The sequence below is a fragment of the Pseudomonas sp. NPDC079367 genome (genome assembly GCF_044542195.1).
Taxonomy (GTDB): domain Bacteria; phylum Pseudomonadota; class Gammaproteobacteria; order Pseudomonadales; family Pseudomonadaceae; genus Aquipseudomonas.
Window position 1 is genome coordinate 70,011 of record NZ_JBITTW010000011.1, and the last position, 45,917, is coordinate 115,927.

46 protein-coding genes and 2 pseudogenes are annotated in these 45,917 nt (G+C 61.2%); 24 read left to right on the top strand and 24 right to left on the bottom strand.

Annotation, left to right across the window (positions count from 1 at the left end; genetic code table 11):
- Nucleotides 1-211: 211 nt before the first annotated feature.
- Entirely contained in the window at nt 212-919 is a 708-nt protein-coding gene (locus tag ACIGDJ_RS12450) for a FadR/GntR family transcriptional regulator (protein ID WP_101161802.1), read from the bottom strand.
- A 256-nt stretch (nt 920-1,175) separates the two neighbouring features.
- Here ACIGDJ_RS12450 and ACIGDJ_RS12455 point away from each other — a divergent pair, with 256 nt between their 5' ends.
- The 5 genes from ACIGDJ_RS12455 to ppx all read left to right on the top strand — a co-directional run bounded on the left by ACIGDJ_RS12455 (nt 1,176) and on the right by ppx (nt 5,758).
- Nucleotides 1,176-1,961, top strand: a complete 786-nt coding sequence (locus ACIGDJ_RS12455) for a transporter substrate-binding domain-containing protein (RefSeq protein ID WP_041476905.1) — start codon at nt 1,176-1,178, stop codon at nt 1,959-1,961.
- 21 nt (nt 1,962-1,982) lie between these two features.
- Nucleotides 1,983-2,651, top strand: coding sequence for an amino acid ABC transporter permease (locus ACIGDJ_RS12460; protein ID WP_397479324.1), 669 nt, complete (start codon nt 1,983-1,985; stop codon nt 2,649-2,651).
- Complete coding sequence (locus ACIGDJ_RS12465) at nt 2,648-3,298, top strand: amino acid ABC transporter permease (RefSeq protein WP_016772621.1); 651 nt, start codon at nt 2,648-2,650, stop codon at nt 3,296-3,298. The genes ACIGDJ_RS12460 and ACIGDJ_RS12465 overlap by 4 nt, the downstream gene beginning before the upstream one ends.
- A complete protein-coding gene (locus tag ACIGDJ_RS12470; protein WP_101161517.1) occupies nt 3,285-4,022 on the top strand; it encodes an amino acid ABC transporter ATP-binding protein in 738 nt (245 codons plus the stop codon). Before ACIGDJ_RS12465 ends, ACIGDJ_RS12470 begins: the two co-directional genes overlap by 14 nt.
- Nucleotides 4,023-4,255: 233 nt before the next feature.
- Nucleotides 4,256-5,758 (top strand): exopolyphosphatase, encoded by a 1,503-nt coding sequence (gene ppx, locus ACIGDJ_RS12475; protein ID WP_101161519.1) that lies wholly within the window; start codon nt 4,256-4,258, stop codon nt 5,756-5,758.
- 157 nt (nt 5,759-5,915) lie between these two features.
- Here the strand turns inward: ppx and ppk1 are convergent, their stop codons facing one another.
- Together ppk1 and hemB are read right to left on the bottom strand one after the other, a co-directional pair.
- Nucleotides 5,916-8,141 (bottom strand): polyphosphate kinase 1, encoded by a 2,226-nt coding sequence (gene ppk1, locus ACIGDJ_RS12480; RefSeq protein ID WP_101161521.1) that lies wholly within the window; start codon nt 8,139-8,141, stop codon nt 5,916-5,918.
- Between the two features lie 18 nt (nt 8,142-8,159).
- Nucleotides 8,160-9,173, bottom strand: a complete 1,014-nt coding sequence (gene hemB, locus ACIGDJ_RS12485) for a porphobilinogen synthase (RefSeq protein ID WP_101161523.1) — start codon at nt 9,171-9,173, stop codon at nt 8,160-8,162.
- A 207-nt stretch (nt 9,174-9,380) separates the two neighbouring features.
- Here hemB and ACIGDJ_RS12490 point away from each other — a divergent pair, with 207 nt between their 5' ends.
- The gene (locus ACIGDJ_RS12490) at nt 9,381-10,040 is read left to right on the top strand and encodes a DedA family protein (RefSeq protein WP_101161525.1); all 660 of its coding nucleotides are present in this window, start codon (nt 9,381-9,383) and stop codon (nt 10,038-10,040) included.
- Between the two features lie 167 nt (nt 10,041-10,207).
- Nucleotides 10,208-10,876 carry an isoprenoid biosynthesis glyoxalase ElbB gene (gene elbB / locus ACIGDJ_RS12495; RefSeq protein WP_101161526.1) on the top strand — a complete coding sequence of 223 codons (669 nt, stop codon included), beginning with the start codon at nt 10,208-10,210 and terminating at the stop codon, nt 10,874-10,876.
- Nucleotides 10,877-11,041: 165 nt separating this feature from the next.
- On the opposite strand, the gene ACIGDJ_RS12500 is transcribed toward elbB, so the two are convergent.
- Both ACIGDJ_RS12500 and ACIGDJ_RS12505 read right to left on the bottom strand, forming a co-directional pair.
- Complete coding sequence (locus ACIGDJ_RS12500) at nt 11,042-11,497, bottom strand: YaiI/YqxD family protein (RefSeq protein ID WP_101161528.1); 456 nt, start codon at nt 11,495-11,497, stop codon at nt 11,042-11,044.
- A gap of 131 nt (nt 11,498-11,628) precedes the next feature.
- Nucleotides 11,629-13,527 carry an FTR1 family protein gene (locus tag ACIGDJ_RS12505; protein WP_101161530.1) on the bottom strand — a complete coding sequence of 633 codons (1,899 nt, stop codon included), beginning with the start codon at nt 13,525-13,527 and terminating at the stop codon, nt 11,629-11,631.
- Between the two features lie 249 nt (nt 13,528-13,776).
- Here ACIGDJ_RS12505 and ACIGDJ_RS12510 point away from each other — a divergent pair, with 249 nt between their 5' ends.
- From ACIGDJ_RS12510 to ACIGDJ_RS12530, 5 genes are all read left to right on the top strand, one after another.
- Nucleotides 13,777-15,183, top strand: a complete 1,407-nt coding sequence (locus ACIGDJ_RS12510; protein ID WP_397479325.1) for a COG3014 family protein — start codon at nt 13,777-13,779, stop codon at nt 15,181-15,183.
- Between the two features lie 206 nt (nt 15,184-15,389).
- On the top strand, nt 15,390-16,784 hold the full coding sequence (locus ACIGDJ_RS12515; RefSeq protein ID WP_397479326.1) for a COG3014 family protein: 1,395 nt from the start codon (nt 15,390-15,392) through the stop codon (nt 16,782-16,784).
- Nucleotides 16,785-16,799: 15 nt separating this feature from the next.
- Nucleotides 16,800-17,171, top strand: a complete 372-nt coding sequence (locus tag ACIGDJ_RS12520; protein ID WP_016772611.1) for a YcfL family protein — start codon at nt 16,800-16,802, stop codon at nt 17,169-17,171.
- 36 nt (nt 17,172-17,207) lie between these two features.
- Nucleotides 17,208-17,795 carry a penicillin-binding protein activator LpoB gene (gene lpoB / locus ACIGDJ_RS12525; RefSeq protein ID WP_016772610.1) on the top strand — a complete coding sequence of 196 codons (588 nt, stop codon included), beginning with the start codon at nt 17,208-17,210 and terminating at the stop codon, nt 17,793-17,795.
- A gap of 3 nt (nt 17,796-17,798) precedes the next feature.
- Nucleotides 17,799-18,545, top strand: coding sequence for a penicillin-binding protein activator LpoB (locus ACIGDJ_RS12530; RefSeq protein ID WP_397479327.1), 747 nt, complete (start codon nt 17,799-17,801; stop codon nt 18,543-18,545).
- A 61-nt stretch (nt 18,546-18,606) separates the two neighbouring features.
- Here the strand turns inward: ACIGDJ_RS12530 and ACIGDJ_RS12535 are convergent, their stop codons facing one another.
- The 3 genes from ACIGDJ_RS12535 to ACIGDJ_RS12545 form a co-directional block, all read right to left on the bottom strand.
- On the bottom strand, nt 18,607-19,239 hold the full coding sequence (locus ACIGDJ_RS12535; protein ID WP_397479328.1) for a LysE family transporter: 633 nt from the start codon (nt 19,237-19,239) through the stop codon (nt 18,607-18,609).
- Between the two features lie 120 nt (nt 19,240-19,359).
- Nucleotides 19,360-19,941 carry a mechanosensitive ion channel family protein gene (locus ACIGDJ_RS12540; RefSeq protein ID WP_101161538.1) on the bottom strand — a complete coding sequence of 194 codons (582 nt, stop codon included), beginning with the start codon at nt 19,939-19,941 and terminating at the stop codon, nt 19,360-19,362.
- Nucleotides 19,941-21,851 carry an ATP-binding cassette domain-containing protein gene (locus ACIGDJ_RS12545; RefSeq protein ID WP_397479329.1) on the bottom strand — a complete coding sequence of 637 codons (1,911 nt, stop codon included), beginning with the start codon at nt 21,849-21,851 and terminating at the stop codon, nt 19,941-19,943. Before ACIGDJ_RS12545 ends, ACIGDJ_RS12540 begins: the two co-directional genes overlap by 1 nt.
- Before the next feature lie 50 nt (nt 21,852-21,901).
- On the opposite strand from ACIGDJ_RS12545, the gene ACIGDJ_RS12550 reads away from it, so the two are divergent.
- Entirely contained in the window at nt 21,902-22,363 is a 462-nt protein-coding gene (locus ACIGDJ_RS12550; RefSeq protein WP_101161542.1) for a TIGR02444 family protein, read from the top strand.
- On the opposite strand, the gene ACIGDJ_RS12555 is transcribed toward ACIGDJ_RS12550, so the two are convergent.
- Nucleotides 22,360-23,505, bottom strand: coding sequence for an AlgP family protein (locus ACIGDJ_RS12555; RefSeq protein ID WP_397479330.1), 1,146 nt, complete (start codon nt 23,503-23,505; stop codon nt 22,360-22,362). The two genes, ACIGDJ_RS12550 and ACIGDJ_RS12555, sit on opposite strands and share 4 nt — an antisense overlap.
- A 192-nt stretch (nt 23,506-23,697) precedes the next feature.
- Between ACIGDJ_RS12555 and ACIGDJ_RS12560 the strand changes: the two genes are divergently transcribed.
- The gene (locus ACIGDJ_RS12560) at nt 23,698-24,363 is read left to right on the top strand and encodes an FKBP-type peptidyl-prolyl cis-trans isomerase (protein WP_101161546.1); all 666 of its coding nucleotides are present in this window, start codon (nt 23,698-23,700) and stop codon (nt 24,361-24,363) included.
- Between the two features lie 56 nt (nt 24,364-24,419).
- On the opposite strand, the gene ACIGDJ_RS12565 is transcribed toward ACIGDJ_RS12560, so the two are convergent.
- The 8 genes and pseudogenes from ACIGDJ_RS12565 to ACIGDJ_RS12600 all read right to left on the bottom strand — a co-directional run.
- Entirely contained in the window at nt 24,420-24,878 is a 459-nt protein-coding gene (locus tag ACIGDJ_RS12565; RefSeq protein ID WP_039757408.1) for an Rsd/AlgQ family anti-sigma factor, read from the bottom strand.
- A gap of 182 nt (nt 24,879-25,060) precedes the next feature.
- Nucleotides 25,061-25,612: a disulfide bond formation protein B gene (locus ACIGDJ_RS12570; RefSeq protein WP_397479331.1), complete on the bottom strand. Its 552-nt coding sequence runs from the start codon at nt 25,610-25,612 to the stop codon at nt 25,061-25,063.
- Between the two features lie 216 nt (nt 25,613-25,828).
- A complete protein-coding gene (locus ACIGDJ_RS12575) occupies nt 25,829-27,067 on the bottom strand; it encodes a heme biosynthesis protein HemY (RefSeq protein ID WP_101161549.1) in 1,239 nt (412 codons plus the stop codon).
- On the bottom strand, nt 27,064-28,206 hold the full coding sequence (locus tag ACIGDJ_RS12580) for a uroporphyrinogen-III C-methyltransferase (protein ID WP_312999825.1): 1,143 nt from the start codon (nt 28,204-28,206) through the stop codon (nt 27,064-27,066). Before ACIGDJ_RS12580 ends, ACIGDJ_RS12575 begins: the two co-directional genes overlap by 4 nt.
- Before the next feature lie 36 nt (nt 28,207-28,242).
- Nucleotides 28,243-28,989: pseudogene (locus ACIGDJ_RS12585) on the bottom strand (uroporphyrinogen-III synthase); the annotation flags it as partial.
- On the bottom strand, nt 28,986-29,927 hold the full coding sequence (hemC, locus tag ACIGDJ_RS12590) for a hydroxymethylbilane synthase (protein WP_397479332.1): 942 nt from the start codon (nt 29,925-29,927) through the stop codon (nt 28,986-28,988). The pseudogene ACIGDJ_RS12585 and the gene hemC, both read right to left, overlap by 4 nt.
- Before the next feature lie 138 nt (nt 29,928-30,065).
- Nucleotides 30,066-30,812, bottom strand: a complete 747-nt coding sequence (locus tag ACIGDJ_RS12595) for a LytTR family DNA-binding domain-containing protein (RefSeq protein WP_312999768.1) — start codon at nt 30,810-30,812, stop codon at nt 30,066-30,068.
- Nucleotides 30,809-30,961: pseudogene (locus ACIGDJ_RS12600) on the bottom strand (sensor histidine kinase); the annotation flags it as partial. The pseudogene ACIGDJ_RS12600 and the gene ACIGDJ_RS12595, both read right to left, overlap by 4 nt.
- A 320-nt stretch (nt 30,962-31,281) precedes the next feature.
- On the opposite strand from ACIGDJ_RS12600, the gene argH reads away from it, so the two are divergent.
- Nucleotides 31,282-32,676 (top strand): argininosuccinate lyase, encoded by a 1,395-nt coding sequence (gene argH, locus ACIGDJ_RS12605; RefSeq protein WP_397504559.1) that lies wholly within the window; start codon nt 31,282-31,284, stop codon nt 32,674-32,676.
- A gap of 133 nt (nt 32,677-32,809) precedes the next feature.
- Here argH and ACIGDJ_RS12610 read toward each other — a convergent pair whose 3' ends face one another.
- Complete coding sequence (locus tag ACIGDJ_RS12610) at nt 32,810-33,469, bottom strand: glutathione S-transferase (protein WP_397479333.1); 660 nt, start codon at nt 33,467-33,469, stop codon at nt 32,810-32,812.
- A gap of 123 nt (nt 33,470-33,592) precedes the next feature.
- Between ACIGDJ_RS12610 and ACIGDJ_RS12615 the strand changes: the two genes are divergently transcribed.
- From ACIGDJ_RS12615 to ACIGDJ_RS12625, 3 genes are all read left to right on the top strand, one after another.
- Complete coding sequence (locus tag ACIGDJ_RS12615) at nt 33,593-33,883, top strand: hypothetical protein (protein ID WP_101161559.1); 291 nt, start codon at nt 33,593-33,595, stop codon at nt 33,881-33,883.
- 197 nt (nt 33,884-34,080) lie between these two features.
- On the top strand, nt 34,081-34,326 hold the full coding sequence (locus ACIGDJ_RS12620; RefSeq protein WP_101161561.1) for a TIGR02647 family protein: 246 nt from the start codon (nt 34,081-34,083) through the stop codon (nt 34,324-34,326).
- 182 nt (nt 34,327-34,508) lie between these two features.
- A complete protein-coding gene (locus tag ACIGDJ_RS12625; protein ID WP_397479334.1) occupies nt 34,509-37,352 on the top strand; it encodes a class I adenylate cyclase in 2,844 nt (947 codons plus the stop codon).
- A 9-nt stretch (nt 37,353-37,361) separates the two neighbouring features.
- On the opposite strand, the gene rnk is transcribed toward ACIGDJ_RS12625, so the two are convergent.
- The 3 genes from rnk to cyaY all read right to left on the bottom strand — a co-directional run bounded on the left by rnk (nt 37,362) and on the right by cyaY (nt 38,458).
- Nucleotides 37,362-37,781, bottom strand: a complete 420-nt coding sequence (gene rnk / locus ACIGDJ_RS12630) for a nucleoside diphosphate kinase regulator (protein WP_039757397.1) — start codon at nt 37,779-37,781, stop codon at nt 37,362-37,364.
- 126 nt (nt 37,782-37,907) lie between these two features.
- On the bottom strand, nt 37,908-38,132 hold the full coding sequence (locus tag ACIGDJ_RS12635) for a DUF1289 domain-containing protein (RefSeq protein ID WP_101161567.1): 225 nt from the start codon (nt 38,130-38,132) through the stop codon (nt 37,908-37,910).
- The gene (cyaY, locus tag ACIGDJ_RS12640; protein ID WP_101161569.1) at nt 38,132-38,458 is read right to left on the bottom strand and encodes an iron donor protein CyaY; all 327 of its coding nucleotides are present in this window, start codon (nt 38,456-38,458) and stop codon (nt 38,132-38,134) included. Before cyaY ends, ACIGDJ_RS12635 begins: the two co-directional genes overlap by 1 nt.
- Before the next feature lie 226 nt (nt 38,459-38,684).
- Between cyaY and ACIGDJ_RS12645 the strand changes: the two genes are divergently transcribed.
- Genes ACIGDJ_RS12645 through ACIGDJ_RS12670 form a run of 6 tightly spaced genes read left to right on the top strand, consistent with a single transcriptional unit; the run spans nt 38,685 to nt 43,282 of the window.
- Nucleotides 38,685-38,855, top strand: a complete 171-nt coding sequence (locus ACIGDJ_RS12645) for a lipoprotein (RefSeq protein WP_016772589.1) — start codon at nt 38,685-38,687, stop codon at nt 38,853-38,855.
- A 9-nt stretch (nt 38,856-38,864) separates the two neighbouring features.
- A complete protein-coding gene (gene lysA / locus ACIGDJ_RS12650; protein WP_312999771.1) occupies nt 38,865-40,112 on the top strand; it encodes a diaminopimelate decarboxylase in 1,248 nt (415 codons plus the stop codon).
- A gap of 3 nt (nt 40,113-40,115) precedes the next feature.
- Nucleotides 40,116-40,946 carry a diaminopimelate epimerase gene (gene dapF, locus ACIGDJ_RS12655; protein WP_016772587.1) on the top strand — a complete coding sequence of 277 codons (831 nt, stop codon included), beginning with the start codon at nt 40,116-40,118 and terminating at the stop codon, nt 40,944-40,946.
- A 13-nt stretch (nt 40,947-40,959) separates the two neighbouring features.
- Nucleotides 40,960-41,685, top strand: coding sequence for a DUF484 family protein (locus ACIGDJ_RS12660; RefSeq protein ID WP_397479335.1), 726 nt, complete (start codon nt 40,960-40,962; stop codon nt 41,683-41,685).
- Nucleotides 41,686-41,687: 2 nt separating this feature from the next.
- Complete coding sequence (gene xerC / locus ACIGDJ_RS12665; protein WP_312999773.1) at nt 41,688-42,587, top strand: tyrosine recombinase XerC; 900 nt, start codon at nt 41,688-41,690, stop codon at nt 42,585-42,587.
- Complete coding sequence (locus ACIGDJ_RS12670; protein ID WP_312999774.1) at nt 42,584-43,282, top strand: HAD family hydrolase; 699 nt, start codon at nt 42,584-42,586, stop codon at nt 43,280-43,282. The genes xerC and ACIGDJ_RS12670 overlap by 4 nt, the downstream gene beginning before the upstream one ends.
- Nucleotides 43,283-43,423: 141 nt before the next feature.
- Here ACIGDJ_RS12670 and sutA read toward each other — a convergent pair whose 3' ends face one another.
- The 3 genes from sutA to ACIGDJ_RS12685 form a co-directional block, all read right to left on the bottom strand.
- A complete protein-coding gene (gene sutA / locus ACIGDJ_RS12675) occupies nt 43,424-43,750 on the bottom strand; it encodes a transcriptional regulator SutA (RefSeq protein WP_101161580.1) in 327 nt (108 codons plus the stop codon).
- A gap of 101 nt (nt 43,751-43,851) precedes the next feature.
- Nucleotides 43,852-44,277 (bottom strand): secondary thiamine-phosphate synthase enzyme YjbQ, encoded by a 426-nt coding sequence (locus tag ACIGDJ_RS12680; protein WP_101161582.1) that lies wholly within the window; start codon nt 44,275-44,277, stop codon nt 43,852-43,854.
- 214 nt (nt 44,278-44,491) lie between these two features.
- A complete protein-coding gene (locus tag ACIGDJ_RS12685; protein ID WP_397479336.1) occupies nt 44,492-45,829 on the bottom strand; it encodes an ammonium transporter in 1,338 nt (445 codons plus the stop codon).
- Between the last annotated feature and the right edge of the window lie 88 nt (nt 45,830-45,917).

The following is a 45,917-nucleotide window of genomic DNA, read 5'->3' on the forward strand; positions in this document are numbered from 1 at the left end:
CCCCGACTTCGACATGCCCTCGGCCTCGGCCTTTCTTAAGTAGGGTTAGTACCCACCCTCGCCTAACTGTTTTTACCACTCCGCTGCAAATGGAATTCTCCAGGTTGTAAGCAAAAAAACGTGGCCCATCATAGCCGCCCTTCCCGTGTTCAGGAAGCCGCAGTTGATTGAGTGTTGCTATGGTGACTGATGAGTTTGGGTATGATTCAAGTCAGCCGGCGGCGGGAGCGATGAAGGCGATTCCGGTGCGCAGGGCAGCGTTGCGCACGTGTTCTTGCATGGCTTTCTGCGCCGCCCCCGACGCGCGGCGCGCCAGGGCGCGGAGGATCTTGCGGTGTTCCTGCCAGGTTTCCATGGCGCGCTCGGCGCGGATGAACGGCAGTTTCTGACTCTCGAGGAAGATCTCGGCGCTGGCGGTGAGAATGCTCAGCATCGCCTGATTGCCGCTGGCCAGCAGGATGCGCCGGTGAAATTCGAAGTCGAGTGTCGCCGCCGCTTCGAAATCGCCGGCGCGTAATTGCTCACGCATCGCCGCGACGTTGTCTTCCAGCGCATCCAGATCAAACGTGCTCAGCGTCACCGCCGCCAGCCCCGCCGCAAATCCTTCCAGTGCATAGCGCAACTGAAAGATATCCAGCGGCGAGGCCTGCGCCGCAAACGCCCAGCCCGGTGCGCTTTCGCCATTCGTCAGTTCCACTGGCGCCTGCACGAAGACCCCTTTGCCCGGCTGGATACTGACCACGCCCAGCGCACTCAGCGAGGACAGCGCTTCACGCAACGACGCGCGGCTGACGCCCAGTTGCAGGGCCAGATCCCGTTGCGAGGGCAAGGCATCGCCGGCGCCGAAGCCCTGTTCGGTGATCAGTTTGCGGATCGCTTGCAGCGCCACTTCGGGTACGGCGCGAGAGATCGAATTCATGGTTTGCGGACGCGTCAGGGCCAAGGTGCGGCTAGTTGTAAAGCTATTCGCCGAGTCCGGCAAGTCGTGCCCCAGCGGGGTTCGGCGCGCGCAGCCGATGCGCCATCGCAGTGCGCAAACCGAGCTGACTGTTCAGACCAGTAAGACCGAACGAAGCCGCTGCTACTGCGGCCTGCCGGGGCGAAATCCGCCTGTTGGCACGGCCCATGCTCTGTCCGATCGCAGCAACCACTTCCCGCCGATCCGGAGATTGTCCATGACCCAGCGTTACAGCGCCCTCCTCGCTTCCCTGTTTGCCGGCCTGCTGCTGTGCCAGGCCCCCGCTCACGCCGACGGTCTGGACGACGTGGTCAAACGCGGCACGCTGAAAGTTGCTGTGCCCCAGGACTTCCCGCCGTTCGGCTCGGTCGGCCCGGACATGAAACCGCGCGGTCTGGATATCGACACGGCGAAACTGCTCGCCGACCAACTCAAGGTCAAGCTCGAACTGACCCCGGTCAACAGCACCAACCGTATCCCGTTCCTGACCACCGGCAAGGTTGATCTGGTGATTTCCAGCCTCGGCAAAAACCCCGAGCGCGAGAAGGTCATCGACTTCTCCCGCGCCTATGCGCCGTTCTACCTCGCCGTGTTCGGTCCGCCAGACGCTGCGATCACCAGCCTCGACGACCTCAAGGGCAAGACCATCAGCGTCACCCGTGGCGCCATCGAAGACATCGAACTGAGCAAAGTCGCCCCCGAAGGCGTGACTATCAAGCGCTTCGAGGACAACAACTCGACTATCGCCGCCTACCTCGCAGGGCAAGTCGACCTGATCGCCAGCGGCAACGTGGTGATGGTCGCCATCAGCGAGAAGAACCCCAAGCGCGTACCGGCGCTGAAAGTGAAGCTCAAGGATTCGCCGGTCTACGTCGGTGTGAACAAGAACGAGGCGGCCTTGCTGGCCAAGGTCAACGACATTCTCAACACCGCCAAGGCTGACGGCGCGCTGGAAAAGAACTCGCAGACCTGGCTGAAAGAGCCGCTGCCGGCCGATCTCTGATCGACTGCGCGGGAGACCTTCATGGCTTATCAGTTCGATTTCCTGCCGGTGGTGGAAAACACCGACCTGCTGCTGCGCGGCGCGCTGTTCACCCTTGAGCTGACGGCCATCGGCGCGTTGCTCGGGGTCGGCCTCGGGATTGTCGGCGCGCTGGTGCGGGCGTGGCAGATCCGCCCGTTCTCGGCAATCTTCGGTGTCTACGTCGAGTTGATCCGCAACACGCCGTTTCTGGTGCAACTGTTCTTCATCTTCTTTGGCCTGCCATCGCTCGGCGTGCAGGTCTCCGAGTGGCAGGCGGCGGTGCTGGCGATGGTGATCAACCTTGGCGCCTATTCGACCGAAATCATCCGCGCCGGCATCCAGGCGATCCCGCGCGGGCAGCTGGAAGCGGCTGCGGCACTGGCGATGACGCGCTTCGAAGCGTTCCGCCATGTCGTGCTGCTGCCGGCGCTGGGCAAGGTCTGGCCGGCGCTGAGCAGCCAGATCATCATCGTCATGCTCGGTTCGGCGGTGTGTTCGCAAATCGCCACGGAAGAATTGAGCTTCGCCGCCAACTTCATTCAATCGCGCAACTTCCGCGCCTTTGAAACCTATGCGCTGACCACCTTGATCTATTTGTGCATGGCACTACTGATCCGCCAGTTGCTCAACTGGGTCGGCCGCCGCTTCATTGCGAGGAGCAGCCAATGAGCGATTTCACTTTCTGGGACATCCTGCGCAACCTGCTCACCGGCCTGCAATGGACGCTGGCGTTGTCGCTGGTGGCGTTCATTGGCGGCGGCCTCGTCGGCCTGTTGATTCTGGTGATGCGCATCTCGAAGAACACGTTGCCAAGCAGCATCGCCCGCACCTGGATCGAGCTGTTTCAGGGCACGCCACTGTTGATGCAACTGTTTCTGGTGTTCTTCGGTGTGGCGCTGGCCGGGATCGAGATTTCGCCGTGGATGGCTGCTGCGATCGCTCTGACCTTGTTCACCAGCGCCTATCTGGCGGAGATCTGGCGCGGTTGCGTCGAGGCGATTCCCCATGGCCAGTGGGAAGCCTCGTCGAGCCTGGCGCTCAATCCGCTCGAGCAATTGCGCTACGTGATTCTGCCGCAAGCGCTGCGCATCGCTGTGGCGCCCACCGTGGGCTTTTCGGTGCAAGTGGTCAAAGGCACAGCGGTGACGTCGATCATCGGCTTCACCGAACTGACCAAGACCGGCGGCATGCTCGCCAATGCCACGTTCGAACCGTTCATGGTCTACGGCCTCGTCGCCCTCGGCTACTTCCTGCTCTGCTACCCCTTGTCCCTCAGTGCGCGCTACCTGGAAAGGAGACTGCATGCCTCTGCTTAGAATTTCCGCCCTGCATAAATACTACGGCGATCACCACGTGCTCAAAGGCATCGACCTCAGCGTGGAGGAAGGCCAGGTCGTGGCGATCATCGGCCGCAGTGGCTCGGGCAAATCGACCCTGTTGCGCACGCTCAATGGGCTGGAGTCGATCAACGACGGGGTGATCGAAGTCGACGGCGAATACCTCGACGCCGCCCGCGCCGATCTGCGCAGCCTGCGGCAGAAGGTCGGCATGGTCTTTCAACAGTTCAATTTGTTCCCGCACCTGACCGTCGGCGAAAACGTCATGCTCGCGCCGCAAGTGGTGCAGAAAGTACCCAAGGCCAAGGCAGCCGAACTGGCGCGCCAGATGTTGGAGCGGGTCGGTCTGGGCGAGAAATTCGATGCCTTTCCGGATCGGCTGTCCGGCGGCCAGCAGCAGCGCGTGGCGATTGCGCGGGCCTTGGCGATGTCGCCGAAGGTGTTGCTGTGCGATGAAATCACTTCGGCACTCGACCCTGAGCTGGTCAATGAAGTGCTCAGCGTGGTGCGGCAATTGGCCAGGGAAGGCATGACGCTGATCATGGTCACCCACGAAATGCGCTTTGCCCGCGAGGTCGGTGACAAGCTGGTGTTCATGCACCACGGCAAAGTGCATGAAGTGGGCGATCCGAAGGTGTTGTTCGCCAACCCGCAGACGGCGGAGCTGGCGAATTTTATTGGCACCGTGGAAGCGACTGCCTGAATCTGCCCCATCCTGATCGTTCCCACGCTCCGCGTGGGAATGCAGCCCGGGACGCTCCGCGTTCCAAAAGCGGACGCAGAGCGTCCGGTGAGGCATTCCCACGCAGAGCGTGGGAACGATCAGGCTGCGGCCTCAAGACTTTCTGCGCTGAATCAACGGTTTGAACCATGCGCGTTGGCGCCAGCGTTTGATCGTGGCACGATGTCGGGGTTATCGACCGAGACCCCCTGACCATGCCGCAATCCCAAGCCAAGAATCTGTCCCTGATCGCCGCAATCGACCTGGGCTCCAACAGCTTTCACATGGTCGTGGCCAAGGCCCAGAACGGCGAAATCCGCATCCTCGAGCGCCTCGGCGAAAAGGTGCAACTGGCCGCCGGCATCGACGATGCGCGCCAGCTCAACGAAGAATCGATGCAGCGCGGCCTCGATTGCCTCAAGCGCTTTGCCCAACTGATCAACGGTATGCCGCTCGGCGCCGTGCGCATCGTCGGCACCAACGCCTTGCGTGAAGCGCGCAACCGTGGCGAATTCATCCGCCGTGCCGAGGAAATTCTCGGGCATACGGTAGAAGTCATCTCCGGCCGTGAAGAAGCGCGCCTGATCTATCTCGGCGTGTCGCACACGCTCGCCGACACCCCAGGCAAACGTTTGGTCGCCGACATTGGCGGCGGCAGCACCGAATTCATCATCGGCCAGCGTTTCGAGCCGTTGCTGCGCGAAAGCCTGCAAATGGGCTGCGTGAGTTTCACCCAGCGCTACTTCAAGGACGGCAAGATCACCCCGGCCCGCTACGCCCAGGCTTATACGGCGGCGCGCCTGGAAATCATGAGCATCGAACACGCCCTGCATCGCCTGACCTGGGATGAAGCCATCGGCTCCTCCGGCACCATCCGCGCCATAGGCCTGGCACTGAAGGCCGGCGGCCACGGCAGCGGGGAAGTCAACGCCGAAGGCCTGGCATGGCTCAAGCGCAAGCTGTTCAAACTCGGCGACGCCGACAAGATCGATTTCGAAGGCATCAAGCCTGATCGCCGGGCAATTTTCCCGGCAGGCCTGGCGATTCTCGAAGCGATCTTCGATGCCCTGGAACTGCAACGCATGGATCACTGCGAAGGCGCGCTGCGCGAAGGGGTGCTCTACGACCTGCTCGGCCGCCATCATCACGAAGACGTGCGCGAACGCACCCTGACCTCGCTGATGGAGCGCTATCACGTCGATCTGGAACAGGCGGCACGCGTCGAGCGCAAAGCCCTGCACGCGTTCGATCAGGTTGCCGTGGACTGGGAACTGGATGACGGCATCTGGCGCGAACTGCTCGGTTGGGCGGCGAAAGTGCACGAAGTCGGCCTCGACATCGCTCACTATCACTACCACAAGCACGGTGCCTACCTGATCGAGCACTCAGACCTGGCCGGCTTCTCCCGCGAAGACCAGCAGATGCTCGCGCTCCTGGTGCGCGGCCACCGTCGCAACATTCCCAAAGACAAGTTCGCCGAGTTCGGCGACGACGGCATCAAGTTGATTCGCCTGTGCGTGCTGCTGCGGTTTGCGATTCTGTTCCATCACATTCGCGGAACCCAGGCAATGCCACAGGTGGTGCTGCATGCCAATGGCGACCATCTCGATGTGGAATTTCCGGAGAACTGGCTGGATGAAAATCAGCTGACTCAGGCGGATTTCGGCCTCGAAGCGGATTGGCTGACGCGGGTGGGGATCGTTCTCACGGTGCACTGAACGCGTCTGTGGGAGCTGCCGAAGGCTGCGATCTTTTGATCCTCAAGATCAAGATCAAAAAATCGCAGCCTCGTTGCACTCGACAGCTCCTACAGGTTGATGTCTCAGGTACAAAAAAGGCGATCCCGAGGGATCGCCTTTTTTATTGGGCTGACGGTCAGCTGCTCACCGGCAAAATCGGGCTGCCCAACCGCTCCAGCAACGTCGCCTGCGCACTGCGCGGGTTCTGGTTACCCGTTGGCGTGTTGCGGATGTAGCGGCCGTCCGACTGCAGGCTCCAGCTGTGGGTGTTGTCGGTCAGGTACAGCTCCAGCTCCTTCTTGACGCGGGTCAGCAGCTTCTTGCCTTCCACCGGGAAGCAAGTCTCGACACGCTTGTCGAGGTTGCGCTCCATCCAGTCGGCGCTGGAGAGGAACATCTGCTCGTCGCCGCCATTGAGGAAGTAGAACACCCGCGTGTGCTCAAGGAAGCGGCCAATGATCGAGCGCACATGAATGTTGTGCGAGACCCCGGCGATGCCCGGACGCAGGCAGCACATGCCGCGCACCACCAAATCGATGCGTACCCCGGACTGGCTGGCCTTGTACAACGCCCGGATGATTTTCGGATCAGTCAGCGAGTTGAACTTGGCGATGATGTGCGCCGGTTTGCCTTCGAGGGCGAACTGCGTCTCGCGGGCAATCATGTCGAGCATGCCCTTCTTCAGGGTGAACGGCGCATGCAGCAGCTTTTTCATGCGCAGCGTCTTGCCCATGCCGATCAACTGGCTGAACAGTTTGCCAACGTCTTCGCACAAAGCGTCATCGGAGGTCAGCAGGCTGTAGTCGGTGTAAAGCTTGGCGTTACCGGCGTGGTAGTTGCCGGTGCCGAGATGCGCATAACGGACGATCTCGCCAGCCTCACGGCGCAGGATCAGCATCATCTTGGCGTGGGTCTTGAAGCCGACCACGCCGTAGATCACCACCGCACCGGCCGCTTGCAGACGGCTGGCCAGTTGCAGGTTGGACTCTTCGTCAAAGCGCGCACGCAGCTCGATCACCGCAGTGACTTCCTTGCCGTTACGCGCGGCATCCACCAGCGCATCGACGATCTCGGAGTTGGCGCCGGAGCGATAAAGCGTTTGCCGTACGGCCAACACATGCGGGTCTTTCGCGGCCTGACGCAGCAGGTCGACCACCGGGGTGAACGACTCGAAGGGGTGCAGCAAGAGGATGTCCTGCTTGCTGACCACGCTGAAAATGTTTTCGCTGTTCTGCAGCAGTTTCGGAATCTGCGGGGTGAACGGCGTGTATTGCAGTTCCGGGTGGCTGTCCAGACCGGTGATGCTGAACAGCCGCGTCAGGTTGACCGGACCGTTGACCTGATACAGCTCGGTCTCGCTCAGGTTGAACTGCTTGAGCAGGTAGTCAGAGAGATGTTTCGGGCAAGTGTCGGCGACTTCCAGACGCACAGCGTCGCCGTAACGCCGCGAGAACAACTCGCCGCGCAGCGCGCGGGCCAGGTCTTCGACGTCTTCGGAGTCGAGCGCCAGGTCGGCGTTTCGGGTCAGCCGGAACTGGTAGCAGCCTTTTACCTTCATGCCTTGGAACAGGTCATCGGCGTGGGCGTGGATCATCGACGACAGGAACACGTAGTTGTCGCCGGCGCCGCCGACTTCTTCCGGCACCTTGATGATCCGTGGCAGCAGACGCGGCGCCGGAATGATCGCCAGACCCGAGTCGCGCCCGAAGGCATCGATGCCTTCGAGTTCGACGATGAAGTTCAGGCTCTTGTTCACCAGCAGCGGGAACGGGTGTGTCGGGTCGAGGCCGATCGGGGTGATGATCGGCGCGATTTCGTCGCGGAAATAACGGCGGACCCAGGTCTTGAGCTTGGTCGTCCAGTTACGCCGACGGATGAAGCGCACCTGATGCTTTTCCAGCTCCGGCAGCAGGATGTCGTTGAGGATCGCGTACTGGCGGTCGACGTGACCGTGAACCAGCTCGCTGATCCGCGCCAGCGCCTGATGCGGCTGCAGGCCATCGGCGCCGGCCTGTTCGCGGGCGAAGGTGATCTGCTTTTTCAGCCCGGCGACGCGGATCTCGAAGAATTCGTCGAGGTTGCTGGAGAAGATCAACAGAAACTTCAGCCGCTCCAGCAACGGGTAGGACTCGTCCAGCGCCTGTTCCAGCACGCGGATGTTGAACTGCAATTGCGAAAGCTCGCGGTGGATGTACAGGCTGCTGTCATCCAGGCCGGGAATAGCGATCGCCGGCACCGCCGCGGCGGTTTCGGCAACCGGCGCGGGTGGCGCGGGCTCCAGTTCCGGCGGCGTTTCGGTGATTTGCTCGACCACCGGCTGAGCTTCTTTTACGGCAACTTCAGTGAGTCCTTCGGTATTCATGGAATGTTCCTGGGAGGGCTATTTCTGCTCTCGTAACAATTGAGCGGCACGAACGGCAAAGTAAGTCAGGATGCCATCTGCACCGGCACGTTTAAAGGCGGTCAGTGACTCAAGGATCACCGCTTCGCTCAACCAGCCATTCTGTATAGCGGCCATGTGCATGGCGTATTCGCCACTGACCTGATAGACGAAGGTCGGCACCTTGAAGGCATCTTTGACCCGAAAAAGAATGTCCAGGTAGGGCATGCCCGGCTTGACCATGACCATGTCCGCGCCTTCGGACAAGTCCGCACCGACTTCGTGCAGCGCTTCGTCGCTGTTGGCGGGGTCCATCTGATAAGAAGCCTTGTTCGCCTTGCCGAGGTTCGACGCCGAACCCACCGCATCGCGAAACGGCCCGTAATAGGCGCTGGCGTACTTGGCCGAGTAGGCCATGATGCGCACGTTGACGTGACCGGCGATTTCCAGCGCTTCACGAATCGCCTGGATGCGGCCATCCATCATGTCCGATGGCGCGACGACCTGCGCGCCCGCTTCAGCGTGGGACAGCGCCTGACGTACCAGCGCATCGACGGTGATGTCGTTCTGCACGTAACCGTCTTCGTCGAGAATGCCGTCCTGACCGTGGGTGGTGAATGGGTCCAGCGCCACATCGGTGATTACGCCAAGTTCCGGAAAACGCTCACGCAGGGCGCGCGTGGCGCGCTGGGCGATGCCTTGCGGATTCCAGGCTTCGGCGGCATCAAGGGATTTCAGGTCAGGCGGCGTGACCGGGAACAGTGCCAGCGCTGGAATGCCCAGCTCGACCCACTTGGCGGCTTCTTCAAGCAGCAGATCAATCGTCAGTCGCTCGACGCCCGGCATCGAGGCCACGGCTTCGCGGCGGTTTTCACCGTCGAGTACAAACACCGGCAAGATCAGATCATCGACGGTCAGCACGTTTTCACGCACCAATCGCCGGGAAAAATCATCACGGCGATTGCGGCGCAAACGGGTGGCAGGGAACAGACGATTGGCGGGGGTAAAGCTCACGGCAGACTCCTGAGCCCGCGCAAACGGGCGAGCGTGACAGTTATAGACGGCCATTATGACGAACGGATGACAGTTGTGTGAGACCTGTGACAGGTAGCCGCATTCCATTCTCAGTGTAGGAATTGTTCACGTCGAGACACATTTCGATACTTTCACGAATGTGCCTGAAGGGTTAGGCTGCGCGTTCATTTCGCCAGCACCCAGACAATGCTCCAACAATTTCTGCACGACTTTGGCTACTTTGCCTTGTTCCTCGGCACGTTCTTCGAAGGCGAAACCATCCTGGTGCTCGCAGGCTTCCTCGCGTTCCGTGGATACATGGACATCAACCTGGTGGTGGTCGTGGCGTTCTTCGGCAGCTATGCCGGCGATCAGCTGTGGTACTTCCTGGGGCGCAAGCACGGGCGCAAATTGCTCGCGCGCAAACCGCGCTGGCAGCTGATGGGCGACCGCGCGCTGGAGCACATCCGCAAGCATCCGGACATCTGGGTCCTGAGCTTCCGCTTCGTCTACGGCCTGCGCACGGTGATGCCGGTGGCAATCGGTTTGTCCGGTTATCCGCCGGGACGCTACCTGCTGCTCAACGGCATCGGCGCGGCGATCTGGGCCACCGCCCTGGCTGCGGCGGCTTATCACTTCGGTGCAGTGCTGGAAGGCATGCTCGGCAGCATCAAGAAGTACGAGCTGTGGGTGCTCGGCGCCTTGCTGATCCTCGGGCTGGGCCTGTGGCTGCGGCGCCGCTTCAAGAATGCGCAACTGGCGAAGAAAATCCATCAGGACGAGCAGCTCGCCAAAGCCGCTGCGGCCGAGCAGTTGCCGCTGGCCGAAACGAACAATCCTGCCGAGCCAAAAACGCCAGCCGAATAAACCGTTCGCTGGCAGCTGCCAGGCGCAGTCCAGGCAAATAATGAACACCCCGTCGCCGTTGCGATCCATTGAGAGAGCGCTCTGCCCCCGCGCGCGTCGCCCATGCCCCTATGGCCACGCGCGACGATTTAAGGGACATTGAGCGCCATGAATCTGGAGAGAAGCCCATGAGCAAAAAAGTTGCAGTGATCCTGTCCGGCAGCGGCGTGTACGACGGCGCCGAAATCCAGGAAAGTGTCATCACCCTGCTGCGCCTCGACCAGCGCGGCGCGCAGGTGCAGTGCTTTGCGCCGAACATTGCGCAATTGCATGTGATCAACCACCTGACCGGCGAAGAAATGCCGGAATCGCGCAACGTGCTGGTGGAATCGGCGCGGATTGCCCGGGGCAACGTCAAGGATATCCGCGACGCCGACGTCGAAGACTTCGACGCACTGATCGTGCCCGGCGGATTTGGCGCGGCGAAGAACCTGTCGAACTTCGCCATCGAAGGCGCCGGCTGCACCGTGCAACCGGAAGTGCTGGCCCTGGCCGAGGCATTTGCCGAAGCGGGCAAACCGGTCGGGCTGATCTGCATCTCCCCGGCGCTGGCAGCGAAAATCTACGGCCCCGGAGTGACTTGCACCATCGGTAACGATGCCGATACCGCCGCGGCGATGAGCAAAATGGGCGCGACCCACGAAGAGTGCGCCGTGACCGAGATCGTCGAAGACAAGGCGCGCAAACTGGTCACCACCCCGGCCTACATGCTGGCGCAGACCATCAGTGAAGCGGCTTCGGGCATCAACAAACTGGTCGACCGCGTGCTCGAACTGACCCACGAAAACGACGCTTGATCCCCCTTCTTTCACCTGATCGTTCCCACGCTCCGCGTGGGAATGCATTCAGGGACGCTCCGCGTTCCGGCCTCACCACAGATGTACGACCAATAGCAGCGGACGCCGAGCGTCCAAGGCTGCATTCCCACGCAGAGCGTGGGAACGATCATCATTGTGCAAGACTCAGGGCTTGCGGATGAGCCGGGTCAGAATCCGGTCCAACGCATTGGCAAACGCCTGTTTCTCGCGCTCGCCAAACGGCGCCGGCCCGCCGCTCATCTGGCCCTGCTCCCGGAGATCGGTGAACAGATTACGCACCGCCAGACGTTCGCCCATGTTCTGCGCATCGAACTCCTTGCCACGCGGATCCAGCGCCGCCACGCCCTTCTTGACCAGCCGATCAGCCAGCGGAATATCGCTGCAGATCACCAGCTCGCCCGGCACGGCGTGCTCGACCAAATAGTCATCCGCAGCATCCGGCCCGCTCGGCACCACAATCAGTTTGACGATGGCCAGCCCCGGCTTGGTCTGCGGCTGCCCGGCAACCAGCACCACTTCGAACTGGCGCTTGAGCGCGAACTTCACCACCAGATCCTTCGCCGCCCGCGGGCAGGCGTCGGCATCGATCCATACACGCATGTTCTTTACCTCTAAAAGCAAAAGATCGCAGCCTGCGGCAGCTCCGACAGAGTGCGCGTCGCGGGGTGACATTGCGACATGCACGACCCTGTTGGAGCTGCCGAAGGCTGCGATCTTTTGGGATCGCTCAATCAGGCAGCCGAAACCCGGCGCTTCTCCGCCACCCAACTGCGCCCATACAACACAACGATCGCCACAATCGCTACTGCCTGCGCGGTCAGCGAATAGGCATCGGCATGAATCCCCAGCCAGTCGAATTCAAAGAACGCCACCGGCCGCGTGCCGAAGATCCCGGCTTCCTGCAAGGCCTTGACGCCGTGCCCGGCAAACACCACCGACAACGCGCACAACAGCGCGGCGTTGATGCTGAAGAATAGCGTCAGCGGCAGTTTCGCCGAGCCGCGCAGAATCACCCACGCCAGGCCAACCAGCAGCACCAGCGCCGTCGCACCACCGGCCAGCACGGCGTTGTGCCCGGCCGGCCCGGCCTGCAGCCACAGGGTTTCGTAGAACAGGATCACTTCAAACAACTCGCGATAGACCGAGAAGAACGCCAGGATCGCAAAACCGAAACGTCCACCGCCGCCGACCAGACTGCTTTTGATGTAATCCTGCCAGGCCGCCGCGTGACGGCGGTCATGCATCCACACGCCAAGCCACAGCACCATGACGCTGGCAAACAGCGCCGTGGCGCCTTCGAGCAACTCACGCTGCGAACCGCTGACATCGATCACATACGCCGCCAGCGCCCAGGTACCCAAGCCCGCCAGCAACGCCAAGCCCCAGCCAACGTTGACACTGCGAACGGCCGATTGCTGGCCGGTGTTGCGCAGGAAGGCGAGGATCGCCGCCAGCACCAGAATCGCTTCCAGGCCTTCGCGCAGCAGAATCAGCAGACCGGAGATGTAGCTCAGCGACCAGCTCAGACCATCGCTGCCCAGCAGGCCGGCGGAGTCCTTCAGTTTGGCCCTGGCCGCGTCCAGACGCTGCTCGGCCTGCTCGACAGGCAGACCGTCCTGCAGCGACTGCCGGTACGCCATCAGCGATTTTTCGGTGTCCTTGCGCACGTTGGCATCGACGTTATCCAGCGAGCTCTCGACCAGCTCGAAGCCTTCCAGATAGGCCGCGACAGACAGGTCATAGGCCTGATCGTGCTCACCGGCGCGGTAGGCCGCGAGGCTCTTGTCCAGCGTGGCGGCGGTGTAGTCGAGCAACTGCGCCGGGCCGCGCTTGACCTGCGGCGGTTGCGCACGCTGGGCGCGGAAAGTTGCCGCGACCTCTGCGCCTTCGGCAGCCTGCACTTCGGCCGGCGTCTGCCGAGCCAGGTCGGCGATGTTGTAGACCTTGCCGGACTTGGCGGCCGCCGCATCGGCACTGAAGCCGGCGATGTAGGTGGCCAGATCCCAGCGCTGGCGATCATCGAGCTGATCGGCAAACGCCGGCATGTCTGTGCCTTCGACGCCTTGGCCGAGGGTGCTGTAGATCGCGTACAGGCTCAGATGGTCCATGCGCGCGGCGTCACGCAGGTTGGCCGGCGCGGGCGTCAGACCAACGCCGGCCGGGCCGTCGCCAGCGCCTGTCTCGCCGTGGCACACCGAGCAGTTTTGCGCATACAACGGCGCACCGCGTGCCGGGTCCGGGGTGATGATCGGCGCTTGGCTGACTTCATACGCCACGGCCAGTTTCGCGCCCAACTGCCGGGCCTGACGGGCAACATCGGCGCCGTCCTGCTTCGCACTGATGGCGGCATGCAACGACTTGACGCCCTGCTCCAGCGCGGCTTTTTCCGGTTTGGCTGGCAACGCAGTGATCAAGCCTTGCAGAACCTGGGTGAATTCCAGTTGTTCGCGGTATTCGCCGTCGTCGATGACTTTGCCTGCCGCGACCGTCGGCGGGTAATCGGCACTGATGTAGTCGAGCAGGTGCAACGCTTGCGGCGCGCCTTCCACGGTATCGGCCAGCAGCGGCAGGCTGCTCAGAGACAATATCGGGAACAGCAGCCAGGCCAGCAATCGGGACGAGGCAGTCATGAACGAATCTCAAATGGAAATGCGAAGTTACATATTGTTCACTTCGAAGACATTTCTCTCAAGCTTTGTCGGCGTTTCGCTTTGATTGGCAGGAAATACCCGGCAGACGGCAGCAGCGTTTGTCGATGAGTATGGCCGCACCGCCCGCTGCCGATTGCCTCGACACGCCCGATGAAGATCGCAGCCATTTGCCATCATCCACTTTATACTGCCCGCCCCAGAGCCATTGCGTGCAAGGAATCAAGGTCAATGCGCAGTCTTCCGTTCGTTTTGCTGCTCTGCGTGGCTGTTCAGTTGAGCGGTTGTGCCGCCTATCGCCACTACGATCTTGAAATGCAGCAGACCACCGAGCAAATGACCCGGGGCAATCTTGACGGCGCTCTGGCACTGGTGGAATTGCACAACCCGTGGGAAGACAAGGATCTGCTGTATTACCTGGAAAAAGGCGCGATCCTCAGCGCTGGCAGTGTCCTGCCCGACAGCCAGGACGCCTGGCGCAATGCCGACCGGATGATCTTCCAGCGCGAGGAGGCCAACCCGTCCGGCGCAATGAAATTGCTCGCGCGCTTCGGTGACGAAATGGGCACGATGCTGGTCAACGACAAGCTGCGCCGCTATGAAGGCTACGATTACGAAAAGGTCATGTTGACTACGCAAATGGCCTTGAACCAGCTATCCGTCAATGACTTTGCCGGCGCCCGCGCAGACATCAGGAAAACCCACGAACGCGAAGCATTGATCGCCCGCCAGCGGGAAAAGCAATACGAAGCGGCCGAGGAACAGGCAAAAGCCCAAGGCAAAACCCTGCATTACAAGGACCTGGAGGGTTATCCGGTCGGCCTGCTCGAGGCGCCGCAGGTCGTGGAACTGAAAAACGGCTACCAGAGTGCGTTCAGCCACTATCTGGCCGGCTTCACTTACGAAGCCCTCGGCGAGCGCGCCCTGGCAGCGGCCGGTTATCGTCAGGCGATCGAATTGCGGCCGGACATGCCCTTGTTGCAAAAGGCCCTGCGCAATCTCGATAAACCGCCAGCGAAAGCCGATGAAAGCGATGTGTTGCTGATTATCCAGAGTGGGCTGGCCCCGGCTCGCAGTTCCGTACAGGTGCCGATCCCGGTTCGTCTGAACGAAACGCTGGTCATCATCGCGCCCATTTCATTCCCGGTGATGGTGCCTGATTCGGTCACACCCAATTTCAAGCATATAACTGTGGATGGCCATAAACAGCCGCTGGCCGTGATCAACAGCGTGACCGACATGTCCATGCGCACACTGCGCGACGACATGCCGCAAATCATCTCGCGGGCGATGTTCCGCGCCAACATGGCCGCCATCGGTCAAGCGCAGGAAAACGAGCGCAACCCGGCGAAAGCCTCGTTGATCGTCACTCAGCATGATCCGTTCGAAGAAGCCGACACCCGTACATGGCGAGCGTTGCCGGACAAGACGCTGATCGCCCGCCTGCGCCTGAAGAAAGGCCTGCACACCTTCCGTTTTGCGGCAGCGCCCATTGATAGCCCATTTGAACTTCGCGTCGATCAGGATCGGCAGGTTCTGCATTTGCGTGTATTGCGCGACCAGGTTTTTACCGTTGGATCAGCCTTCGTGCCACAGCATAAACCTGCGCCAAGCCCACCTGATTCCGCGAACGAGTGATGGCACACCACCGAATAATGAAAGCGAAAAGATATTACATGGCCATCACCTCGCGTTTATAATGCCGCGCCCTCGCTCAGCGAGCCGGCAACACAAGCTCCTCACACTTGAGGAATTGGCAGGAGGCCAACGCCGCCGTCGATAGGTCACACCAGCCCGACCAGCACCCGCGGCTGCAAGTTTTGCTACTCAGGGAAGAAGTACCCATGGCATTCCGCGCCCCCACTCTGCTCGCGCTCAGCGCCGTCACTCTGGTGTCCGGCTGTGCAGCGTTTCGCAACTACGATTCCGAATTGGCCCAGACCAACCAGCAACTGGCTTCCGGCAACGTCGACGCGGCGCTGACCCTGCTGGAAAAGAACAACAGCGGCACCGACAAAGACCTGCTCTATTACTTCGAGAAAGGAGAACTGCTGCGCGCCAAGGGCGATCTGTCGGGCAGCCAGAACGCCTGGGGCAGCGCGGACAAGGTAGTCGGTCAGTGGGAAGACGCGGTCAAGCTCGACTCCGCCAAGTACCTGGCACAGTTCGGCAGCTTCATCGTCAACGACAAGGTGCGCCGCTACGAAGGCTACGACTACGAAAAAGTCATGCTGACCACGCAGATGGCCCTGAACCTGCTGGCGGTCAACGATTTCGATGGCGCCCGCACGGCGATCAAAAAGACCCACGAACGCGAAGCGGTGATCGCCGACCTGCGCGACAAGGAATACCTCAAGAGCGAAGAACAGGCCGAGAAAGAAGGCATCAAGACTCAGTACAAGGATCTTCAGGGTTATCCGGTTGCCAGCCTCGACGCGCCGGAAGTGGTCGGCCTGAAAAACAGCTATCAGAGCGCGTTCAGCCATTACCTCGCCGGTTTCGTCTACGAAGCCCTGGGCGAGAAGGATCTGGCCGCGCCGGGTTATCGCAAGGCTGCCGAATTGCGCCCGAACACGCCGCTGCTCGAGCAGGCGCTGGTCAACCTCGACAAACCTTCGAAGTCTGACGACAGCGATATCCTGATCGTAGTGCAGAGCGGCCTGGCCCCGGCACGCGACTCGATTCGCGTACCGCTGCCGTTGCCGATTTCCAACAATGTGGTGATCACCCCGCTGTCGTTCCCGATCATCAAACCGGACACTTCCACCGCGCCGTTCGCGCAGATCGGTGTCGATGGCAAGCAAGTTGACCTGACCGCGCTGAACAGCACCACCGCTATGTCGCGCCGCGCGCTGCGCGATGACATGCCCGGGATCATCGTGCGCACCACCGTGCGGGCGATCACCAAAGGCGTGGCGCAAAAGCAGATCAACGAAACCAATCCGCTGGCCGGTCTCGCCGTAGGCATTTCTTCAGCGGTACTGGAAGGTGCCGATACCCGTACGTGGCGCACCCTGCCGGACAACACCCAAGTGGTGCGCCTGCGCCTGAAAAAGGGTGAGCATCAGGTTACCCTGCCGAGCGCCGTGGGCGGCTCGGTGGTCAGGGTCACCGTCGATCAGCGTTATCAAGTGGTCAGCCTGCGCGCCGTTGGCAACCAGGTGTTCGCTGGCGGCATCGCTGCTCACGTAATGCCGAGCGCTGGCGCCACCAACGTCGCCAGCCTCAAACAACCTTAAGAACGGAGTCTTGCAATGCGCTTGAAGATTATCGCCGTCGCCGCCCTCGCCTTGTTGGCAGGCTGCGCCACCCCGCCGCCACCTGAGCCGGGCAGCGCCGCGAGCAAAGTCGTGGCCATGGGGCCGCAGAAACACATCGTCGTCGGCGCCATGCGCGTGGCCCGCGAAAACGGCTTCATGACCGTCAATGTGCAGTTGAGCAACACCCTCAACAGCAACAAGATCTTCTACTACCGCTTCGCCTGGCTTGGCGCCGAAGGTTTCCCGGTTGCCGAAGAAGAGGTCTGGAAAAGCCAGATGATGTATGGCGCTCAGACCAGCTTCATTCAAGCCATCGCTCCGACCCCGAAAGCCGTGGATTTCCGTCTGGAAATCAAAACGCCTTAAGCCCGCCACCCTTTTTCTGATTGAGAGAGCTTTCTCATGTTTGCACGCTTTTCCTGCATCGCCGTCATCGCCCTGCTGGCCTCCGGTTGCGCCAACACTTCGCCGACCCTGGGCAGCAAGAACATCAGTTACGGCGACACCAAAGCCGTTGAAACCGTGACCAACGAATTCGGTTCGACCGACCTGCAAATGATCGCCGAATCGATGACCCGCTCGCTGGCCCAGTCCGGCATCCTGCAAGGTCGTCCGGTGGTTCAGGTCTACGATGTGAAGAACAAGACCAGCGAGTACATCGACACCCGCGAAATCACCACCAGCATCAAGACTCAGTTGATGAAGACCGGTGTTGCGCGCTTCGCCAGTGACAACAATGCAATGCAGAGCCAGGTTGACCAGCTCAAGCTGCAGAACCAGAGCGGCCTGTACAAGAAAAGCACCGTGGCCAAGACCGGCAACATGGTTGCCGCCAAGTACCGCATCGAAGGCTCGATCAGCTCGATCGTCAAGCGCAGCAGCGACTACAAGGACGTCTTCTACAAATTCAGCCTGCAGTTGATCGACGTCGAAAGCGGTCTGGCCGAGTGGATGGACGAAAAAGAGATCCGCAAAACCACGGAGCGTTGATCGATGCGCACATGGATTGGCATGATGGCCCTGGCTTGCGCGTTCAGCGTGCAGGCGGCCCCGAAAGTGGCGGTGACGGATCTGGCGTATCAGGAGCGTGTGGAGCAATACATCCACATCGTTTCGGCGCAGAGCAATCACCGCGAGAGTTACTACAGCGCCAGCGGTTCTTCGAGCTACAACGAGATCGAAGCGACCACCAGCTACATCGAACAGGGCGAGTTGCGCAAATTCACCGGCGACATCAAGGGTGAAATCCTGCGTACCGGCATGTTCCAGCTGGTGCAGGGCACGCCTTATACCGCCTCATCCAAAGGCGATGTGTATGACGTGATCAAGCGCATCAAGGCCGGCAACTTCAAAGGCGCCGACTACGTGCTGTTCGGCACTGTGTCCGACATCGACTTCACCCAGGACGTCAACGAGCTGGCGCACACCGACAGCTACTCGGCGGTCTTGGGCCTGACGCTAGTGGCGGATTTCAGTCTGATCAACACCAGGACCTACGAGATCACCTCGGCCTTCACGGCGATGGGCGAAGCGCAGGACACCAAACTGGTGAACCATCGTGACATCAAGATCTCGCTGAACCGTCCGCGCGTCGTACGTGACGTGTCCAAAGCTTTGGGCGAGGACGTGGCCGGGCAATTGAGCATGCAGCTCGGTGGCGGTGACTCTTATGAGCAGCCGCGTGAAGCGCCGCAGCGCAATAATCTGCCGCGTGACACGGCGCCGGTGATCCTGCGCTGACCGACCGACAAAAACAAAAAAGGCGACCCGCAAAGGTCGCCTTTTTTCTTGCCCGAGCGGTTTACGCCGCCGCTTTGCGCAACGTCGCCATGAATGCCGCCGCGCCGACGAACAACCCGGCAAAGGTGCGGTTCATGCGCTTCTGCTGTTTGGGCGTGCGCAACAGACGCAGCACCTTCGACGCCAGCCCGGTGTAACCGGCCATCACGATCAGATCGACAAACACCATCGTCACACCGATCACCACATACTGAATCAGCAGCGGCGCGTGGGGATTGATGAACTGCGGCAACACCGCGAGCATGAACACCAACGCCTTGGGGTTGCTGATGTTCACCAGAAAGCCGCGAAACACCAGGGCCAGCGGCTTGCCGATCGGCCGTACCGCGGCGTCATCGCTCATGTCCATGGGCAACGCCCGCCATTGCTTGATCGCCAGATAAACCAGATAAGCGACGCCGAACCATTTGATCGCATGGAACGCTGTGGCCGATGCGGTGAGCACGGCACCCACACCCGCGCCGACAATCGCGATCTGCACCACCAAGCCGATCTGCAGGCCCAGCGCGTTCCAGTAGCCGCGCCAGAATCCGTATTGCAGACCGCTGGACATCGACGCGATGGCGCCCGCGCCCGGGGACAGGCTGATCACCCAGCAGGCGGCAAAGAATGCCAGCCATGTTTGAAGCTCCATCGCACACCTCGGCTCTGAATCGTGACAGACGCTCAAGCTAATGCGCTTTGGGCTTAAAAGCAAAAGATCGCCCGAAGGCTCGGGCCGCGATCGTCCGATCTTTTGATCTCGCTGAAAAAGCTACTTCTCGAACCCGCTCGACGGCAACACATCCGTCCCGCGCCAACGCCGCACCGAACGCTGGAAGAACAGGCTGTTCGGCACCTGCACCATGGCGCTGCCGGTGCCGAGTTCTTCGGCCTCGACCAGCGTGGTGTAGAGCAGATTGATCGCGATCACCCGGCCTTTGACGCCAGGCTTGTCGGTGGTGTCCACCAGCTCGACCACATCGCCGAGGCGGAACGGTCCGACGGTGAAGATCAGGATCGCGCAGAGCAGATTGGACAGCACGCTCCACATGGCGAAGAACGCCACCGCCGCCACCGCGACAAAACCCGACAGCGCCGTCCACAGCACTGTCGCCGAAACGCCGAGGCGCTCAAGCACGAAGAGCAGCGCGCTGCCCATGATCAGCCAGCGCAGCACGCCACGCAGCGGCATCAGCAATTGCGGCGGGAAAGGATAACGCTCACCCAGGCGAGTCAGGCCTTTGGCGACGAAACGCTGGGTCAGGTAACCCGCGAGCAGAATCAGCAGAATCTGCGCGGTGAACCAGAGCGGTTCGACCCATACCGCCGCAAAGGGCAGTTTGAAGGCTTCCATCAGGACAACGCCTCCAGCTCCGCCTGCATGCTTTCCAGGGTTTCCAGCGCTTGCATCCAGGCTTCTTCCAACTCGGCTTCACGAACCTTCAATTTGGCCTGTTCGGCGAGCAGATCCCGCAGTTCATTCTTGCGTGCCGGCTCGTAGATATCGCTGTCGCCGAGGCTGGCATCGACCTTGGCCAGTTTCTCGTGAAGCTTGCCCAGCTCGGCTTCAAGCTTGTCGGCCTCGCGCTTGTGCGGGGCCAGTTGTTGGCGCAACGCTGCTGCCGCTTGGCGCTGAGCTTTCTTGTCGGTCTTGTCCGGATTGACCGGTGTGTTGCTGACCGGCGCATTACGCTGGCGGTATTCCACCAGCCAGCGGGCGTAATCTTCCAAGTCGCCATCGAACTCTTCGACCTTGCCGTCGGCGACCAGATAGAAGTTGTCGGTGGTGCTCTTGAGCAAATGCCGATCGTGAGACACCACCAGCACCGCACCGCTGAATTCCTGCAGGGCCATGGTCAGTGCCAGACGCATTTCCAGGTCGAGGTGGTTGGTCGGTTCGTCGAGCAGCAACAGGTTCGGCCGCTCCCAGGCGATCAACGCAAGCGCGAGACGAGCCTTCTCGCCACCGGAGAAATTCAGCACCGGCTCATCGATGCGCGCGCCACGGAAGTCGAAGCCGCCGAGGAAGTCACGCAAGGTCTGCTCGCGCTCGCCCGGCGCCAGCCGCTGCAAGTGCAGCAACGGGCTGGCCTTGGAATCCAGCGAATCGAGTTGATGCTGAGCGAAGTAGCCGACCACGGTGTTCTCGCCACGGGTCAGGCGCCCGGCCAGTGGTTCGAGCTCGCCGGCGAGGTTCTTGATCAGCGTCGATTTACCCGCGCCGTTCGGCCCGAGCAGACCGATCCGCGCACCCGGGGTCAGTTGCAACTTGACCTTCTCCAGGATGGTCTTGTCGCCATAACCCAGGCGTGCATTGGACAGGTCGATCAGCGGACTGGAGATTTTGGTCGACTCGCGGAAGACGAAGTCGAACGGCGAATCGACGTGGGCCGCCGACAATTCTTCCATGCGCTCCAGCGCCTTGATCCGGCTCTGCGCCTGACGGGCCTTGGTCGCCTGGGCCTTGAAGCGAGCGATGTAGCTTTCCATGTGCGCACGCTGCGCCTGCTGCTTCTCGTAGGCCTGTTGCTGCTGGGCCAGGCGCTCGGCGCGGGCGCGCTCAAACGCGGTGTAGCCGCCCCGGTAGAGGGTCAGTTTGCGCTGATCGACATGGGCGACGTGATCGACCACTTCGTCGAGGAAGTCGCGGTCGTGGGAAATCAGCAGCAAGGTGCCCGGATAGCTTTTCAGCCACTCTTCGAGCCAGATGATTGCGTCGAGGTCCAAGTGGTTGGTCGGTTCGTCGAGCAGCAGCAGATCCGAGGGGCACATCAGTGCCTGTGCCAGATTCAGACGCATCCGCCAGCCACCGGAGAAATCGCCGACCTGACGATCCATCTGCTCATTGGTGAAACCAAGACCGGCGAGCAGCTTGCGCGCCCGTGCATCGGCGGTGTAACCGTCGGCGCTGTCGAGTTCGGCGTGCAGGCGCGCCAGCGCGGTGCCGTCATGGGCCTGCTCGGCGGCGGCAAGCTCGCGCTGCACCTCACGCAGACGCAGGTCGCCATCGAGCACATAGTCGACCGCCAGGCGCTCAAGGGTGTCGACCTCCTGGCGCATGTGCGCGATGCGCCAGTCGACCGGCAGCAGGCAGTCGCCCGAATCCGGATGCAACTCGCCGCGCAGCAAGGCGAACAGGCTGGATTTGCCGGCACCGTTGGCGCCGATGAGGCCGGCTTTGTGGCCGGCGTGCAGGGTCAGCTCGGCGTCTTCTAGCAGACGTTGCGGGCCACGCTGTAAAGTCAGGTTCTGAAGTCGGATCATAATGGCGGCGGAGTCTACCAGCTTCGCTCACAACTGGCGCGAGTAGCACGATGTCCTCTGACCTGTGGAGCTTTGCCCTTGATGTCTACGCCCGACCGGGCGTGGAAGATGCCTGCCTGCGATTGCAAACGGCGGGCGCCAATGTCTGCCTGTTGCTATGCGGTTTGTGGCTGGAGCAGCGAGCGGTGACCTGCGATGAACCGCGCGTACGCCTGCTCAAGGCCTTGACCGCGCCGTGGGATGTCGAAGTGGTGCAGCCATTGCGAAGCCTGCGCATGCAATGGAAAGTGCGGGCCGTCGATGATGCGGTGGTGGCAGGCATGCGCGAGCAGATCAAGTCACTTGAGCTTGAAGCTGAACGAACCTTGTTGTCACGGCTGGAAGGTGTGGCGCAGGAATGGACGCGCAACGAGGCAGGTTCGGTGACCTGGCTGGAAGGCTTGGCCGGCAGTGCAGCCAGCCTGAACCGCGACGCGCTGCAAGTGCTGCGCGTCGCGGCAACCGGCACTTAGGAAGCGCTGGTCGGGGTGCTGCTGACGCTCGACGAAGCGGCTGGCGCTGGCGCCGTCGAAGGGGTCGAGTGAGCGGCGGACGACGGTGCGGACGCAGCTGGAGCAGCCGGGGAAGCCGCAGGCGCAGGCTTGGCTGCTGGAGCGGTAGCCGGTTTGGTAGCGGCTGGCTTGGCAGCAGCAGGCTTTTTCACCGCTGGTTTTGCGGCTGGCTTGGCCGCTGGTTTCGCCGCAGCAGGCTTGGCGGCCGGTTTCGCAGCGGTTTTTGCTGCAGGTTTTGCTGCCGATGTTGCGGCTGGTTTGGCAGCCGGTTTTACCGCCACTTTCGCAGCAGGTCTGGCCGCGGCAGGTTTAGCCACGGTCTTGGCTGCAGGCTTCGCAGCGGCGGTTTTTGCAGCAGGCTTGGCTGCTGGTTTTGCCGCTGTCTTGGCGGCAGGTTTTGCGGCTGCGGTCTTAGCCGCTGCAGTTTTGGTCGCGGCCGGTTTCGCAGCGGGCTTGGCAGTGGTGGTTTTGGCTGCAGGTTTGGCTGCAGTGGTTTTAGCCGCCGGTGTTGCCGCGCTCGCCGCCGGCTTCTTCACTGCAGTTTTCGCCACTGGTTTGGCAGGCGCTTTTACCGGTGCCTTGGCGGCGGGTTTGGCGGTGGTTTTCGCAGCAGCAGGTTTGGCCGCAGCGGTCTTCGCCGGGGCTTTGCTTGCAGCAGGTTTGGCAGCGACTTTCTTCGCTGGAGCGGCTGCGGGTTTGGCCGAACGCGACGACAGGACCTTACCCACTGCTTCCTGAACGCGGCCAACACCCTGGGCCAGCTTCAGGCTTTCCTGAGCATCGCGCTTGAGCTGCAGAATGTAGCTGCGGGTCTCGGACTGACGATCTTTCAACGCGTCGAGCAGGTCTTCGAGTTCTTTCACCGAGGCCTTGGCTTTATTCTGCGCCTTGGCTTTGCCGGCGGTGGCGGCGTCTTGCAGTTTGGTGCGCGATTTGTGCAGTTTTTCCTGCGCTTTGCCACGCTGTTTTTCCAGCTTGGCGAGCAGTTTTTCAGCATCAGCCAAGGCTTGCGAGCAAGCGTTTTCCAAATGCTCGAGCAAGCTGCCCGACAACTGTTGGAGTAAGTGCAACGGAGTATTTACAGGCTTCTTGGTGGCCGACATGGTTTACCTCCTGGCTGACGTGAGTGCGGCTCATACTAGACCTCTGCTGATACCGCCGCTAGGGCATGTTGACAGTATCTGCGCCGTTGCGTTGCACCGAAGCCGAAATGTTCTGCACCGGGGTAAAAGCAGTTCACCGATGCAGACGTTTGCACTGGCATAATCCCTCGCATCTCAGGTCGGAGAGTGCCCATGTCGCGCTACTTTATTTTGTCCCTCTGCGTGGTTTTTTCGGCGGCATACGCCGATGAAAAAACCACGGCGAATGATGCTCATGACCTGGCTTACAGCCTCGGTGCCAGCCTCGGTGAACGGCTGCGCCAGGAGGTGCCGCAGTTGCAGATCCAGGCGCTGATCGAAGGCCTGCAACAGGCGTATCAGGGCAAGCCCCTGGCGTTGAGTGAAGCGCGTATCGAACAGATTCTGGCCGATCACGAATCGCGCAATGCCGAGCAGGCATCACGCCAATCGAGTGATGCTGCGATGGAGAACGAGCAACGGTTTCTCAGCGCGGAAAAAGCCAAACCGGGCGTAAAGGAATTGGCCGATGGCATCCTTCTGACCGAACTCGTCCCGGGCTCCGGCGCCAAAGCCGGCCCCGACGGAAAAGTTCAGGTGTTGTATGTCGGCAAGTTGCCGGACGGCACTGTGTTTGACCAGAACAGCCAACCGCAATGGTTCAACCTCGACAGCGTGATTGCCGGTTGGCGCACGGCGCTGCAGAACATGCCGGTCGGGGCAAAATGGCGATTGGTGATTCCATCGGATCAGGCTTATGGTGCCGACGGTGCCGGCGACCTGATCGCACCGTTCACGCCACTGGTGTTTGAAGTGGAACTGCGTGGCGCGACGAACTGATCGGGCATAAAAAAACGGTGCGCTTTCGGCGCACCGTTTTTCCGCAAGGATGTGGTTCAGGCCTGAACCGGGTCTTCTGCCTTGTGTGCCGTGTGCAGCACTTCGATCAGGCAGTCTTCAAGTTCGAAGCGCTCATGCAGCAAGCCGCCCAATTCCTTGAATTTCTCCGCAACGCATTTACCTTCATCGCACAGGTCGTTGAACGCGAGCAGCTTCTCGGTAATGACGTCGATGCGCGGGTAGATTGTCTCGGCGAGTTCCAGACCGCGCTTGTCGTTGAACGCCTTTGCTTCGCCAGTCAACTGTTCATAGATTTCAAAGTGACCGGCCGACACGTAATCGACCAGCACACCGCAGAATTCCAGTAGAGGTTTGCGGCTTTCAGACAGCGAATCAGGCTGCGCACCGAGTTTGTCGTAGGCGCCGATCAGCTCTTCACGCTCCTGCAACCAGCGGTCGATCAGCAGATGAACCCCACCCCAACGTTCCTGAGCATTCTGACAACTTTCGAGCATGGCGATCTCTCTTCCCTTGTGGGTCATGCTGCTCTACACCCGCGTCCATGTTCTGATTTGACTGGGTGGACGATCGGGCAGAGCGTCATCGAGCAACATAAATCCAATGACACGTGCCGGCCAGATTATGCCCGCACGCCTATGGCTTCAAGGTACGCAGGAGATAAAGTTCATACAAGTGTTTAATCCCTGACCAGTACGTGGTGCGACGCTTCGTCGCTGACCGGTCGTTGCAGAGCACTGCAGATCAGCCGCAACAACTGATAAACCGCAAGAATGGACACACCGACAAAAAACAGCAGGCTCCATTCCGGGATGCTCAAATCGAAGAGTGTCCAGGAGATTTCCGAGCAGTCGGCACCGCCGTTGAACATTCGTTGCAGGGCACAGATCCATGGCAAGCCACTGAAAAGTGATTCCACAGTCGGCGAGCATTTGACCAGTTGCAACATGGAATCACTCTGGATCAACACCTGCCGCCAGGCAGCGGTGGTTCCGCCCAGACTGGCGCCCAACGCAAACAGCCAGTAATACCATAATCCGCCACGCCGGGGGCCATGCACCGCCGCCACGCCGCAGCCAATGCACAGCAAGGTGAGGAACAAGCGCTGCACCAGGCACAGACTGCAAGGCGTCAGGCCCACCGCATATTCGAGGTAATAGGAAGCTCCCAGAGCAAAGGCCCCCGCAATGAAAGCGATGAAGAACAAGGAGCGTGAGCAGGCCAACGACATGGCTTTTCCGTAACAGTAGAGACAGGCAGTTACGGTAGAGGAAAGCGTGTCAGCCTTTCAAGGCAAGGGCCTGCCGACAGTTCACCACAGATGTAGGGAAAACCCGACAGGTTCAAGAGGAAAAGATGAGGGACTCTGTAGGACTTTGCCTCAAGAGCACAAAGAAGATGAATTTTCGGTCAGTGAAGTTCACGAGGGAGCATCCTCCCTCGCCTCTCAGACCTTCGCCGCAACCGGCAAAGGCGCCGCCAGCAAACGTTCATCAAGCAGCCCAAGACCTTCCTGGAACAACTGGTTGCTGCGCTCGGTATCGCCGAGCTGTGCGAGCAGTCGGGCCAATTCAGCGCATGTCTCAGGATTGCGCTGCACGCGCAGACTGCTTTCCAGATAGTCGCGAGCCTTGCCCCACAGACTGGTTTGCAGACATAAACGCCCAAGGGTCAGCAGCAGGCTCGGATCGGCCGGATGCTCCTTGAGCCAGCCTTCAGCGGTTTGCAACTGTCGTGCAGGATCACTACCACGAACCAGACCATAAAGCCGCGCCAGATGGCTGTCGTACCTGCGCTTGAGCGCGGTGCGCAGCACCTCTTCGGCCTCGACCTGAGCGCCTAGCTGGCGCAATTGCTCGGCATAGGCCAATACCAGAGGGGCCTCCTGACGCTGCGCTGAAGTCAGCTGTTCCCAGGCCCGCTTGAGCGACTGCAGACCCACCGTGCCGTCCTCTTCGCGATGAGCTGCCAGCGAGAGATTTTCCCCCCAGGCGCGACGCTCGAGTTCAGCCAGTTCGGCCGGCGGCAGCACTTTGTCCTTGCGCAACTCCGGCAGCAGACGAATCACCGCCGTCCATTCGCCACGCTGCTGATACAGACGTTGCAATTGACGCAGTGTTTGCGCGCTGCGCGGATGCCGTTCATGCATTGCCTGCAAGGTCACCAGCGCACCGTCGGTGTCGCCACGATCGGTCTGCAACTGTGCGTGACTCAGGGCGATCGCCAATTCGGCTTGCGGCTGACGCTCCAGCGCACGTTCGAGCAAACGATCGCTTTCTTCGTACTGGCCTTGCTCGTTGGCCGCGCGTGCGGCGCCCAGGTAATAAAGCAGCGGCTGGCGTTCGGCTTCGGCGGCGCGGGTCAGATGCCGCTGCGCGCTGGCCCAGCGACCCTCAGCCAGATCCAGTTGCCCGTGTTCGATTGCCACTTGCACGCGGCGGCTGCGATTGCGCCGCGACCAGGGATTGACCACGCCGGTAGAGGTCGTCACCAGCTCGACCAACACCTTGATACCCCAGAACAGCAGCCACAGCACCGTGATCACCGCCAGCGTTGCCCACAGGCTCGCCTCGTAGCGGAAGCTCTTGTACGCCACCAGCACGTAACCGGAATGCTCGGCGATCGCCAGGCCCAGCGCTGCCGTCGCCGCGATGACCAGAAACACGATTACATAGAGGCGCTTCATGGGGTCGCCTCCTGCGCAGCATTGGCGGCAGGCTTGGCGAACGGTTTCACCGATTCCTCGGCATTGATGTTACGTCGCTCCAGATATCCCTGCACCGCACTCAGGGTGCCGGCCAGATCCGGCGTCTTGACGGTGACCGGTTCCTTGCTCAGCTCGGCGACCTGTTCAAGCATGACTTTGCTTTGCGGATTGTCCGGGTTGAAATTGCCCTTGAGCACATCGCGTGCCTCGGCCAGCGCCTGGGTGTACACCGCCGCCTGACCGTTGAGCGCCGCCCACTGCGCCTGCTCCAGCGCCAGGCTCAGGGCCAGGCGCACCTGGCTCAGGCTTTGCCCGGCCAGCAGCGGTTTGACGTTCTTGTCAGCGTTGAAATCGATGCGGATATAGCGCGACACCTTGTCCCACCATTGCGCCCAGCGACTGGCGCCATCGCCATCGCTGGTCAGGCCCAGCAGTGACTCGCCGCGATCCTTGTACTCCGGCGCCAGCTCGGTGAGGTCAATGACCTGATCGCGCAGCGCGCCGAGACGCAGGAACAGCCCGGTGCGATCCGGCTGTTCGGTGCTGCGCAAGGCGACCAGGGTTTTCGCCACTTGCTCGCGCGCGGCGAAGGAACCCGGATCGTTCTGTTCTCGGAGGATTTCATCGGCGCCCTGCACCAGCGCCTGCGCACTGCTGATGTCCTGCAATGCCGAGAGACGCAGGCTGGCCAGACGCAGCAAGTGTTCGGCCTCGGCCAGACGCCAGTCCTTGCGGCTGGCGCCGAGGACGGTTTCCAGACGTTGATTGAGGCGCTGCTGATCGCCTTGCAATTGCGTGACCAGACGCTGGCGTTCGGCGAGTTCATCAGCGCCAGGCAACTGCGCAAGGCGCTCGGTCAGACGCTGCTCGTTGAGCTTCAGACTCTGCGCCTGATCATTCAACGCCTGCACCTGACTCGACTGTTGCTGCGTGTTGTTCTGCAGGTGACGCACCTGCCAGACACCCCAGCCACCGATGGCGACACCGGCGGCGCCAAGCAGCAGGGCGACAATCGCCAGTCCATTGCCTCGGCGCGGCTCCCGGGCCGGCGGTGGAGTTTCAACCTGAGCATCGAGCGCAGGCTGGGCGTCATCTTTGGGCAAGGCTGTTTCGCTCACGTATCCATCCTTTGCATTGGAAAACGGCACGGGAAACTCCCGTAACGCCGTCAGCAAAGCCGCGGCACTCGCGCCGCGGCAATCCACAACTGTTTGAGCCCCGGCGGCACGTGCCAGCTCGGCGACCCTCGGGCTCGGTACAAACAACGGCAACTGCGCGATCTTCGGCCAGGCATCGCCGGCCATCTGCCGCAGGTGCTCGAAACCCTGTCCACTGCTGACCACCAGCCCGTCCAAGCGTTCCGCTTCGATCCGCCGTGGCAGCTCGCTGGGCGGGTAGGCAGGCAGGTCGCGGCGATACAACTCCAGATACTCGACACTAGCACCAAGCGCGCGCAGGCGCTCAGCGAGCAGCTCACGGCCACCCTCCCCACGCAGGATCATCACCTGCGCGCCGGGCTGGCTCAGCGCCTCGCGCAGACGCGGCAATTGCAGCAAGGCTTCACTGTCATCGCCATCCGACGGGAAACTCACGTCGAGACCATGATCGCGAAGAATCTCGGCAGTCGCCGCGCCGACGCTGAACCACGGCATGCTCAATGGCGCCGCGCCTTCGGACCTGAGCAGATCCACCGCAATCCGCGCCGCCGGTTTGCTGACCACGATTACTGCGTTGCAAGTGGGCAATCGCGCAATCGCCTGACGAATACTGTCAGAGACCGTCAGCGGAACAATGTCCAAAAGCGGCAGGCAACTGCTGAAAATCCCCTGCCCGGCCAACTGTTCGGCCAGCGCCGCGCAGTCATCCGCGGGACGCGTCAGCAGCAGGCGCCAGCCAGTCACTCGTGACCCGCCTCGCCGTACACCGCTTTGAGAATGTCGTCAGCGCCCTGCTTGAGCAGATCTTCGGCGACCTGCACGCCCAGGGTTTCGGCGTCAGCGCGCGGCGCCCGCGCTTCGGCACTGAGCAGCTTGCCACCGCTCGGCTCGCCGACCAGACCGCGCAACCACAACTGCTCGCCTTCGAGCACGGCGTAGCAGGCGATCGGCACCTGGCAGCCACCATTCAAATGTTTGTTGAGGGCGCGTTCGGCGTTCACCCGCGAAGCGGTATCGGCGTGGTGCAAAGGCGCGAGCAAGGCATGGATTTCGTTGTCGGCGCTGCGGCATTCGATGCCGACCGCGCCTTGGCCACCGGCCGGCAGACTGTCATCGACACTGATCGGCGAAGTGATGCGATCTTCGAAACCGAGGCGGATCAAACCGGCCGCGGCAAGGATAATCGCGTCGTACTCACCGGCATCGAGTTTGGCCAGACGAGTGTTGACATTGCCGCGCAAGAAACGGATCTGCAGGTCCGGACGACGCGCCAGCAGTTGCGTCTGCCGACGCAGGCTCGAGGTGCCGACGATGGCACCGGCAGGCAGCGCTTCAAGACTTGCGTAGGTGTTGGAGACGAAAGCGTCGCGTGGGTCTTCGCGCTCGCAGATGCAGAACAGGCCCAAGCCTTGCGGGAAGTCCATCGGCACGTCTTTCATCGAGTGCACGGCGATATCGGCTTCGTTTTCCAGCAACGCGGTTTCCAGTTCCTTGACGAACAGGCCCTTGCCGCCGATCTTCGACAGGGGCGAGTCGAGCAGCTTGTCGCCGCGACTGACCATGGGCACCAGCGTCACCAGCAGACCCGGGTGGGCCACCTCGAGACGGGCTTTGACGTATTCGGCCTGCCAGAGGGCCAGCGCACTTTTACGGGTGGCGATGCGGATTTCGCGAGGGGACATGGAACAATCCGTACTGAATAGATACGGCGGATAATAACAGCTCAGGCAAATGCACTTTGACCTGAATCAGAAAACGGCGTGGCCTCCCTGGCCTGCCATGCCGGGTAAATGAACTCGAATGGCCCGGTGAAGACCGGGTCAAAGCCCCTGCATCATTTTGCGCACACCGGCGACATGCCGACGGCTGACAATCAGCGCATCACCATTGAGGCCTTTGAGAAACAACTGGAAATGTCCCAGCGGTGTGCGCTGCAATCGCTCGATGCGATCGCGAGCGACCAGCGCGTTGCGGTGGATACGCACGAAGCGCTCACCGAACTCGTCTTCCAGTGCTTTGAGCGGTTCGTCGAGCAGCACCTCGCCGGCTTCGTGACGCAGGGTCACGTATTTGTGGTCGGCGATGAAGTAGACCACCTGATCCAGCGGAATCAGCTCGATGCCTTTGCGAGTACGCGCGCTGATGTGGCTGCGTGGGCCGTTGCCACTTTCGGCAGCGGGACGGGTCAGGGCCGATAGTTGCGCCCGATTGGGACGCTCAGCCCGCTTCAGGGCTTCGTTCAGGTGTTCGGTTCGCACAGGTTTCACCACATAGCCCACGGCGCTGGCCTGCAGGGCTTCCACGGCAAATTCATCGGGACTGGTGCAAAACACCACGGCCGGCGGCGTCTCTCGTTCGCACAGTCGGGCAGCAACCTGCAGGCCATCGAGGCCCGGCATGCGGATATCGAGCAAAACGATATCCGGCTTGTGGCTGTCGATCAGCGCTAACGCCTCCTCGCCATTCGTGGCATTGGGCTCCAGGACTGTGTAACCCTCGAGCTCGCTCACCATACGGCTTAGGCGCTCGCGAGCCAGGGGTTCGTCATCAACGATCAGGACATTCATATTGCGCTGGATTCCTGCGTGAGTCTCGCACAAGGATAGCGTAGACAGGTGTAGTGACCTCCGTCACCGCGATCCACGCTAAGACTAGCCCGAGCGCCAAAAAGTGCCGTACGTCGGCCAGCAATATTTGCCAGCGTCCGGGTCGTACCGCTCAGAGCCCAGTGTTTCCTGCGTTTCTCACGGTGGGTGACCGTTGTACAACTCACCCGCCCCCTCTTCTTATAGCCAGTGGCCGGACCTTTGCATGATCCGCATTCGCACCGACCCTTATGTCCACTGTAGACGTTCGTCGGAACGATATTGCTCAATCAAAAAATATCCTTTTGTAAATTCCTTGCAGACACGGCGGGAGACGCCTGACACATCGGGGTAAAAACGTATCGATCGGTGTCAGCGACAGGATTGGCAACCCTGTTATTATCCGCGCCAGCGTTTCACGTCATTTCTTCAAGCCGATACGAGCGAATTCATGAGCACTGACAAGACCAATCAGTCCTGGGGCGGCCGCTTCAGTGAACCCGTCGACGCCTTCGTCGCCCGCTTCACCGCCTCCGTCACTTTCGACCAGCGCCTGTATCGCCACGACATCATGGGCTCGATCGCCCACGCCACCATGCTGGCCAAAGTCGGCGTGCTGACCGATGCCGAGCGCGACAGCATCATCGACGGCCTGAACACCATTCAGGGCGAAATCGAGGCCGGCCAGTTCGACTGGCGCGTCGACCTCGAAGACGTGCACATGAACATCGAAGCACGCCTGACCGACCGCATCGGCGTGACCGGTAAAAAGCTCCACACCGGACGCAGCCGCAACGACCAGGTCGCCACCGATATCCGCCTGTGGCTGCGCGATGAAATCGATCTGATCCTGGCCGAGATCACCCGCCTGCAAAAAGGCCTGCTGGAGCAAGCCGAGCGCGAAGCTGCGAGCATCATGCCGGGCTTCACCCACTTGCAGACCGCGCAGCCAGTGACGTTCGGTCACCACATGCTGGCCTGGTTCGAAATGCTCAGCCGCGACTACGAGCGTCTGGTCGACTGCCGCAAGCGCACCAACCGCATGCCGCTGGGCAGCGCCGCGCTGGCTGGCACCACTTACCCGATCGATCGCGAATACACCGCGCAGCTGCTCGGCTTCGACGCCGTCGGCGGCAACTCGCTGGACAACGTCTCCGATCGTGACTTCGCCATTGAATTCTGCTCGGCCGCGAGCATCGCGATGATGCACCTGTCGCGTTTCTCCGAAGAGCTGGTGCTGTGGACCAGCGCGCAGTTCCAGTTCATCGATCTGCCGGACCGCTTCTGCACCGGCAGTTCGATCATGCCGCAAAAGAAAAACCCCGATGTGCCCGAGCTGGTTCGCGGCAAGACCGGTCGTGTGTTCGGCGCACTGATGGGCCTGTTGACCCTGATGAAAGGCCAACCGCTGGCCTACAACAAGGACAATCAGGAAGACAAGGAGCCGCTGTTCGACGCCGCCGACACCCTGCGCGATTCGCTGCGCGCGTTTGCCGACATGATCCCGGCGATCAAGCCGAAACACGCAATCATGCGTGAAGCGGCGCTGCGCGGTTTCTCCACCGCGACCGACCTGGCTGACTATCTGGTGCGCCGTGGTCTGCCGTTCCGCGACTGCCATGAAATCGTTGGCCACGCGGTGAAATACGGCGTCGATACGGGTAAGGATCTGGCCGAGATGAGTCTGGAAGAGCTGCGTCAGTTCAGCGATGAGATCGAGCAGGACGTGTTTGCCGTGCTGACCCTTGAGGGCTCGGTGAATGCCCGCGACCATATCGGCGGAACGGCACCGGCGCAGGTCAAGGCTGCTGTGGCTCGTGGTCAGGCCCTGCTGGCCAGCCGCTAAAAGCCAAAAAAGCTTCGCGAGCAAGCCCGCTCCCACATTCGGATTTCTGTCGAACACAAACGGTGTGACTGACAAAAATCTCCACGTGGGAGCGGGCTTGCTCGCGAATGCGGTCTTCAGAACAGCGTAATTCTTACTTCTTGGCCGCAATCATCGCCAAAAACGCCGGCATCGCCGCGTCCTTGTCCGCCGCAATCTTCTGCACATGCGGATTCAGCTCAAGCCGTTCCAGCAAAGCTTTCGCCTGCGGCATCTCGGCCAGCAAATCGATGCCGAACAGCTTCTGCCCGACCGCACAGGCCAGCGGCACGCTGTAGAGGAAATACAAATCGGCAAAGCTCAGGCGGTCACCCGCCACATAGGGGGCGAATTTGCCGTGCCGGCCCAGCGCTGCAAAGCCCAGCAGCAATTCGGTCCGGGTCTTTTCCTTGATCGCCTCGGGCAACGTCACACCGAAGAACGCCTCGCCATAACAGGCACGGCCCGGCAACTCGATGTACAGCTCGATCTCCTTGGCAATTGCCAATACCTGCGCGCGCTCGAACGGATCGCTCGGCAAGAGAGGCGTGCCCTTTTCAGACTGCTCGAGATATTCGAGGATGATCGCAGTTTCGTTGATGTAACCGGCATCAACACCCAGCACCGGAACCTTGCCGCGCGGGCTGACGGCCAGTGATTCCGGGGTTTGTGCCGGGTAGAACGTCACTTCTTCGAAGGGCAGGCCTTTTTCCAGCAGCGCCAGTTTGACCATGTTGTAGTAATTGCTGACAGCGAATCCGTAGAGCTTGAACATCACAAAGCCTCCAGGCCGTGCGGGGTGGGCAGTGCCTGTTTATAGATCGCCGCGACGTTTCCCGCCAGCAGCATCACGCCGCTGAATGCGGGTAAACTGGCGCCTTTCCCTGAGGAGCCTGCCATGAGCGAGCCGACAGATATCGTCAACGATGACGACGAAGAAGCATTCACCGAAGCGACGCTGATCGAAGCCATCGAAAACCAGATCGAAAGCGACAACCCGCCAGCGGCCAAGGCGACTTTGAACAAGCTCACGCTGGTCGGAATGGAGCGCGAGGAGATCCTTAATCTCATGGCCCATGTGCTGGCTTTCGAGATTGACGCGATGCTCGATGAAGATCGTCCCTTCGACACCGAGTGGTACGAAGCGGCGCTGCGCGCTTTGCCAGAGCTGCCACCGGAAAAGCATTAAGATCAAAAGATCGCAGCCTTCGGCAGCTTCTGCATAGATTCCGTGCAGGAGCTGCCGAAGGCTGCGATCTTTTTTTTGAGGACTACACTGGAATTCGCCTCAAGACAAAATCCCCTGATCTGAGCACTGGACATGCCGCACCAGCGGGTTCACCTTAGGGGCGCTGTCGTCCAATTCCTAGAAAGTCTGGAGTCCTTATGTCGCTTACCCCTGAGTTGGTTGCCGAACTGGAAGTCCTCGCACTCTTTCCCCTGGACAGTTCCCAGGAAGGTCTGAAAATTCATCAGACCGCTGCCCCGAAACACATCGCTGCTGCCCAGCGCCTGTTTGAAAAAGACCTCACCGACCAGCCCGATGGCGGTTATCTGACCAGCCTTGGTCGCGATGCCGCGCAAAACGTGCAGACCGTACTGACGATTCTCAAAGAGCAGGAAACCGCCTGATTCCTCATGACTTTGCCCACGGGAACCCCTGCTACGGGATTTCCGCGGGCCCGCCTGGTCACTGTCGATAAAAATCTGCGGCGAAAAAACAAATTCAGCTTAAACGTCCTGCTACGCAGAGGCTAAACTGCGGCCATTCCGAGACCCTCTACGTCCGAGCCTGCAAGCCGGTTTGAGCTGACATGACGCGCACCCACGAAATCCGCCCTGACCTGGACGAAGGCATCGACCGCAAGGTACTCAGTCAACTGCGCGCACGTTTTCTCAAACTCAATGAAGGCCGCCTCGGCCGTGCCCTCGAAGGCTTGTCGACGCGCCAGCAAAGCGTGCTGACGCTGTTGCCGCTGTTCTTTCACGTCAATCATCCGTTGCTGCCCGGCTATGTCTCGGGCAGTACGCCGGCCGGCTTGTCCAATTATGAGCCCGACGCCAATGCGCTCGCTGAAGCACAACGCCTGACCCGTTCGTTCTCTTACAAACCGCGCCACGGCAGCAACCCGCCGCGGCCGATCCACGGCCTGTTCCTGATGGGCAGCCTCGGCACACTGGCCCAGGCCGATCAGAGCGACATGGACGTGTGGGTTTGCCATGCGCCGGATCTGGGCGACAGCGAGCTCAGTGAGCTGAGCAAGAAGTGCCAGTTGCTGGAAAACTGGGCTGCGAGCCAGGGCGCCGAAGCGCATTTCTTCCTGATCGACCCAGCGCGTTTCGTCAGAGGCGAACGAGACTCCCAGCTCAGTTCGGAAAACTGCGGCAGCACCCAGCACTATCTGTTGCTCGATGAGTTTTACCGCACGGCGATCTGGCTTGCCGGGCGCACACCGATCTGGTGGCTGGTGCCGGTCTATGAAGAAACAGCCTACGACGCCTACACCCATACCCTACTGTCCAAACGCTTTATTCGCGCCGACGAAACCCTGGATCTCGGGCCGATGGCGACGATTCCGCCGGGAGAATTCATCGGTGCCGGATTGTGGCAGCTGTTCAAAGGCATCGAATCACCCTACAAGTCAGTGCTCAAATTGCTACTGACCGAGGTGTACGCCAGCGAACACCCGCAGGTGCAGTGCCTGAGTCTGCGCTTCAAGAAAGCCGTGTTTGCCAATCAGCTCGACCTCGATGAACTCGACCCGTACATGGTCGTGTACCGCCGTATCGAGGAATACCTCATCGCCCGCAACGAGCCGGAACGCCTGGAGTTGGTGCGCCGGGCGCTGTATCTGAAGGTCAATCGCAAGCTCACCGGTAACAGCCGCAGCCAGGGCTGGCAGCGCGCACTGCTCGAACGTCTGGCCGGTGAATGGCAGTGGGATCAGCGGCAACTGGTGCTGCTCGACAGTCGCAGTCAGTGGAAAGTGCGCCAGGTCAGCGCCGAGCGACGCGCGCTGGTCAACGAGCTCAACTACAGCTATCGCTTCCTGACCCAGTTCGCCCGCAGCGAACAGACCGTCAGCCTGATCAACAAGCGCGATCTCAATGTCCTCGGCCGGCGCCTGTATGCGGCTTTCGAGCGCAAGGCCGACAAGGTCGAGTTCATCAACCCCGGCATCGCCCCGGATCTGGCCGAAGACACCCTGACCCTGGTGCAGTCACCCAACAAAAAGGAACCGGGGCAGACCCAATGGGGGCTGTACAACGGCAACCTCACGGCATTGGAGTGGGAAAATTTTGCGCCGATCAAGCGCAGTCGCGAGCTGCTTGAACTGCTGACCTGGTGCCACCGCAACGGCGTGATCGACAGCAGCACCCGTCTGGCCCTGCATCCGGGCACCAGCGATCTGAGTGAATTTGAGTTGTTCAACCTGCTCGGCAGCCTGCAGCAGTGCATCGCCCTGCCCCTGCCCAGCGTGGCGGAAGAGCCGTTGCTGCGCGCCGCCGTGCCCAGCGAAGTGCTGATGCTGATCAACGTCGGTGTCGACCCGCTCAAGCATCACCGTGACCTGAACATCCTGATGACCACCGAGCGCACCGACTCGCTGAGCTACGCCGGCGTGCGCGAAAATCTCGTGCTGACCCTCGACCAGGTTACGCTCAACAGCTGGAACGAAGTGCTGGTCAATCGTTTCGACGGCCCGCACGCGCTGCTCGATTGCCTGCGCGATTACCTCAACAACCTGCCGCGCGGTCTGGTGCAGCCGTCGCTGAAAGTGCGCTGTTTCTGCCATAACCGCGCGCAGTTCATTGCCCGCCGCGTCGAAGAAATCGTCGACACCGCGCAGACCCTGCTGCTCAGTGAATTGAATCATCGCTACCTGATTCAGGTGCAGCAGCACTATCACGTGCTGGAGCTGGTGCCAGGTCAGGTCAATCATGTCGCGCTCGCTACCCTGCCGGCACTGCTCGATTACCTGGGCGAAGAACAACCGCGCTACAGCCCGCTGCACCTCGACCCCATGGCACTCGAGGATCACGACCTGGCGCTGATCCTGCCGATGGGGCAGCCGGAGTGCATTCAGGTGTTCTACCGCATCAACGAACAGCAGGCCGAACTGTATGTGCTGGATGAATTCAATGCGTTGTGGCAGCAGCACCTGCCCTACCACGACGAGCAGAGTCTGCTGGTGCCGTTGCAGCGTTTTGTGCAATCGATCCAGTACCGCCGTGAAGCGCAGTTGCCGATGGACGGTGGCCCTGCAGGCAGCCCCGAGACTTTGTATTACCAGCTGTTGCCGTCCGGCCCGGGTCGCTCGCGCAGGGTCGAGATCCGTCCGGCACCGCAGACGCCAGTGAACAAACCGTTCTACGACGTGCAGGCGATCATCGGCAAAGCCGCGCCCGGCGAAGTGCAGGTCACGTTGTATTGCAATCAGCGGGAATTCAGCGAGCTGGAGCATGGCGACCAACTGTTCAGCGTGGTCGCCCGGGAGATCGTCGAACAGCGCCGCGAGACCGAGCGCTATCGCTGCTACATCACCGACCTCGACCTCTCGGGTCTGCTCGGTGACGGGCACAGTTCAAGCAATCTGTATCTGCGCTACAAGGCGGACCTGGAGCGCTCGTTGAATGAAGCGCTCGAACAGGTTTGAGGCGAGGATTTACTCGGGAAAGGCGCCGCCGTTGACCGGTTGCGATTCCACTTCCAGCAAGGTCAGCTTCAGCGACTTGCCGCCCGGCGCCGGCCAGTCGATGTGCTGGCCGACCTTCAGGCCCAACAGCGCGCTGCCGACCGGGGCGAGAATGGAGATTTTGCCTTCGTCGGCGTTGGCGTCCTTGGGGTAGACCAGCGTCAGGTGGTAATCCTTGCCACTGCCTTCTTCGCGGCAATGCACGCGGGAATTCATGGTCACGACATCGGCGGGCACTTCATCGTGGCCGACCACGGTATCGGCGCGGTCCAGCTCGGTTTGCAGCGCAATCACGCCCGGCGCAGCCTGGTCTTTCTCGCTCAGGCTGTCGATCAGGCGCTCCAGACGTTGGACGTCCAGACGGGTAAGGGTGATGGAAGGTGCGGTCATGATCCAGGCAGACTCCTTTCTTCTGCACAAAAAAAGCAAAACCCCGCCAAAAAAGACGGGGTTCTCACCGTGCCTCGGTGGTTTGAGGCGTTCGCGGACACTATCACAGCTCAAAAAATATACAAGTCACGCACCATTGGACAGCTTGCGCTGTGACGCCTGGGCGACGATCACCCGCCGCCGCTGATCGTCGGCCGAACGCCATTCGCGAATGTCTTCAACATGGCGCGCGCAGCCGAGACAGACTTTCTGTTCGTCCAGTCGACATACGCCCGTGCAGGGCGAAGGCACCGCCGGGCTGACGTTGCTGTAAAGCGGCTTGGGTGGACGCGCGGCTGCCTCGGTCACCATCAGATCTCTTCGAAATCCAGCTCGAGGCCGGCCTGTTCGTGAACACAGCGCGACAGCACTTCGCCGAGCAGCTCTTCGGACTTCTCGCAGCTCCACTTGCCCGACTCTTCGTCGTAGTCGAAGTGGTAACCGCCGGAACGCGCCGCCAGCCACAGCTGACGCAGCGGCTCCTGGCGGCTGATGATCAGCTGACTACCATTGTCGAATTTGATGGTCATCATGCCAGCCGTGATCTCGATATCGTCGGCATGATCCTCCAGCAACTCTTCCAACGCCTGCTGGGTAGCATCGACGAGATCGTGGAAACGGGCTTCGGACAAACTCATTGCGGCAACCTCAAAAATGTCTGATCAGGCTCAAGCGCCGAAAGATACGGACGCTGCCGGCCGATTGCAAAGATTAACGACCAGGCACCTGTCGGCCCACTCAACGCCTCCCACAGGGATGATGCACATCACAGGAGCCCCGCCGGACGGGAACCCCCTCGCATAGGCAAGCTGCCGGGTGGCCGGTATACTCCGGCGCAATTAACGCATTTTCAAGGATTTCGCCATGAAGCGCCTGATCTCTTCCCTTGCTGCGCTCGTCGCGGTTGCCTGCCTGGTCTCGGCCTGTGGTCAAAAAGGCCCGCTGTACCTGCCCGATGACGACCAGGACCCGGCCGAACAAGCCCAGTCTTCGCAGAAGCAGCCATCCAAGGCTCACAAGCACGACGTTTACTAAGGGATCGCCATGGACGCTTTTAACTACCGTGGCGGGGAGCTGTTCGCGGAAGGTGTGGCGCTGTCCGCCATCGCCGACCGCTTCGGCACGCCCACTTACGTTTACTCGCGGGCGCACATCGAAGCGCAGTATCTGGCCTACGCCGATGCGCTGGCCGGCATGCCGCATCTGGTCTGCTTTGCGGTCAAGGCCAACTCCAACCTCGGCGTACTGAATGTCCTGGCCCGTCTCGGCGCCGGTTTCGACATCGTCTCCCGTGGCGAGCTGGAACGTGTACTGGCCGCTGGTGGCAGCGCCGACAAGATCGTGTTCTCCGGCGTCGGCAAGACCCGTGACGACATGCGTCGCGCCCTCGAAGTCGGCGTGCACTGCTTCAACGTCGAATCCACCGACGAGCTCGAGCGCCTGCAAGTAGTCGCCGCCGAGCTGGGTGTTCGCGCCCCGGTTTCGCTGCGCGTGAATCCGGATGTCGATGCCGGCACCCACCCCTACATTTCCACCGGTCTCAAAGAGAACAAGTTCGGCATCGCCATTGCCGACGCCGAAGACGTGTACGTGCGCGCCGCGCATCTGCCGAACCTGGAAGTGGTCGGTGTCGACTGCCACATCGGTTCGCAACTGACCACGCTGCCGCCATTCATCGATGCCTTGGATCGCCTGCTCGATCTGGTCGACCGTCTCGGCGATTGCGGCATTCACCTGCGCCACATCGATCTCGGTGGCGGCCTGGGCGTGCGTTATCGCGATGAAGAGCCGCCGCTGGCCGCCGACTACATCAAAGCCGTGCGCGAGCGCCTGAACGGGCGTGATCTGGCGCTGGTGTTCGAGCCGGGCCGCTTCATCGTTGCCAATGGCGGCGTGCTGCTGACGCAGGTCGAGTACCTCAAGCACACCGAGCACAAGGATTTCGCCATCGTCGACGCGGCGATGAACGACCTGATTCGTCCGGCGCTGTATCAGGCGTGGATGGACGTCACGGCGGTGAAACCGCGCGACAGCGCTGCGCGCCAATACGACATCGTCGGCCCGATCTGCGAAACCGGCGATTTCCTCGCCAAGGACCGCGAGCTGGCGCTGGAAGAAGGCGACTTGCTGGCGGTGCATTCGGCCGGTGCCTACGGTTTCGTCATGAGCTCCAACTACAACACCCGCGGCCGTGCCGCTGAAGTGCTGGTGGATGGTGATCAGGTGTTTGAAGTGCGTCGCCGCGAAACCGTGGCCGAGCTGTTTGCCGGCGAAAGCCTGCTGCCGGAGTAACCCATGCTGCTGCGTTTTACCAAAATGCACGGCCTGGGCAACGACTTCATGGTTCTCGACCTGGTCAGCCAGCACGCGCACATTCAGCCCAAACACGCCAAGCAATGGGGCGATCGCCACACCGGCATCGGTTTCGACCAGTTGCTGATCGTCGAAGCGCCGAGCAACCCGGACGTGGATTTCCGCTACCGCATCTTCAATTCCGACGGTTCGGAAGTGGAGCAATGCGGCAACGGTGCGCGCTGCTTCGCCCGCTTTGTACTCGACAAGCGTCTGACTGCAAAACGGCAGATCCGCGTCGAGACCAAGGGCGGCATCATCGAGCTGGACGTGCGTAACGACGGCCAGATCGGCGTGAACATGGGCGCGCCACGCCTGGTGCCAGCGGACATTCCATTCCAGGCGCCAGCCCAGGCCAGCAGCTATTCGCTGGACGTCGATGGCACCACGGTCGAACTGGCCGCCGTGTCGATGGGCAATCCCCACGCGGTCATTCGCGTGGATGACATCAACAGTGCGCCGGTGCATGAACTGGGGCCGAAGATCGAACACCATCCGCGCTTCCCGGCGCGGGTCAATGTCGGCTTCCTTCAGGTCATCGACCGCCACCGCGCGCAACTGCGCGTGTGGGAGCGCGGCGCCGGGGAAACCCAGGCCTGCGGCACCGGCGCCTGTGCGGCGGCGGTAGCGGCCATCAGTCAGGGGTGGATGGATTCGCCGCTGTTGATCGACCTGCCCGGCGGGCGTCTGTCCATCGAGTGGGCCGGCCCGGGCGAACCGGTGTTGATGACCGGTCCGGCAGTGCGTGTATACGAAGGACAAGTGCGTCTTTGAGCGAGCAGAAATCATGACCGACAAGCCACAGGTACCCGCCCGACCAGCCGACGAATCAGCGTCCGAGAGCCTCGAGGCAGCCGCGGTTGCCGCCTACCTGGAGGCTCATCCGGACTTCTTCGTCGAGCACGAAGAGCTGCTGGCGTCGCTGCGCATTCCGCACCGACGCGGCGACACCGTTTCACTGGTCGAGCGGCAGATGACGATCCTGCGCGACCGCAACATCGAGATGCGCCATCGCCTTTCGCATCTGATGGATGTGGCCCGCGACAACGATCGCCTGTTCGAAAAGACCCGGCGCCTGATCCTCGCGCTGATGGATGCATCGACCCTGGAAGACGTGGTCATCAGCGTTGAAGACAGCCTGCGTCAGGATTTCCAGGTGCCCTTCGTCAGCCTGATCCTGCTCGGCGACAACCCGGCCCCGGTCGGCCGCTGGGTGACTCACGCCGACGCGCAAACCGCGATCGGTGGCCTGCTCACCGAAGGCAAAAGCGTCAGCGGCAGCCTGCGTGAACATGAGCTGGATTTCCTCTTCGGCGAAGAACAGCGTCAGCAGATCGGCTCGACCGCCGTGGTTGCCGTCAGCCATCAGGGCATTCACGGCATTCTGGCGATCGCCAGCCACGACCCGCAGCACTACAAGAGTTCGGTCGGCACCCTGTTTCTCAGCTATATCGCCGAGGTCATGGGCCGTGTGCTGCCACGGGTCAACAGTTCGCTGCGCTCGGTACGCTGACCATGGAACGACAACTGGACGCTTACTGCGAACATCTGCGCAGTGAGCGACAGGTGTCGCCGCACACCCTGTCGGCTTATCGTCGCGACCTCGATAAAGTCCTCGGCTGGTGCATCAAGCAGAACATCGGCAGTTGGGCCGCGCTGGATATCCAGCGCCTGCGCAGCCTGGTCGCCCGATTGCATGCACAAGGCCAGTCCTCGCGCAGCCTCGCCCGCCTGCTCTCAGCGGTGCGTGGGCTCTATCATTATTTGAATCGCGAAGGCTTGTGCGACCACGATCCGGCCACCGGTCTGGCCCCGCCGAAAGGCGAACGACGCCTGCCGAAAACCCTCGACACCGACCGCGCCCTGCAATTGTTGGAAGGTGCGGTCGAGGACGACTTTCTCGCCCGACGCGATCAGGCGATTCTCGAGCTGTTCTATTCATCTGGCCTGCGCCTGTCCGAGCTGACCGGGCTCAATCTCGATCAACTCGATCTGGCCGACGGCATGGTTCAGGTGCTCGGCAAGGGCAGCAAGACCCGCCTGCTGCCGGTTGGCACCAAGGCCCGCGAAGCCCTTGAACAGTGGCTACCGCTGCGCGCGATGACCAATCCTGCCGATGGCGCGGTTTTTGTCAGCCAGCAAGGCCGGCGCCTGGGCCCGCGGGCGATTCAGGTGCGGGTCAAACTCGCGGGCGAGCGCGAACTGGGGCAGAACCTGCATCCGCACATGCTGCGGCACTCGTTCGCCAGCCATTTGCTCGAGTCTTCACAGGACCTGCGCGCGGTGCAGGAATTGCTCGGCCACTCCGATATCAAAACCACGCAGATCTACACACACCTCGACTTCCAGCATCTGGCGGCGGTCTACGACAGCGCCCATCCCCGGGCCAAACGCATGAAAGGCGATGATTCATGAGCATTCAGTTGATCACCTTCGACCTCGACGACACCCTGTGGGACACCGCCCCGGTGATCGCCAGCGCCGAAACCGTGTTGCGCGAATGGTTGAGCGAACATGCGTCGAATCTCGGCGCGGTGCCAGTGGAACATTTATGGTCGATTCGCGAGCGGGTGCTGGCGGGCGAACCGGGCCTCAAGCACCGCATCAGCGCGCTGCGTCGACGTGTGCTGTTCCATGCGCTGGAAGAAGCCGGGTATGCCCACGGCGAGGCGTCGGAGCTGGCTGACAAGGCTTTTGAAGTGTTTTTGCATGCGCGGCATCAGATCGAGGTGTTCCCCGAAGTCGAGCCGCTGCTGGAGCTGCTCGCCAATCACTATGCCCTCGGCGTGGTCACCAACGGCAATGCCGATGTACGCCGGTTGGGGCTGGCAGATTTCTTCAAGTTTGCCTTGTGCGCTGAAGATATCGGCATCGCCAAACCGGATGCGCGGCTGTTTCACGAAGCCTTGCAGCGTGGCGGCGTCAGCGCCGAAGCGGCGGTGCATGTCGGCGATCATCCCGGCGATGACATTGCCGGGGCGCAGCAGGCGGGATTGCGCGCGGTGTGGTTCAACCCGACGGGCAAAGTCTGGGAAGCAGAGCGCCTGCCGGATGCGGAGATTCGCAGCCTCACGGAACTGCCAGCCGTGCTCGCACGCTGGAACCGTTGAAAAGATCGCAGCCTTCGGCAGCGCCTGCCTTGGTAGGCGTTTCCCTGTAGAGCTGCCGAAGGCTGCGATCTTTTGCTGTTTCATGGGGCATGAAAAAGCCCGCAGCGACGGCGGGCTTTTTCAGCAAGCGAGCGACGCGCCTCAGATAGGGCGGCTGCCGTACTTGTTGTCCGGCTTCTTCGGCGGATCGGCGACCACGTTGGCCTCCACTTCCTGAACCTTGCCGCCGCGCGCAAGGAATTCTTCCATGGCCCTGGCCAAGGCGTCACGCTCCTTGTTCTTGGCTTCAATGCTCGGCAACTCGTCGACCGATACCGCCGCCTTGGCTTTGCCTTTGGCAGCCGGCGCCGGCGTGTCGTCACCGCCATCGTCTTCGGCAACGTCTTCCGCTGCCGCTTCCAGGCCTTCCTCGGCCTCGTCTTCGTCGCCTACTTCGAGGTCGTCGTTTTCCAGATCATCGTCGCTCATGTTCTACCTCATGACTTGCCAAAAGCAGATTAGTTATAGACCAGCTTTGGCGACTGTCGAAGCCGCCGTTGAAAAATCTTGCGCCGCTGCCGGGCAGCGGCTCATGCCTGTTCACCGTGCAAGGTGGCGAGGACTTTACGGGCACCGCCATGATCACGGTGCTCGCCCAGATAAATCCCTTGCCAGGTACCCAGTGCCAGCCGCCCCGCCGAAACCGGCAGACTGATCTGGCAACCCAGCACGCTGGCCTTGAAGTGCGCCGGGAGGTCGTCCAGGCCTTCGTCGTTGTGCTCGTAGCCGTCTGTTCCTTGTGGGATCAGGCGATTGAAAAATCGTTCGAAGTCGCGACGAACTGCCGGATCGGCGTTCTCGTTGATGGTCAACGACGCCGACGTGTGCTGCAGCCACAAATGCAACAGACCGACCCGACAGGTCTTGAGTTCAGGCAAGCTTGCGAGCAACTCGTCAGTTACCAGATGAAAGCCCCGGGGCCTCGCCCGCAGGGTTATCAGAGTCTGTTGCCACATACAGTTCTCCGCTCGTTCGGGGCGCATTCTAGCGTGCTCTGAAAAAAAACAAAGGCCCTAATATTCCAGCAACGATGTCAGCGATTGCCAGCAGAAAAAGCCTCGCTGTAAAGACGACAAAAGCCGTAAGAAAAATCCTTTCAGCCGCTACTTGAATGACAAATTCCGGACAAAAAAATGCCCGGCGAACCGGGCAGTTTTTTATCGCGTGTACTTACAGGTTGTAGCCGCGCTCGTTGTGTTGTGCCAGATCGAGGCCGACCGATTCTTCTTCCTCGGTTACGCGCAGACCCATGACCGCGTCCAGGACCTTGAGGATGATGAAGGTGACGATCGCGGTGTAGATCACCGTGAAGCCGACGCCTTTGATCTGAATCCAGACCTGCGCACCGATATCAGTCACGGTGCCAAAGCCGCCCAGTGCCGGTGCGGCAAACACACCGGTGAGGATCGCGCCGAGGATACCGCCGATACCGTGCACGCCGAAGGCATCCAGAGAATCGTCATAACCGAGTTTGCGTTTCAGGGTAGTCGCGCAGAAGAAGCACACCACGCCTGCGGCCAGACCGATCACCAGTGCGCCCATCGGGCCAACGGTGCCAGCGGCCGGAGTGATCGCCACAAGACCGGCAACCACACCCGAGGCAATGCCCAGCGCGCTTGGCTTGCCGTGGGTGACCCACTCGGCAAACATCCAGCCCAGTGCCGCAGCGGCAGTGGCGATCTGGGTGACGAGCATGGCCATACCGGCCGTGCCGCTGGCGGCTGCAGCGGAACCGGCGTTGAAGCCGAACCAGCCGACCCACAGCATCGCCGCGCCCATCAACGTGTAACCAAGGTTGTGCGGGGCCATCGGTGTGGTCGGGAAACCTTTGCGCTTGCCCAGTACCAGGCACGCGACCAGACCGGCAATACCGGCGTTGATGTGCACCACGGTGCCGCCAGCGAAGTCGAGCACGCCCCAATCCCACATCAGGCCGCCGTTACCGGACCAGACCATGTGCGCGATCGGTGCATAGACCAAGGTGAACCAGACGCCCATGAAGATCAGCATCGCGGAGAACTTCATGCGCTCGGCGAACGCGCCGACGATCAGCGCCGGGGTGATGATTGCGAAGGTCATCTGGAAGGTAATGAACACCGCCTCAGGGAACAGCGCCGCCGGGCCGGTAATGCTCGAAGGCGTGACACCGGCGAGGAACGCCTTGCCCATGCCGCCGAAGAACGAATTGAAGTTGACGACGCCCTGCTCCATGCCGGTGGTATCGAAGGCAATGCTGTAGCCATAAATGACCCACAGGATGCTGATCAGACCGGTAATGGCGAAGCACTGCATCAGCACGGAAAGAATGTTTTTCGAGCGAACCATACCGCCATAGAACAGCGCCAGGCCGGGGATGGTCATGAACAGCACGAGCGCTGTCGAGGTAAGCATCCAGGCGGTGTCGCCGGAATTGAGGACTGGCGCTGCCACTTCGTCTGCCGCCATGGCGATGCCGGGCATTACGATGGACAACAGGGCGCCTAGCCCTGCGAATTTACGCAGAGTCATATTGTTTTCTCCTGGGGCGTTGGGTTTGTGGCGGCGCTTAGATCGCGTCGGTATCGGTTTCGCGGGTACGGATGCGGATCGCCTGTTC

Bases quoted from the DNA above. Each gene is read 5' to 3' on its own strand.
- ACIGDJ_RS12470 (WP_101161517.1), top strand. From the start codon at position 3,285: ATGCCTCTGCTTAGAATTTCCGCCCTGCATAAATACTACGGCGATCAC.
- ACIGDJ_RS12550 (WP_101161542.1), top strand. From the start codon at position 21,902: ATGTCCTCTGACCTGTGGAGCTTTGCCCTTGATGTCTACGCCCGACCG.
- ACIGDJ_RS12455 (WP_041476905.1), top strand. From the start codon at position 1,176: ATGACCCAGCGTTACAGCGCCCTCCTCGCTTCCCTGTTTGCCGGCCTG.
- ACIGDJ_RS12530 (WP_397479327.1), top strand. From the start codon at position 17,799: ATGCGCACATGGATTGGCATGATGGCCCTGGCTTGCGCGTTCAGCGTG.
- argH (WP_397504559.1), top strand. From the start codon at position 31,282: ATGAGCACTGACAAGACCAATCAGTCCTGGGGCGGCCGCTTCAGTGAA.
- lpoB (WP_016772610.1), top strand. From the start codon at position 17,208: ATGTTTGCACGCTTTTCCTGCATCGCCGTCATCGCCCTGCTGGCCTCC.
- ACIGDJ_RS12500 (WP_101161528.1), bottom strand. From the start codon at position 11,497: ATGCGTGTATGGATCGATGCCGACGCCTGCCCGCGGGCGGCGAAGGAT.
- hemC (WP_397479332.1), bottom strand. From the start codon at position 29,927: ATGTCCCCTCGCGAAATCCGCATCGCCACCCGTAAAAGTGCGCTGGCC.
- ACIGDJ_RS12465 (WP_016772621.1), top strand. From the start codon at position 2,648: ATGAGCGATTTCACTTTCTGGGACATCCTGCGCAACCTGCTCACCGGC.
- ACIGDJ_RS12515 (WP_397479326.1), top strand. From the start codon at position 15,390: ATGGCATTCCGCGCCCCCACTCTGCTCGCGCTCAGCGCCGTCACTCTG.
- ACIGDJ_RS12680 (WP_101161582.1), bottom strand. From the start codon at position 44,277: ATGTGGCAACAGACTCTGATAACCCTGCGGGCGAGGCCCCGGGGCTTT.
- ACIGDJ_RS12570 (WP_397479331.1), bottom strand. From the start codon at position 25,612: ATGTCGTTGGCCTGCTCACGCTCCTTGTTCTTCATCGCTTTCATTGCG.
- ACIGDJ_RS12565 (WP_039757408.1), bottom strand. From the start codon at position 24,878: ATGCTCGAAAGTTGTCAGAATGCTCAGGAACGTTGGGGTGGGGTTCAT.
- ppk1 (WP_101161521.1), bottom strand. From the start codon at position 8,141: ATGAATACCGAAGGACTCACTGAAGTTGCCGTAAAAGAAGCTCAGCCG.
- ACIGDJ_RS12510 (WP_397479325.1), top strand. From the start codon at position 13,777: ATGCGCAGTCTTCCGTTCGTTTTGCTGCTCTGCGTGGCTGTTCAGTTG.
- ACIGDJ_RS12625 (WP_397479334.1), top strand. From the start codon at position 34,509: ATGACGCGCACCCACGAAATCCGCCCTGACCTGGACGAAGGCATCGAC.
- sutA (WP_101161580.1), bottom strand. From the start codon at position 43,750: ATGAGCGACGATGATCTGGAAAACGACGACCTCGAAGTAGGCGACGAA.
- ACIGDJ_RS12620 (WP_101161561.1), top strand. From the start codon at position 34,081: ATGTCGCTTACCCCTGAGTTGGTTGCCGAACTGGAAGTCCTCGCACTC.
- ACIGDJ_RS12450 (WP_101161802.1), bottom strand. From the start codon at position 919: ATGAATTCGATCTCTCGCGCCGTACCCGAAGTGGCGCTGCAAGCGATC.
- ACIGDJ_RS12505 (WP_101161530.1), bottom strand. From the start codon at position 13,527: ATGACTGCCTCGTCCCGATTGCTGGCCTGGCTGCTGTTCCCGATATTG.
- ACIGDJ_RS12610 (WP_397479333.1), bottom strand. From the start codon at position 33,469: ATGTTCAAGCTCTACGGATTCGCTGTCAGCAATTACTACAACATGGTC.
- ACIGDJ_RS12535 (WP_397479328.1), bottom strand. From the start codon at position 19,239: ATGGAGCTTCAAACATGGCTGGCATTCTTTGCCGCCTGCTGGGTGATC.
- ACIGDJ_RS12540 (WP_101161538.1), bottom strand. From the start codon at position 19,941: ATGGAAGCCTTCAAACTGCCCTTTGCGGCGGTATGGGTCGAACCGCTC.
- ACIGDJ_RS12575 (WP_101161549.1), bottom strand. From the start codon at position 27,067: ATGAAGCGCCTCTATGTAATCGTGTTTCTGGTCATCGCGGCGACGGCA.
- ACIGDJ_RS12670 (WP_312999774.1), top strand. From the start codon at position 42,584: ATGAGCATTCAGTTGATCACCTTCGACCTCGACGACACCCTGTGGGAC.
- ACIGDJ_RS12595 (WP_312999768.1), bottom strand. From the start codon at position 30,812: ATGAATGTCCTGATCGTTGATGACGAACCCCTGGCTCGCGAGCGCCTA.
- xerC (WP_312999773.1), top strand. From the start codon at position 41,688: ATGGAACGACAACTGGACGCTTACTGCGAACATCTGCGCAGTGAGCGA.
- dapF (WP_016772587.1), top strand. From the start codon at position 40,116: ATGCTGCTGCGTTTTACCAAAATGCACGGCCTGGGCAACGACTTCATG.
- ACIGDJ_RS12490 (WP_101161525.1), top strand. From the start codon at position 9,381: ATGCTCCAACAATTTCTGCACGACTTTGGCTACTTTGCCTTGTTCCTC.
- ACIGDJ_RS12460 (WP_397479324.1), top strand. From the start codon at position 1,983: ATGGCTTATCAGTTCGATTTCCTGCCGGTGGTGGAAAACACCGACCTG.
- elbB (WP_101161526.1), top strand. From the start codon at position 10,208: ATGAGCAAAAAAGTTGCAGTGATCCTGTCCGGCAGCGGCGTGTACGAC.
- ACIGDJ_RS12635 (WP_101161567.1), bottom strand. From the start codon at position 38,132: ATGGTGACCGAGGCAGCCGCGCGTCCACCCAAGCCGCTTTACAGCAAC.
- ppx (WP_101161519.1), top strand. From the start codon at position 4,256: ATGCCGCAATCCCAAGCCAAGAATCTGTCCCTGATCGCCGCAATCGAC.
- ACIGDJ_RS12555 (WP_397479330.1), bottom strand. From the start codon at position 23,505: ATGTCGGCCACCAAGAAGCCTGTAAATACTCCGTTGCACTTACTCCAA.
- ACIGDJ_RS12520 (WP_016772611.1), top strand. From the start codon at position 16,800: ATGCGCTTGAAGATTATCGCCGTCGCCGCCCTCGCCTTGTTGGCAGGC.
- ACIGDJ_RS12545 (WP_397479329.1), bottom strand. From the start codon at position 21,851: ATGATCCGACTTCAGAACCTGACTTTACAGCGTGGCCCGCAACGTCTG.
- ACIGDJ_RS12685 (WP_397479336.1), bottom strand. From the start codon at position 45,829: ATGACTCTGCGTAAATTCGCAGGGCTAGGCGCCCTGTTGTCCATCGTA.
- lysA (WP_312999771.1), top strand. From the start codon at position 38,865: ATGGACGCTTTTAACTACCGTGGCGGGGAGCTGTTCGCGGAAGGTGTG.
- ACIGDJ_RS12660 (WP_397479335.1), top strand. From the start codon at position 40,960: ATGACCGACAAGCCACAGGTACCCGCCCGACCAGCCGACGAATCAGCG.
- cyaY (WP_101161569.1), bottom strand. From the start codon at position 38,458: ATGAGTTTGTCCGAAGCCCGTTTCCACGATCTCGTCGATGCTACCCAG.
- rnk (WP_039757397.1), bottom strand. From the start codon at position 37,781: ATGACCGCACCTTCCATCACCCTTACCCGTCTGGACGTCCAACGTCTG.
- ACIGDJ_RS12615 (WP_101161559.1), top strand. From the start codon at position 33,593: ATGAGCGAGCCGACAGATATCGTCAACGATGACGACGAAGAAGCATTC.
- ACIGDJ_RS12645 (WP_016772589.1), top strand. From the start codon at position 38,685: ATGAAGCGCCTGATCTCTTCCCTTGCTGCGCTCGTCGCGGTTGCCTGC.
- ACIGDJ_RS12560 (WP_101161546.1), top strand. From the start codon at position 23,698: ATGTCGCGCTACTTTATTTTGTCCCTCTGCGTGGTTTTTTCGGCGGCA.